This window comes from Streptomyces sp. NPDC102402 (assembly GCF_044765765.1).
Classification (GTDB): domain Bacteria; phylum Actinomycetota; class Actinomycetes; order Streptomycetales; family Streptomycetaceae; genus Streptomyces.
The window spans coordinates 1-55,905 of the sequence record NZ_JBIWKR010000022.1; the positions used below are offsets into that span (position 1 = coordinate 1).

At 72.3% G+C, this 55,905-nt stretch carries 52 protein-coding genes and 1 pseudogene; 13 read left to right on the forward strand and 40 right to left on the reverse strand.

Annotated features, from left to right (window positions below; genetic code table 11):
- The 7 genes and pseudogenes from ACIRJR_RS34435 to ACIRJR_RS34465 form a co-directional block, all read right to left on the reverse strand.
- The coding region (locus ACIRJR_RS34435) for a homocysteine S-methyltransferase family protein (RefSeq protein WP_403788237.1) at window positions 1–767 on the reverse strand (767 nt) is incomplete at its 3' end.
- Window positions 768–811: 44 nt separating this feature from the next.
- Window positions 812–979: pseudogene (locus ACIRJR_RS34440) on the reverse strand (carbohydrate kinase family protein); the annotation flags it as partial.
- 189 nt (window positions 980–1,168) lie between these two features.
- Window positions 1,169–2,392 (reverse strand): methionine adenosyltransferase, encoded by a 1,224-nt coding sequence (gene metK / locus ACIRJR_RS34445; RefSeq protein ID WP_403788239.1) that lies wholly within the window; start codon window positions 2,390–2,392, stop codon window positions 1,169–1,171.
- A 67-nt stretch (window positions 2,393–2,459) separates the two neighbouring features.
- Window positions 2,460–4,664 (reverse strand): condensation domain-containing protein, encoded by a 2,205-nt coding sequence (locus tag ACIRJR_RS34450; RefSeq protein WP_403788241.1) that lies wholly within the window; start codon window positions 4,662–4,664, stop codon window positions 2,460–2,462.
- A gap of 156 nt (window positions 4,665–4,820) precedes the next feature.
- Window positions 4,821–5,660: a 4'-phosphopantetheinyl transferase family protein gene (locus tag ACIRJR_RS34455; RefSeq protein ID WP_403788243.1), complete on the reverse strand. Its 840-nt coding sequence runs from the start codon at window positions 5,658–5,660 to the stop codon at window positions 4,821–4,823.
- Between the two features lie 86 nt (window positions 5,661–5,746).
- The gene (locus tag ACIRJR_RS34460; RefSeq protein ID WP_403788245.1) at window positions 5,747–7,501 is read right to left on the reverse strand and encodes an acyl-CoA dehydrogenase; all 1,755 of its coding nucleotides are present in this window, start codon (window positions 7,499–7,501) and stop codon (window positions 5,747–5,749) included.
- 10 nt (window positions 7,502–7,511) lie between these two features.
- A complete protein-coding gene (locus tag ACIRJR_RS34465; protein WP_403788247.1) occupies window positions 7,512–8,480 on the reverse strand; it encodes an aromatase/cyclase in 969 nt (322 codons plus the stop codon).
- 400 nt (window positions 8,481–8,880) lie between these two features.
- On the opposite strand from ACIRJR_RS34465, the gene ACIRJR_RS34470 reads away from it, so the two are divergent.
- A complete protein-coding gene (locus ACIRJR_RS34470) occupies window positions 8,881–9,705 on the forward strand; it encodes a thioesterase II family protein (protein WP_403788249.1) in 825 nt (274 codons plus the stop codon).
- Here the strand turns inward: ACIRJR_RS34470 and ACIRJR_RS34475 are convergent.
- Both ACIRJR_RS34475 and ACIRJR_RS34480 read right to left on the reverse strand, forming a co-directional pair.
- On the reverse strand, window positions 9,665–10,552 hold the full coding sequence (locus tag ACIRJR_RS34475) for an SRPBCC family protein (protein WP_403788251.1): 888 nt from the start codon (window positions 10,550–10,552) through the stop codon (window positions 9,665–9,667). The genes ACIRJR_RS34470 and ACIRJR_RS34475 overlap by 41 nt on opposite strands.
- On the reverse strand, window positions 10,549–12,399 hold the full coding sequence (locus ACIRJR_RS34480; protein ID WP_403788253.1) for an FAD-dependent oxidoreductase: 1,851 nt from the start codon (window positions 12,397–12,399) through the stop codon (window positions 10,549–10,551). The genes ACIRJR_RS34475 and ACIRJR_RS34480 overlap by 4 nt, the downstream gene beginning before the upstream one ends.
- 305 nt (window positions 12,400–12,704) lie before the next feature.
- On the opposite strand from ACIRJR_RS34480, the gene ACIRJR_RS34485 reads away from it, so the two are divergent.
- The gene (locus ACIRJR_RS34485) at window positions 12,705–13,193 is read left to right on the forward strand and encodes a nuclear transport factor 2 family protein (RefSeq protein ID WP_403788255.1); all 489 of its coding nucleotides are present in this window, start codon (window positions 12,705–12,707) and stop codon (window positions 13,191–13,193) included.
- Between the two features lie 353 nt (window positions 13,194–13,546).
- Here the strand turns inward: ACIRJR_RS34485 and ACIRJR_RS34490 are convergent, their stop codons facing one another.
- Together ACIRJR_RS34490 and ACIRJR_RS34495 are read right to left on the reverse strand one after the other, a co-directional pair.
- A complete protein-coding gene (locus ACIRJR_RS34490; protein ID WP_403788257.1) occupies window positions 13,547–14,284 on the reverse strand; it encodes a thioesterase II family protein in 738 nt (245 codons plus the stop codon).
- Window positions 14,285–14,377: 93 nt separating this feature from the next.
- Window positions 14,378–15,199 (reverse strand): BTAD domain-containing putative transcriptional regulator, encoded by an 822-nt coding sequence (locus ACIRJR_RS34495; protein WP_403788259.1) that lies wholly within the window; start codon window positions 15,197–15,199, stop codon window positions 14,378–14,380.
- 254 nt (window positions 15,200–15,453) lie between these two features.
- On the opposite strand from ACIRJR_RS34495, the gene ACIRJR_RS34500 reads away from it, so the two are divergent.
- The 3 genes from ACIRJR_RS34500 to ACIRJR_RS34510 all read left to right on the forward strand — a co-directional run bounded on the left by ACIRJR_RS34500 (window position 15,454) and on the right by ACIRJR_RS34510 (window position 19,846).
- Window positions 15,454–16,422 carry a BTAD domain-containing putative transcriptional regulator gene (locus tag ACIRJR_RS34500; protein ID WP_403788261.1) on the forward strand — a complete coding sequence of 323 codons (969 nt, stop codon included), beginning with the start codon at window positions 15,454–15,456 and terminating at the stop codon, window positions 16,420–16,422.
- Between the two features lie 347 nt (window positions 16,423–16,769).
- Window positions 16,770–18,113, forward strand: coding sequence for a crotonyl-CoA carboxylase/reductase (ccrA, locus tag ACIRJR_RS34505; RefSeq protein ID WP_403788263.1), 1,344 nt, complete (start codon window positions 16,770–16,772; stop codon window positions 18,111–18,113).
- An 11-nt stretch (window positions 18,114–18,124) separates the two neighbouring features.
- Window positions 18,125–19,846 carry a 3-hydroxyacyl-CoA dehydrogenase family protein gene (locus tag ACIRJR_RS34510; protein ID WP_403788265.1) on the forward strand — a complete coding sequence of 574 codons (1,722 nt, stop codon included), beginning with the start codon at window positions 18,125–18,127 and terminating at the stop codon, window positions 19,844–19,846.
- Window positions 19,847–19,858: 12 nt separating this feature from the next.
- Here the strand turns inward: ACIRJR_RS34510 and ACIRJR_RS34515 are convergent, their stop codons facing one another.
- The 5 genes from ACIRJR_RS34515 to ACIRJR_RS34535 all read right to left on the reverse strand — a co-directional run bounded on the left by ACIRJR_RS34515 (window position 19,859) and on the right by ACIRJR_RS34535 (window position 23,898).
- Window positions 19,859–20,260, reverse strand: a complete 402-nt coding sequence (locus tag ACIRJR_RS34515; protein WP_403788267.1) for a helix-turn-helix transcriptional regulator — start codon at window positions 20,258–20,260, stop codon at window positions 19,859–19,861.
- Window positions 20,261–20,272: 12 nt separating this feature from the next.
- A complete protein-coding gene (locus ACIRJR_RS34520) occupies window positions 20,273–21,013 on the reverse strand; it encodes an acyl carrier protein (protein WP_403788269.1) in 741 nt (246 codons plus the stop codon).
- 305 nt (window positions 21,014–21,318) lie between these two features.
- Window positions 21,319–22,164, reverse strand: coding sequence for a BTAD domain-containing putative transcriptional regulator (locus ACIRJR_RS34525; RefSeq protein WP_403788271.1), 846 nt, complete (start codon window positions 22,162–22,164; stop codon window positions 21,319–21,321).
- Window positions 22,165–22,494: 330 nt separating this feature from the next.
- A complete protein-coding gene (locus tag ACIRJR_RS34530) occupies window positions 22,495–23,115 on the reverse strand; it encodes a ScbR family autoregulator-binding transcription factor (protein ID WP_403788273.1) in 621 nt (206 codons plus the stop codon).
- Between the two features lie 408 nt (window positions 23,116–23,523).
- On the reverse strand, window positions 23,524–23,898 hold the full coding sequence (locus ACIRJR_RS34535) for a DUF6009 family protein (protein ID WP_403788275.1): 375 nt from the start codon (window positions 23,896–23,898) through the stop codon (window positions 23,524–23,526).
- 586 nt (window positions 23,899–24,484) lie between these two features.
- Here ACIRJR_RS34535 and ACIRJR_RS34540 point away from each other — a divergent pair.
- The 4 genes from ACIRJR_RS34540 (at window position 24,485) to ACIRJR_RS34555 (ending at window position 29,897) form a co-directional block, all read left to right on the forward strand.
- Entirely contained in the window at window positions 24,485–25,447 is a 963-nt protein-coding gene (locus ACIRJR_RS34540) for a ScbA/BarX family gamma-butyrolactone biosynthesis protein (RefSeq protein ID WP_403788277.1), read from the forward strand.
- 331 nt (window positions 25,448–25,778) lie between these two features.
- Window positions 25,779–26,444: a ScbR family autoregulator-binding transcription factor gene (locus tag ACIRJR_RS34545; RefSeq protein ID WP_403788279.1), complete on the forward strand. Its 666-nt coding sequence runs from the start codon at window positions 25,779–25,781 to the stop codon at window positions 26,442–26,444.
- Window positions 26,445–28,014: 1,570 nt separating this feature from the next.
- Entirely contained in the window at window positions 28,015–29,523 is a 1,509-nt protein-coding gene (locus ACIRJR_RS34550; RefSeq protein ID WP_403788281.1) for a phage/plasmid primase, P4 family, read from the forward strand.
- Window positions 29,520–29,897, forward strand: a complete 378-nt coding sequence (locus ACIRJR_RS34555) for a DUF6009 family protein (RefSeq protein ID WP_403788283.1) — start codon at window positions 29,520–29,522, stop codon at window positions 29,895–29,897. The genes ACIRJR_RS34550 and ACIRJR_RS34555 overlap by 4 nt, the downstream gene beginning before the upstream one ends.
- A gap of 128 nt (window positions 29,898–30,025) precedes the next feature.
- Here ACIRJR_RS34555 and ACIRJR_RS34560 read toward each other — a convergent pair whose 3' ends face one another.
- The 6 genes from ACIRJR_RS34560 to ACIRJR_RS34585 form a co-directional block, all read right to left on the reverse strand.
- The gene (locus ACIRJR_RS34560; protein ID WP_403788285.1) at window positions 30,026–30,922 is read right to left on the reverse strand and encodes an NmrA/HSCARG family protein; all 897 of its coding nucleotides are present in this window, start codon (window positions 30,920–30,922) and stop codon (window positions 30,026–30,028) included.
- Window positions 30,923–30,940: 18 nt separating this feature from the next.
- Complete coding sequence (locus ACIRJR_RS34565) at window positions 30,941–31,780, reverse strand: NAD(P)H-binding protein (protein WP_403788387.1); 840 nt, start codon at window positions 31,778–31,780, stop codon at window positions 30,941–30,943.
- Between the two features lie 2 nt (window positions 31,781–31,782).
- Complete coding sequence (locus ACIRJR_RS34570; protein WP_403788287.1) at window positions 31,783–32,217, reverse strand: SnoaL/DnrD family polyketide biosynthesis methyl ester cyclase; 435 nt, start codon at window positions 32,215–32,217, stop codon at window positions 31,783–31,785.
- 245 nt (window positions 32,218–32,462) lie between these two features.
- The gene (locus ACIRJR_RS34575) at window positions 32,463–33,224 is read right to left on the reverse strand and encodes an SDR family NAD(P)-dependent oxidoreductase (RefSeq protein WP_403788289.1); all 762 of its coding nucleotides are present in this window, start codon (window positions 33,222–33,224) and stop codon (window positions 32,463–32,465) included.
- Between the two features lie 7 nt (window positions 33,225–33,231).
- Window positions 33,232–34,311 carry a serine hydrolase domain-containing protein gene (locus ACIRJR_RS34580; RefSeq protein WP_403788291.1) on the reverse strand — a complete coding sequence of 360 codons (1,080 nt, stop codon included), beginning with the start codon at window positions 34,309–34,311 and terminating at the stop codon, window positions 33,232–33,234.
- A gap of 122 nt (window positions 34,312–34,433) precedes the next feature.
- Window positions 34,434–34,898 carry a nuclear transport factor 2 family protein gene (locus ACIRJR_RS34585; RefSeq protein WP_403788293.1) on the reverse strand — a complete coding sequence of 155 codons (465 nt, stop codon included), beginning with the start codon at window positions 34,896–34,898 and terminating at the stop codon, window positions 34,434–34,436.
- Between the two features lie 171 nt (window positions 34,899–35,069).
- Between ACIRJR_RS34585 and fabG the strand changes: the two genes are divergently transcribed.
- Window positions 35,070–35,855 (forward strand): 3-oxoacyl-ACP reductase FabG, encoded by a 786-nt coding sequence (fabG, locus tag ACIRJR_RS34590; RefSeq protein WP_403788295.1) that lies wholly within the window; start codon window positions 35,070–35,072, stop codon window positions 35,853–35,855.
- Window positions 35,856–35,874: 19 nt separating this feature from the next.
- Window positions 35,875–36,837, forward strand: coding sequence for an aromatase/cyclase (locus tag ACIRJR_RS34595; RefSeq protein ID WP_403788297.1), 963 nt, complete (start codon window positions 35,875–35,877; stop codon window positions 36,835–36,837).
- Between the two features lie 93 nt (window positions 36,838–36,930).
- Here the strand turns inward: ACIRJR_RS34595 and ACIRJR_RS34600 are convergent, their stop codons facing one another.
- Genes ACIRJR_RS34600 through ACIRJR_RS34620 form a run of 5 tightly spaced genes read right to left on the reverse strand, consistent with a single transcriptional unit; the run spans window position 36,931 to window position 41,134 of the window.
- Entirely contained in the window at window positions 36,931–37,851 is a 921-nt protein-coding gene (locus tag ACIRJR_RS34600) for an MBL fold metallo-hydrolase (RefSeq protein ID WP_403788299.1), read from the reverse strand.
- The gene (locus ACIRJR_RS34605) at window positions 37,848–38,309 is read right to left on the reverse strand and encodes an ester cyclase (protein WP_403788301.1); all 462 of its coding nucleotides are present in this window, start codon (window positions 38,307–38,309) and stop codon (window positions 37,848–37,850) included. Before ACIRJR_RS34605 ends, ACIRJR_RS34600 begins: the two co-directional genes overlap by 4 nt.
- A gap of 14 nt (window positions 38,310–38,323) precedes the next feature.
- A complete protein-coding gene (locus ACIRJR_RS34610; protein ID WP_403788303.1) occupies window positions 38,324–39,379 on the reverse strand; it encodes a zinc-binding dehydrogenase in 1,056 nt (351 codons plus the stop codon).
- Window positions 39,376–40,236: an NAD(P)H-binding protein gene (locus ACIRJR_RS34615; protein WP_403788305.1), complete on the reverse strand. Its 861-nt coding sequence runs from the start codon at window positions 40,234–40,236 to the stop codon at window positions 39,376–39,378. The genes ACIRJR_RS34610 and ACIRJR_RS34615 overlap by 4 nt, the downstream gene beginning before the upstream one ends.
- Window positions 40,237–40,264: 28 nt before the next feature.
- Window positions 40,265–41,134, reverse strand: coding sequence for a TetR/AcrR family transcriptional regulator (locus ACIRJR_RS34620; protein ID WP_403788307.1), 870 nt, complete (start codon window positions 41,132–41,134; stop codon window positions 40,265–40,267).
- A 112-nt stretch (window positions 41,135–41,246) separates the two neighbouring features.
- Here ACIRJR_RS34620 and ACIRJR_RS34625 point away from each other — a divergent pair, with 112 nt between their 5' ends.
- A complete protein-coding gene (locus ACIRJR_RS34625; protein WP_403788309.1) occupies window positions 41,247–41,891 on the forward strand; it encodes a hypothetical protein in 645 nt (214 codons plus the stop codon).
- A 4-nt stretch (window positions 41,892–41,895) separates the two neighbouring features.
- On the opposite strand, the gene ACIRJR_RS34630 is transcribed toward ACIRJR_RS34625, so the two are convergent.
- From ACIRJR_RS34630 to ACIRJR_RS34690, 13 genes are all read right to left on the reverse strand, one after another.
- Entirely contained in the window at window positions 41,896–42,600 is a 705-nt protein-coding gene (locus tag ACIRJR_RS34630) for an indole-3-glycerol-phosphate synthase (protein WP_403788311.1), read from the reverse strand.
- Entirely contained in the window at window positions 42,597–43,295 is a 699-nt protein-coding gene (locus tag ACIRJR_RS34635; protein ID WP_403788389.1) for an N-(5'-phosphoribosyl)anthranilate isomerase, read from the reverse strand. Before ACIRJR_RS34635 ends, ACIRJR_RS34630 begins: the two co-directional genes overlap by 4 nt.
- Window positions 43,295–43,975: a transglutaminase family protein gene (locus ACIRJR_RS34640; protein ID WP_403788313.1), complete on the reverse strand. Its 681-nt coding sequence runs from the start codon at window positions 43,973–43,975 to the stop codon at window positions 43,295–43,297. The genes ACIRJR_RS34635 and ACIRJR_RS34640 overlap by 1 nt, the downstream gene beginning before the upstream one ends.
- 38 nt (window positions 43,976–44,013) lie before the next feature.
- A complete protein-coding gene (locus ACIRJR_RS34645) occupies window positions 44,014–45,153 on the reverse strand; it encodes an acyl-CoA dehydrogenase family protein (protein WP_403788315.1) in 1,140 nt (379 codons plus the stop codon).
- A gap of 20 nt (window positions 45,154–45,173) precedes the next feature.
- Window positions 45,174–45,548, reverse strand: a complete 375-nt coding sequence (locus tag ACIRJR_RS34650; RefSeq protein WP_403788317.1) for an ectoine synthase — start codon at window positions 45,546–45,548, stop codon at window positions 45,174–45,176.
- Window positions 45,545–46,405, reverse strand: a complete 861-nt coding sequence (gene trpA / locus ACIRJR_RS34655; protein ID WP_403788319.1) for a tryptophan synthase subunit alpha — start codon at window positions 46,403–46,405, stop codon at window positions 45,545–45,547. Before trpA ends, ACIRJR_RS34650 begins: the two co-directional genes overlap by 4 nt.
- The gene (locus ACIRJR_RS34660) at window positions 46,398–47,438 is read right to left on the reverse strand and encodes a hypothetical protein (RefSeq protein ID WP_403788321.1); all 1,041 of its coding nucleotides are present in this window, start codon (window positions 47,436–47,438) and stop codon (window positions 46,398–46,400) included. The genes trpA and ACIRJR_RS34660 overlap by 8 nt, the downstream gene beginning before the upstream one ends.
- Before the next feature lie 2 nt (window positions 47,439–47,440).
- Window positions 47,441–47,722: a phosphopantetheine-binding protein gene (locus ACIRJR_RS34665; protein WP_403788323.1), complete on the reverse strand. Its 282-nt coding sequence runs from the start codon at window positions 47,720–47,722 to the stop codon at window positions 47,441–47,443.
- A 1-nt stretch (window position 47,723) separates the two neighbouring features.
- On the reverse strand, window positions 47,724–49,235 hold the full coding sequence (locus tag ACIRJR_RS34670) for an AMP-binding protein (RefSeq protein ID WP_403788325.1): 1,512 nt from the start codon (window positions 49,233–49,235) through the stop codon (window positions 47,724–47,726).
- A gap of 84 nt (window positions 49,236–49,319) precedes the next feature.
- Complete coding sequence (locus ACIRJR_RS34675) at window positions 49,320–50,675, reverse strand: hypothetical protein (protein WP_403788327.1); 1,356 nt, start codon at window positions 50,673–50,675, stop codon at window positions 49,320–49,322.
- Window positions 50,672–53,512, reverse strand: coding sequence for a DEAD/DEAH box helicase (locus tag ACIRJR_RS34680; protein ID WP_403788329.1), 2,841 nt, complete (start codon window positions 53,510–53,512; stop codon window positions 50,672–50,674). The genes ACIRJR_RS34675 and ACIRJR_RS34680 overlap by 4 nt, the downstream gene beginning before the upstream one ends.
- A 79-nt stretch (window positions 53,513–53,591) precedes the next feature.
- On the reverse strand, window positions 53,592–54,422 hold the full coding sequence (locus tag ACIRJR_RS34685) for an ABC transporter permease (protein WP_403788331.1): 831 nt from the start codon (window positions 54,420–54,422) through the stop codon (window positions 53,592–53,594).
- The gene (locus ACIRJR_RS34690) at window positions 54,419–55,414 is read right to left on the reverse strand and encodes an ATP-binding cassette domain-containing protein (protein ID WP_403788333.1); all 996 of its coding nucleotides are present in this window, start codon (window positions 55,412–55,414) and stop codon (window positions 54,419–54,421) included. The genes ACIRJR_RS34685 and ACIRJR_RS34690 overlap by 4 nt, the downstream gene beginning before the upstream one ends.
- A gap of 166 nt (window positions 55,415–55,580) precedes the next feature.
- On the opposite strand from ACIRJR_RS34690, the gene ACIRJR_RS34695 reads away from it, so the two are divergent.
- Window positions 55,581–55,877, forward strand: coding sequence for an antibiotic biosynthesis monooxygenase family protein (locus ACIRJR_RS34695; RefSeq protein WP_403788335.1), 297 nt, complete (start codon window positions 55,581–55,583; stop codon window positions 55,875–55,877).
- The last annotated feature ends 28 nt before the right edge of the window (window positions 55,878–55,905 follow it).

Here is a 55,905-nt window from a genome sequence, read left to right on the forward strand (position 1 = left end):
GGCATGCACATCAGCGGTGTGCGCGAGTGCTTGGCCAGATAGCGCAGGTGCTCGCTCATCTCGTCCGGGCCCGTCGAGCAGTTCAGCCCGATCAGGTCGATGCCCAGCGGCTCCAGGGCCGTCAGCGCGGCACCGATCTCCGAGCCGAGCAGCATGACGCCGGTCGTCTCGAAGGCGAGCGAGCAGATCAGCGGCACGTCGAAGCCCAGGGCGTCCATCGCCCGGCGCGCGCCGATGAGACTCGACTTGGTCTGCAGCAGGTCCTGCGTGGTCTCCACGATCAGGGCGTCCGCGCCGCCGGCGAGCAGGCCTTCCGCGTTCTGCTGGTAGCCGTCGCGGAGCACGTCGTACGCGATGTGGCCGAGCGAGGGCAGCTTGGTGCCGGGACCGATCGAGCCCAGCACCCACCGCTGACGGCCGTCCTTCGCGGTGAACTCGTCGGCGACCTCCCGGGCGATACGGGCACCCGACTCGGACAGCTCGACGATCCGGTCAGCGATCTCGTACTCGTTCGCCGCCGAGTGGTTCGCGCCGAAGGTGTTCGTCTCCACGCAGTCCACCCCGACCGCGAAGTACTCCTCGTGCACCGACCGGACGATGTCGGGCCGGGTGACGTTCAGGATCTCGTTGCAGCCCTCGAGGTTCTCGAAATCCTCCAGGGTGGGGTCCTGGGCCTGGAGCATGGTGCCCATCGCACCGTCGGCCACCACCACCCGGGTGGCGAGCGCCTCACGGAGCGCTGCGGCTCGGGTGGCGGGTCCGGTCATCGCAGGCCCCCCAGAACCGGGAGGACGCGTTGTGCGGACGGGCCGCCGTGGGCGATGTCCGCCGCCGCTCCGCCGCGCCGGACGCCGAGGTGGTCGGCCAGGGAGGAGAGCGGCACGTGCTGCTGCCGGTCGGGGAGGAGTCGGCCGCCGAAACGGCCGGGGAAGACCATGGGGTGGTCGGTGGCGATGGATCCGGTCACCGCGATGCGCACGAGGGCTCTCCTGTGAGGGGTCGGAAGACAGGCCGGGAAGGAGCGGGCGGAGCAGACAGGACCGGAACCGGCTCCGGGCCGTGTCCGGAAGATCCCGTCCGGTCGGACACGGCGCGGGCCTGCGGACGGGCCCGCGACGGGCCGGGCGCCCCGGGAGACGGTTCCGCGGGACGCCGGACGGGTGTGGCGTCAGGTGGCGGCAGGCGCTGCCACGGCCTTCTTGAGGGCGTCGACGCGGTCGGTGCGCTCCCAGGTGAAGTCGGGGAGTTCCCGGCCGAAGTGGCCGTAGGCGGCGGTCTGGGCGTAGATCGGACGGAGCAGGTCGAGGTCGCGGATGATCGCGGCCGGGCGGAGGTCGAAGACCTCACCGATGGCGTGCTCGATCTTCTCGGTCTCGACGGTGTTGGTGCCGAAGGTCTCGACGAAGAGGCCGACGGGCTCGGCCTTGCCGATCGCGTAGGCGACCTGGACCTCGCAGCGCGCGGCCAGACCCGCGGCGACGACGTTCTTGGCGACCCAGCGCATGGCGTAGGCGGCGGAGCGGTCGACCTTGGACGGGTCCTTGCCGGAGAAGGCGCCGCCGCCGTGGCGGGCCATGCCGCCGTAGGTGTCGATGATGATCTTGCGGCCGGTCAGGCCGGCGTCGCCCATCGGGCCGCCGGTCTCGAAGCGGCCCGTCGGATTCACCAGCAGGCGGTAGCCGTCGGTCTCCAGCTTGATGCCGTCGGCTGCCAGCGCGTCGAGCACGTACTCGACGACGTGCTCCCGGATGTCCGGGATGAGCAGGGCTTCCAGGTCGATGTCGCTCGCGTGCTGCGAGGAGACGACGACCGTGTCGAGGCGGACCGCCTTGTCGCCGTCGTACTCGATGGTGACCTGGGTCTTGCCGTCGGGGCGCAGGTACGGGACGGTCCCGTTCTTGCGGACCTCGCTCAGGCGGCGGGAGAGCCTGTGCGCGAGGTGGATCGGCAGCGGCATCAGCTCGGGGGTCTCGTCCGAGGCGTAACCGAACATCAGGCCCTGGTCACCAGCGCCCTGGCTGTCCAGCTCGTCCCCCTGGGTTCCCTCGACCCGCTTCTCGTACGCCGTGTCGACGCCCTGTGCGATGTCAGGCGACTGGGATCCGATGGACACCGACACGCCGCAGGAGGCTCCGTCGAAGCCCTTCTTCGAGGAGTCGTAACCGATCTCGAGGATCTTGTCCCGGACCAGCTGGGCGATCGGGACGTACGCCTTGGTGGTCACCTCCCCCGCGATGTGCACGAGGCCGGTCGTGATCATGGTCTCCACGGCGACCCGGGAGGCCGGGTCCTGGCTCAGCAGGGCGTCGAGGACGGTGTCGCTGATCTGGTCGGCGATCTTGTCCGGATGGCCCTCGGTCACGGACTCCGAGGTGAACAGACGGCGGGTCATGGCGAACTCCAGTCGGTAGGAAGAGGGCGGCCGTTCGGTTCCGGTGCGCCCGGCCGGCATACGTGGGTCATACGGTTCCTTCGGCCCCGCTCGCCGCCGCGTACGCGGCGGTGGCGGCGAGGACCGCCGCGAGCTCACGGGCCGCCGCGGCCTCGGCTCCGGTTCCTTCTCCGGCCGGGGATCCGGGGAGGGAGCCCGGCGCTGCGGACGCGGCCCCCGGGGTGCCGCCGATCGCGACGAGCGGGGGTGCCCAGCCATGGGCGGCGACGCGCTGCGCCACGCCGTACGCGAGAGCTCCCGCGCCCGAGTACCCGCCCAGCAGGACGGGTTCGCGGGCGGCCAGGGCCGGACCCAGGGCGGTCAGGCAGGCCGTGGCGTCGGCGGGTGCGGTGACGGTGACCAGTGTCTGGGGCCCGTCATGGCCACGGGCGAGCATGTCGTAACAGGTCTCCGGGAAGCCCGGGGGCGGGATCAGGAAGATCGTGCCCGCGCCCCGGGCCGCGCCCGGACGCAGCAGACGCAGGGAGGACGGCGGCCGGTGCGCCGTGCGGGGCACGGGGCAGCCCTCCAGGAGCCCGAGGGCTTCCTCCACGGTCGTGGACTCCTCTGCGGCGAGGGGAAGGCCGCGCAGGAGCCGGACCAGTTGGGCCAGGCACTCGGAGGCGTCGGCCTCCGCGATACGGGTCCGGTCGTGGACGACGGTCAGGACCAGGCCTCCCGCGTCGTCGTGGCGGGCGGCCAGGGTGAGGGGCACCCCCGTGTGCGCCCCGAAGACCTCCGGGGGTTCCACGCGCACGCCCTCGGCGGCCAGTTCCTTCCGGAGCCCGGCGGCCGGGTCGCAAAGCGCTCCGGAGCGCGCGGTCAGGAGGTCCAGGGGCTGGAAGGCGACGACGGACTCGGTGAGTTCGTCCTCGGCCGCCCGGTCCGACCAGTCGTGGACCTGCCCGGCGGAGATCCATTCGTACGCGGCGGTGTCGATGGCGCGGTCGGTCAGGGCGGCCAGCAGGTCGCGGACCCGGGTGCGGGGGCCGACGTCCACGGCGACGGGCAGCGGGTTGGCCAGGGCGCCCGGCATCCCCTCGACCCCGTCGAGGGCGATCCCGCGGCCGGACACGACCGCGGCGAAGGCCACCGGGGCGAGGACGGGGTGGGCGCGGTGCAGCAGCAGCGCCCAGGCGGCCTGGACGACGGTGCTCTCGGTGGCTCCGTGGCCGGCGGCCCAGTCGCGCAGCCGGACCGCCTCGTCCGGGGTCAGGCGCCGCCAGGCCCGGCCATGGCCCCGCTGGCGGGTGACGGTGCCGGAGGGCCTGGCGGGCAGGGTGAGCGCACCCGCCAGGGGTGCGGCACGGGACCAGAACGCGCGGGCGGGACCGAGGTCCTGCCCCTGTACCCAGCGGAGGTGGTCGCGTACGTCGGGGCGGCGCTCGCCGCCGCTGACGCGGCCACCGTCGAGGTAGGCGCGGTAGAAGGAGCGCAGCAGCAGGCTCATGCTGCGGGTGTCGATCAGGGCCTGGTGGTAGGTGACGAGGATCCGGGTGCCCGGGGCGCCGGCGCCCCGGGCGTCGTCGACGATCACGATGCGGAGCGGACCGCCGCACATCAGATCGAACTCGCGCAGCCGCTCGGTGGCGACCAGGGTGTTCCACTCCGGGGCCCCCTGGGAGCGGCGGACGATCTGCGGTGCCGCGGACGGGCGCACGACGATACGGGGCGGATGGTGCGGGGCGGGGCGGGCCAGGACCGCACGCAGCACGGCCTCGTGGTCGATGACGCTCTGCCAGGCCGCCCGGAACCGCTCGTGGTCGAGCGGACCGTGCCAGCTCCAGTGGACCTGCTCCACGTGGAGGCCGGTGCCGGGGTGGGTGAGGGAGCCGAGGAGGATGTCCTGCTGGCGGGGGGCGGCGGGGTGGCCGTGTGAAGGAGAGTACGGGCGGCGAGCGGCGGAGACCGGACGGCGCGTGGCGGGCCCGGCGGCCTCCGGGCCAGGGACACCGTCGCGGTGGCCCTCCGTCGGCACACCTACGTCCGCTGCCGTGCGGGGAAGGGCACCCGGCCCGGTCAGGAGGTCGGCCAGCCGACCCGCGTCGTAGGAGAGGGGCAGCCGCAGCGTGTGGTGGACCGGGGAGTGCCGGCGCAGCGCGGGCCGGGGCGGCGGGAACCGGTCGAACAGCGGCTCCAGTGCGGCGGGCGCCAGCGGGCCGTGCAGTTCCAGCGAGCTCGGCCGGCCGGGGGCGATGACCACCGTCACGGCCTGAGGTGCGGCCATCGTCATCGGTCCCTCCCGGGTCGGTGCGGGTCGGTGCGGTCGGTCCGGTGCGGCTCTGTACGGAATCGGCGGGGTGTCGGGACTGTCCACGGACACGCCACGCGGCACCGACACGCCGCTGACACGGCGGCTCCGGACCCGGTCACGGGACCGGCCGGCACGTCAGCCGGCGGCGAGCATCTCCTCGACGGCGCCCATGAACCCGTCGTCGAGCATCGTCTGGACCGTGGTGTCCGGACCGGTGTCCAGACCCGCGTCGTGGCAGGCCACACTGAGCAGGTAGCGGCCGAGCACCCGGTGGGTCCGGAAAGCCCATTCGCCACGCGCGGCCGCGCTCCCGTCGGGGGCCGTCAGGTCCCCGCTCTCCAGACCGAAGCCGAACTCCGTGAACCCAAGTCTCAGCCCCTGGCCCAGTGCCTTGGTGTAGGCCTCCTTGAGAGTCCACAGGCGCAGCAGTTCGGCGGCCTTGCGCTCGTCGGACAGACCTGCGAGCTCGGCCTGTTCGGCCGGGGTGCATATGTGGTCGTGGAGCAGTTCGAAGGACAGCCGCCGGCCGGCCGGCTCCACGTCGACACCGATGCGACCGGTGCGGCTGACCCCGACGGCGATCACCTCGTCCGTGTGGCTCAGGCTGACGTCGATCTGGTCGAAGCCCCGGATGTAGGGCCGTCCACCGATCTTGTACGCGAGGTCGAGTGCGGCGGGATCCGTCCGCAGCGCCGCGGCGGCCGTGTACTTGACCACCATCCGCGAGGTGACGAAACGGTACCGGACCGCGGCGTCCTCGGTTCGCCGGTAGCGCGCCCAGTCGCGGCCCAGCAGGGGCCGCAGCTCCGAAGTGGTCAGGGCCGCCGTCAGCCACTCCCCCCAGGTCGCGTACACCACGGCGCTGCCGAGTACTTCCAGGTCCCCGCGCACCGCCTCCCAGGGGCTCTCGGGTCCGGTGACGTGGATGGGGGACGGGACTCCTCGCCCGCCCGGGGCGCTGTGCTGTTCCGGCACGGTTCCTGCCCTCCTCTGCGGCTGCGGGGGGTGTGCCGCCCGTTCGGGGGCGGGGTCAGGGCTTCGCGGTGTGCGGGTCGCACGGCTCACCAGGCGGACGACGTGCCGTCGAGGTCGTAGCTGCGGCCGGTGCGGTGGCGTCCGAGGACCTCGGCGAGCAGTTCCTCCGCGCAGCCCGCGGGCGGCTCGGGCACGGTGATGCCCAGCCGTCCGGCCAGCCGGGTCAGGGCGAGGACCGCCCAGGCGGGATCGGCGAGGAAGGGGTCGGTGCCGTCCTGCCCCTCCCAGACCCCGAGGACCGCGGCGGCGGCCAGGACCAGTGCGTACCGGTCGCTGAGGACGACGACCGCGGGGTCGCGGAGGCCGGCGCCCCCGGTGGGCAGCGCGGCGCAGGCCGTACGCAGCGCCCGGAGTTCTCCGACGAACCCCTCGGCCAGTTCGCCGAGTGCGGCGACGGCGCCGCCGGAGGCACGGTGCGCGGAGAGCCGGTCCGCGCAGGCCACGAGGGAAGCCGGCAGGAAATCGTCGCCACCGGCGAAGCCGAGCAGCCGGTAGTCGAGGTCCGGCAGGCCGGCGCCCGGACGGAAGACCTCGGCCGGGGGCTCCTCGGCCCGGAACCAGGAGCGTTCGGCGAGGGTGCGCAACTGGGGGACGATGACGGCCTGGCAGGCGGCGGTGCCGGCGTGGCCGAGCCCGGCGACGGGCAGATCGCGGACGATCTTCTCCAGGGCACCGTACTGCGGGCTGCCGTGCTCGTAGCCGTGGGCGCCGAGCACGGAGGCGAGCTCCTCCAGGTCCTCACGCAGCAGGTCGCACACGACGTACTTGACCGCGGCGGCCAGCACGTGGGTGCGCTCGGGCAGCAGGCTCAGGGAGCGCAGTGCGACGGTGGCCATGGCGTCGCAGGCCAGCAGATCGGCGAAGACCCCGGTGAGGGGCTTGTGCCAGCGCCGGGCCACGGGTGCGCTGCGGCCGGTGGTGACCGCGCGGACGGCCGAGTGCAGCACGGTGTCGACGGCGGAGACCGCGACGGCGGGGATGAGGCAGCGGTTGACCTGGAAGGTGCGCAGTGCGAGGGAGACGCCTTCGCCGGGCCTGCCGACCATGGCGTCCTCGGGTGCGGGGCAGGCTGTGAACTCCAGCCCGGAGAAGAGGCCGCCGCGCATGCCGGGGGTGTGCACGCGGGGCAGGTGCCGCACCGCGCCCTCGGGCAGGTCGCCGGGGCGCAGCAGGAAGACGGAGTGGCTGCGCGGCCCGCGCTCGGGCGCGGTGCGGGCGTAGACGACGTACGCGCCGGAGCGGGCGGCGTTCATGACGACGTCCTTGCGCCCGCTGAGCGTATGGCCGCCGCCGGGTACGGAGCGGGCCGTGAACTCGTCGCGCAGGATGGCGTTCGCGTGGGCGAGTTCGTGGTGGACGATCGAGGCCCGGCCGCCACCGAGCAGGAGATCGGCGGTCTCCTGGCGCCGGCGGGGGCTGCCGGCGGCCCAGACGGCGGCGGTGGCGAACAGCGAGGTGATGCCGAAGCCGAAGCCGAGGGCGATGTCGCGGCGGAACACCGGGCGCAACACCTTCGCGAGCAGGTCGGCCCGGGTCAGGCGGCCCCCGAGGGCGGCGGGTACGAACTCGGCGCCGAGCCCGTTCTCGGTGAGGAGCCGCTCGGTGGCGGCGGGGGGCCGGCGAAGGTCGTCCGCGGCGATGAGGGCGGCGATGCCGTGCGGATTGGCGGGCCGCAGCGGATCTCCGAGGAGGGATTCGAGCCGCGCGGCCCGCCCCAGCGCCCGCGCCTCGGGCGCGGGCGTTCCGGCGGACGGCGGCAGCATGTCGGGCGTCATCGTCATGGGCTGCCGGTCACTGTCCCGGGCACAGCGTGCGAACGGCGGATTCCGCGTGCCGACGGGCGAGCCGGAGGGTGGCCGCGCCGGCGGCGCCCAGGGTGTCGCGTACGTACCGCCGGGCCTGGGCCAGGTCGGCGCCGCGGCCCAGGACGGACTCGACGGCCTCCTCCCGCAGCAGGACGCTGTGGGTGACGGCGGCAGTGACGCCGTTCTCGTCCGGGGTCACGGACCACTCGCCACGGTGGGCGGCCAGCAGAGGCGAGGCAAGGGTCTCCTTGAAGGCGATGTGGCCCGCGTGGGGGAAGCAGACCCGGACGGACTCGGTGGTCCGGGCCGGGGCGCCGGGGGTGCGGGTGTCCATGGTGACGACCTGGATGCCCGGCCGGTCCTCGCGCACGTCGGCACGGACGACGTGGGCCAGGTGCTCCGGCCAGTCCTGGACGTCGTACAGGAACTGGTAGACGAGTTCGGCGGGTCCCTGGACGCGCACCGACTCCTCGACGGTCAGCTGGAGTTCGTCGAGCCGGGTCCACAGCTCGGCCGTCTCCTTCAGCCGGGCGAGCTGGGCTCGGCTGTTCTCGGAGGTGGCCCGGGTCAGCCACTCGGTGCCGGCGAGGTCGTCGCCCACCACCGTGAAGCAGTGCGACAACGTGATCCGCGAGCGGTCACCGCCCAGGTCCTCGACGACCCAGCGGCCGCCCATGTTCGCGGCGGGTGCCGCCGCGACCTCCTGGTGGAAGTCGATCGTGCGGTTCGCCGCGTCCAGGTGCCTGCGGGAGATCCACGAGGTGACGGAGCCGTTGGCCGTCACCCACATGCGGAACCGGTCGTGGATCCCGTCGAAGTCCAGCCGCTCGACGTGAACGGCCGGTGGAACAAGGAGCGGCCACCGCGTGGTGTCCGCGATCAGTCCGTACAGCACGCCCGCAGGCGCGGCCACATCCACTGTGTACGACGTGCGACGCACTCGCTCGTCCGGCATCGGCCCACACCTCTCTCGTCCTGGCATCCGACTCTGTCCCGCTCCGCCGGAGGATCGCTCGACGAACCCTCGATCCTTCGTCCAGGACGCGTCCGGGCACTCTGGACGGGTCCGGAGCCCACACCCACGCCCGGCCGCGCCGGACGGGAACTGCCGGGTCCGGGCAGGAAGTGCCGGGTCCGGACGGGACACGCGGGAACGGACCCACGTCCGTGCGGAGGCTGCGGCGCGGGTCCGCGGTCAGGCCGGCGACCGCGGTGGGGCACGGCGTACTCGGCGTGCTCTCGGTACTCTCTTGAGGACCTGTGGACAACGGCTCGGACCACGGACGGCGGAAGCTGGCCGTGACGGCCGCCCCGGTGAATGCTGGACGCGACGGCCGAGTGGGAAGGGTGGAGGGATGAGCGAACGCCCGGTTGAGGGCAGCTGGTTCAGAAGGTTCCAGCCCGCCCCGCAGGCCCCGGTCCGGCTGGTGTGCCTGCCGCACGGGGGCGGTTCCGCCGGGTTCTTCCTCCCGACGGCGCGTGCGCTCGCCCCCGCGGTGGACGTGCTGGCCGTCCAGTACCCGGGCCGTCAGGACCGGCGCGGCGAGGAGCCGGTGACGGACCTCCAGGTGCTCGCCGACCGGATCGCCGCGGGCCTGGCCCCGTACCGCGACCGGCCGCTGGCCCTCTTCGGGCACAGCATGGGCGCCACCATCGGCTTCGAGGTGGCCTGCCGGCTGGAGGCGGCCGGCGAGGTGCCGGCGGTCCTGTTCGCCTCGGGAAGCACGGCGCCGTCGATCCCGTTCGAGGGCGGCCTCGGTTCGGCCGGGGACGAGCGGCTGCTGGCAGAACTGAGAGCGCTCGGCGGTACGGACGCCTCACTGATGGAGGATCCCGACCTGCTCGCCATGGCCCTGCCGGCGCTGCGCGCCGACTACCGGGCGGTGGAGACGTACGTGTACCGGCCGCGGCCCGCGCTGACCTGCCCGGTCGTCGCGCTGACCGGGGACCGGGACCCGGTGGCCGGCATCGAGGGCGTGCTGGCCTGGGAGGACCACACCACCGGCCCGTTCACCGCCCAGGTGTTCCCCGGCGGACACTTCTTTCTGACGGACCATCCCGGGGATGTGCTCGCGACGGTCGTCGCACACCTCGGGCGCGGCCCACGGCCGCAGGTGCCGGGCGCGGGGCAGGCCGCGTTCACGCAGCCTGCCGCCGCCCTTCCTCCGCGTACCGCCTGACCTGCTCCATCACCGCGGCACTGCGCCGGCCCAGATTCCGCCGGACGCGCCGGCGGGCCGTCTCGAAGGTGGCGTCGGGACCGAAGAGTCCGGTCACGGGCCCGGTCCGGAGCACGACCCCGTGCCGGGAGGTGAGGACGGTGGTGCCCGCGCCGCCGTCGGCGACCGTCCAGACCCCGGTGTGGACGGCCAGCGGGACGGGGGTCCGCAGTTGCTTGTGGACGATGAGCCCGCGACCGGGCAGGCGGATCCGTACGGAGCCGGGCGGGACGGCCCTGACACGGTACGGGCGACTGCCGGGGCTCTCCAGCAGGTCGTACACCTGCTGCGGCGGGGCGTCGATGCGCACCGAGTCCTCGAAGCAGAGGACCAGTTCGTCGAGGCGGGCCCAGTTCGCGGCCAGCCGGGCCAGATGACCGGTCTCCTCGCGGAGGGCGGCCACGGCACCGTCCCATGCGGCGACGGCCTCCGGCGAGCGGCTCCCGGCCGGTGCGGGGGCGTCCACCTCCAGGGTCAGCCGGGCACGTTCGGCACCCAGCGCCTCGACGGTCCAGCTGCCCGACGGGGTGCGGCCCGGGTCCGCCGGGTCCTCCCCGCAGAAGGCGATCCGGCGCAGGGCGGTGTCCAGGACGCGCCGCAGGGTGCGCGAACGGGGGACGCCGCCGGTCGTGTCCCACCTGCGCAGCCGCTCGCCGGCCCCGCCGGACGCGAGGCGTTCGACGTAGACCGTGTCGGGCACGTACAGGGGCCACTGCACCGCGTCGGCGAGCAGTCCGTACACCAGCCCGGCGGGAGCCTCGACCTCGGTCCGGTGCACCGTGCCGTGCACCCGCGGGAGTCCGGTCATCCGCGGCTCCCCGGCTGCGGGACGGGCCCGCGGAGGGCGGTAGCCGTCGGCCCTCCCGGATCCGGGAGGAGGGCAGAGCCAAGCCGGGGCGCGGTACGGGGCCCGGGTCCGGTGCGCGGGCCCGCGGCCGTACCGGTGGGGGCGTCCGCGCGGGCGAGAACGGCGGCGTCGGCGGGGGCGTCCATGCGGGCGAGAACGGCGGCGTCGGTGAGGGCTGCCGCGCGGGCGAGGACGGCGGCCCTGCCCAGCGGGGCCAGGGCCCGCTCCAGGGCGGCCGTGGTCAGCTCCGCGCCGCCCGAGGCGGTGTAGCCGTCGGGCCTGATCAGCACCCACGCGCCCGGGGCCAGGCCCAGGGTCGCGCGCAGCCGCCCGCCCGGGTCGGGGAGCTGCCCGGGGGCACCGGCCGGGCCGCCGAGGGTCCGTACGGACAGCCAGGAGGAGAAGGCCTCGCGGACCGCCCGGGCCGTCCGCCGGGCCCGTGGCGGGCCGTCGGCTGCGACCAGGAGCGTCCAGCGGACGTCCCGCAGTTCGTCACGGAGGGCGTCCGCTCCGGGGCTGCCGGGGTGGCGGGCCGCCGCGGCGGCGGCCCGGGTGCCGGGCTCCAGGGTCCCGCCGCCGGACTGCTGAGTGGTGAGGGTGCTCTCGGGATAGCCGAGCCGGAGTCCGGAGATCGAGCCGAGGACCTTGCGCTGGATGGCTCGGCGCAGCGGGGCGATGTTGCGTACGAAGGTGAAGACGACCGGCAGCATGAACCCGGCCACGGTGTTCTTGAACTGGACCAGGAAGGTGGCCTTGCGGGTGGAGCCGAGCAGGGCCTCACCGACGGGCACGCGCTCCTCGCTGTAGGTGTGGAGGAGTTCGCGCCCGGCCTCGCCGCGGTCGGCCATGGCGAGCTTCCAGGCGAGGTTGTAGGCCTCCTGGACACCGGTGTTCATGCCCTGGCCCGAGGCGGGGCTGTGTACGTGGGCGGCGTCCCCGCAGACGAAGACGCGGCCGTCGTGCATGCGGGGCACCATGCGCTGCTGGAAGGTGAAGACGGAGGTCCACTCGGGCTCGCCCACCCGGACCTCGCGGCCGAGGCCGGTACCGAGCTTCGCGCCGAAGCGCTCGGCCACGGACGCGGTGGCGGCGCCCCCGCCGGGCTTCGTGCCGGTGGTACCGGGGGCGGTGTCGAGGAGCCGCCAGTGCCCCTCACGGCTGTACGGCACCATCATCAGGGCCTGGCGGCCGGTGTGGACCCAGTAGATGGTGTCCTGCGGAAGGTCCGCGGTGACGGGTGCGTCGGCGAGCTCCCAGGTCTCGCTGGACTCCCCGATCAGCGGCAGCCGCAACTGCTTGCGCACGGTACTGTGCCCGCCGTCGCAGCCGACCAGCCAGCCGGCCGTGTACTCCTCGGTGCTGCCGTCGGTGTGTTCGAGCCTGGCGCGGACACCGTCGTGCTCCTGTTCCAGCGAGGTGAGCCGGGTCCCCCACTCGACCCGGACGCCGAGCCGGCCGACGGCCTCGCGCAGCAGGGCCTCGGTGCGGGTCTGCTCCAGGATGACGCTGTACGGGTAACGGGTGGGCATCGAGGAGTAGTCCGCTTCGAGCCGGACGAGCCGGGTGCCGCGCGCGAACATCGTGAACGCACGGTTCTGCCGGCCGGCGGCGACGAACGGGGCCGCGATGCCCATCTGGTCGAAGGTCTCCAGGGTGCGCGGGTGCACGGCGACTGCGCGGCTGGTGACGGCGGGGCCCGGAGCCCCGTCGATCAGCCGTACCCGCAGACCCCGGCGTGCGAGTTCGTGCGCGGCGGTGAGGCCCACCGGACCAGCACCGACGACCAGGACATGGGAGGTCACGGGCATTTCTCCTCTCGGGCGACGACGGCCTCGGCCGCTGCGCGGTTGCGGATGTCACGGCGGGAGCGCGGCGTTCCGGCTTGCCGGAGGGGTGCGCGTACGACGCCGGGTCCGGACGGCCCGGCCGGGCCGCTCGGACCGATCGGCCCCGATCAGTTCCGGTCGGGACCGGTCCGGCGTCCCCACTGTCCACAGAACCGCTTGAGGAATCTTCGAACAGCTCTCGATCCGCGCTACGGATACTGGCCGGACACGCTGGACCGCAGGGACCGGACGGGTCCGGAAGCGTTCGACGACTCTCGAGGAGCGGCATGAGCCTGTACACCACCCACCCCGAGCCGGCCTTCGCACCCGCGGTGTCCGCGCCGACCGCCGATCCGTACATCGAAGTGAGCCGGTTCTACGCCCAGCAGGCCGAACTCCTGGACGACCTGCGGCCCGACGCCTTCGCGGAAGCCTTCGCGGAGACCTTCACGGAGGACGGGGTGCTGTCCCCGTCCCCGCTGAGGAAGAAATCGGTGGGACGCGGGGAGATCGCCCTGTCCCTTCGCGCCGCGCACCACAATCGCTTCGGGAACCAGCCGGTCCGGCGCCGGCACTGGTTCAGCATGCTCCAGGTGCACGAGCAGCCCGACGGCACGCTGCGCACGCGCTTCTCCTCGATGGTGTGGGTGACGCGGCCGTGGAACCCCGCGTCGGAGCCGGGCACGAGTGCGGTCGTGGAGGACGTCCTCGTGCGCGCCGGAGACCGGCTGCTGGTGCGGGAGCGCCGCATCACCCCTGACCACCTGTCGTTCTGACCACCGGGCCCGTCCGGCGCCCGTGGCCGGAACGCGCCGGGAGGACGTCGTACCGCAGACCCGGTGCGACGTCCTCCCGGCGCGTTCCGGCCACTCCCGTGCGGTCGTCATCGAGTTGCGGCGGGCCTCCGAGCACCCACACCGATTCCCTCGGCGCCGATCGGTCCGTGGGCCGGGCGGGGTGCGGGTGCGGGTGCGGGCGGAGTGCGGGCGGGGTGCGGGTGCGGGTGCGGATGCGGGTGCTGTCGGGGAACAGGACGAGCCCGGCGTGCGCCACGAAGTCGTCGAGGAGGGTCGGCTGCCGCAGCCCGGTGAGCTGTTCGTCCGGCAGGCCCGCGGACCGCTGGCCTCCGTCAGCCGTCCGTCCGCAACCGGCCGTCGCGCCGCAGGACACGGGCCGCACGGCCGATCAGCCGGGGCAGTTCGCGGTCCCGTACGAAGAAGTGGCCGCCGGGCACGGTGCGTCGGACGAACCGTCCGGTGGTCCACCGGGACCAGCCGGCGAGGTCCTCCGCCGTGGCCAGGACGTCCTCGGATCCGGCGACGGCGAGCAGCGGAACGGGCAGGGGCCCGGCGGCGGAGGGAATCAGCGCGGCGGCGCGCAGGTCCGCGGCGAGCCGCAGATCGTCGCGGAGCACGGGCAGTACCTTGCGGTGCCACAGGTCGCCGGGCACGGCTCCGGGCGGCGCGGCGCCGAAGGAGTCCAGAAGACGGACGAGTTCCTCGTCGGGGGCGTCAGCGGCCCCGGACAGCCCCAGGGGCGCGCGGGGCGGCGGGCACGCTCCGACGGCCAGCAGCGCGGGCAGCGGCGCCCCGGCCTCGTGCAGGGCGCGGGCGAGCGTGTAGGCGATCATGCCGCCCAGGCTGTGCCCGTAGAGGAGGTACGGTCCGGACGGCGGGTCGTCGAGGAGCGCGCGCATGTCGTCGAGGAGCGCGGCGCGTCCGGTGACCCGGGGCTCGCGCCGGCGCCCGTCGCGGCCGGGCAGCAGCCAGGGCCGCGGCTCGAGAGCACCGCCGCTCAGCTGCCGCCACTGCCGGAAGGAACTCACCCCGGCTCCCGCGTGTGCGAGGCACACCAGTCGCACGGCCATGCCGGTCCTCCCGCGGTCGTCGGTCCTCGCCCGGACCTTCGCGCACCGTGCTCGAGATCCGCTCGAACCCGGCGCGCGCCGCGGGCGGCCGGGCTACGCCGCGTAGAAGTCGAACGTGGAGCTGCGGCGCGGTCCGGAAGCCAGGTCCAGAGCGGGGTCGACCATGAGTATCGCCCGGTGCAGCCGCTGGAGCTGCGGTGACGGTTCGACACCGAGGTCGTCGATGAGCCGGGCGCGCAGGCGCCGGTAGACGTCGAGGGCGGTCGCCTGGCGGCCGGAGCGGTAGAGCGCCACCATGGCCTGCGAGTGCAGACCCTCGTGCTGCGGGTGACGTGCGATCAGCTCGGCCAGTTCGACGATGAGTTCGGCGTGCCGGCCCAGGCGGAGGTCCGCGTCGATCCGGCGCTCCACGGTCACCAGCCGGCTCTCCTCGAGCCGCATGACCTCGATCTCCAGGATCGGGCCGACACGCACGTCGACCAGCGCCGGGCCCTGCCACAGGGCGAGCGCCGTGCGCAGCAGGCCGGCGGCCTGCTCGTCCTGGCCCTCCTCGAAGGCTCTCTGCCCCTTGCCGACCAGCCCTTCGTACTCGTGCACGTCGACCGCCTCGGGGGCGATCTGCATCAGGTAGCCGCCGTGGCGGGTGGCGAGTACCTCCTTGGCCCCTCCAGGGGCACCTGGCCCCATCGCCGTGCCCAGCCGCCGACGCAGCTGCAGGATGTACGTCTGCAAGGTGGTGAGGGCGCTCTGCGGGAGCTCGGTCCCCCAGATCTCCTCCATGAGCGTCGGTACGGGAATGACCCTTCCCGGGTACAGCGCGAGAAGAGCCAGGATCTGGCGCGGCTTCCCTGCGGTCGGAACAATCGAGCCCCCGTTGACCTCGGCACTCAACGGACCCAGAACCTGAATCCTCACGGTTTCCTCCGTACGTGGTCGAGTTCGCATCGATTTTCAGCCTTCGTCGAATGAAGGTAGCGAAGCGTCGGCAGGGATCCCGGAATTCTCCAGCGACTGTCGAGCGGGCCTCAATTCCCTGACCTTGTAGCGGAAAAATCGCCTGCTAGATTTCGCACGAGGAACGAACCGAGGAACGAGTTTTCCCGTTTCGGGCGACAGTTCACACCGCTTCCCGCGAGGCCCCGGCGGATCTTCGGAAGGAGCCGTACCACGTGAATGACACCGTGGAGCACGAGGCGCCCGCGGACCCCGGCCACGGGCCGGTGGGCTTCCGCATCCTGGGCCCGGTCGAGGTGCACGATCCGCGGACCGGCGAGCGCGCCGTGCCGTCGGGCCCGAAGCAGAGCGCTCTGCTCGGCGCTCTCGCGGCCCGGCCCGGCCAACTGCTCGCCGTCGACCGGCTCGTCGACGAGCTGTGGGGCGACACACCGCCCGCCGCCCCGGCCAACGCCCTCCAGGCTCACGTGGCGCGGCTGCGTCGGCTGCTGCCCGGCGGCGGCGAACCCGAGTGGATCACGACCCGCCCGCCCGGCTACCTGCTGTGGCTGGGCCGGGCCACCACCGACGCCCAGTGCTTCCACCGGCTCGCCGCCGAGGGCCGGGCCGCGGCCGCCGCCGAACCGGCGCTGGCCGTCACCGTGCTGCGTCGGGCGCTGGCGCTGTGGCGTGGCCCGGCACTGGAGGGAAGCGTGCGCGGCGCCATCTGTGCCGCGGAGGCGGACCGGCTCGAGGAACAGCGGCTGACCGTCCTGGAGGTCCTGTACGAGGCGAGCCTGCGCAGCGGCCCTGCCGAGCACGTCGTGTTCGAGCTGGAACGGCTGGCCGCCGAGCACCCCGTGCGCGAGCGCTTCCACGACCTGCTGATGGTCGCGCTGTGCCGGGCCGGCCGGCCCACCGAGGCCCTCGGCGTGTACGAGCGAGCCTGCCGCCGGCTGGCCGACGGGCTCGGGGTCGGACCGGGCCCGGCACTGCGCTCGCGGATGGAGGCGATCCTGCACCAGGCTCCGCTGACCGCCATGGAGTTCTCCGCCCCGCCGGCCGCCTTCGGAGCGGACGGGGCACTGCTCGACCTCGGGAGCGAGCTGGCCCGGCTGCGCTCCCGCGTCGACACCCTGACCCAGCAGCAGGAGGACCTGCTGCGCCACATCCACCGGCTCGCGGGCGGGCCCACTCTCGTGTGACGGGCCGGGCGGCCCCGGCACCCCCGTCGGCCCGGTACGGACCACCTCACACGGGTCGCCCGCTCGGGCGTCCAGGGTGCTCGCGGGGGCCGCGGGCGGTTCGCGGACACCGAATTCCCCGCCCGTCCCGGCCGCACATCCGGCCGGTCACACCGCGATTCCCCTCACGAGTTCAAGTCGTTTTCCGGCGGGACCGGATTGCGGCATGAGCGTTCTGCGAGCGGTTGACAATCACTCTTCGACCGCCGTGGAAAACAGGAGTGCCCACCGAATAAATAGGGGTCCCCCGATACCGGGAAACGCCCTAGCCTGACCGAAGCGTCCCCTCTACTCGCAAGGGATTTCACGTGGACGAGATCGTCAATGCCCTGCTCGCCGAGGGCGTGGCGTCAGCCGATGTCGCGGCCCTGCCACTGCCCGAGTCGTACCGGGGCAGCGTGGTGCGCCGCGACGAGACGGACATGTTCGAGGGAATGGCCTCCGCGGACAAGGACCCCCGCAAGTCCCTGCGCCTGCAGGAAGTGCCCACCCCGGAGCCCGGTCCCGGGGAGGCGCTGATCGCGGTGATGGCGAGCGCCGTCAACTACAACACCGTGTGGAGCTCCATCTTCGAACCGCTGCCCACCTTCGGGTTCCTGGAGCGCTACGGGCGCCTCAGCGAACTCACCCGGCGCCACGACCTTCCGTACCACGTGCTGGGATCGGACCTGGCCGGTGTCGTGCTGCGCACCGGTCCCGGGGTGAACCGCTGGAAGGCCGGCGACCGGGTCGTCGCGCACTGCCTGTCCGTGGAGCTGGAGTCCGCCGACGGACACGGCGACACGATGCTCGACCCCGAGCAGCGCATCTGGGGCTTCGAGACCAACTTCGGCGGCCTGGCGGAACTGGCGCTCGTCAAGTCCAACCAGCTGATGCCCAAGCCCGAGCACCTGACCTGGGAGGAGGCCGCGAGCCCGGGCCTGGTCAACTCGACGGCCTACCGGCAGCTGGTCTCCCGCAACGGTGCGGGCATGAAGCAGGGCGACAACGTCCTGATCTGGGGCGCGAGCGGCGGCCTCGGCTCCTACGCCACCCAGCTCGCCCTGGCCGGCGGCGCGAACCCGGTCTGCGTCGTCTCCAGCGACAAGAAGGCGGAGATCTGCCGGAAGATGGGCGCGACCGCGATCATCGACCGCGACGCCGAGGGCTACAGGTTCTGGAAGGACGAGCACAACCAGGACCCGCGCGAGTGGAAGCGCTTCGGCAAGCGCATCCGTGAGCTGACCGGCGGCGAGGACGTGGACATCGTCTTCGAGCACCCGGGCCGTGAGACCTTCGGCGCGAGCGTGTACGTGACCCGCAAGGGCGGCACCATCGTCACCTGCGCCTCGACCTCCGGTTTCCGGCACGAGTACGACAACCGCTACCTGTGGATGTCGCTCAAGCGGATCATCGGCTCGCACTTCGCCAACTACCGCGAGGCGTGGGAGGCCAACCGCCTCGTGGTCAAGGGCAGGATCCACCCGACGCTCTCCAAGGTCTACTCCCTGGAGGACACCGGCCAGGCCGCGTACGACGTGCACCGCAACCTCCACCAGGGCAAGGTCGGCGTCCTCGCCCTCGCCCCGCACGAGGGGCTCGGCGTGCGAGACGAGGAACTGCGCGAGCAACACATCGACGCCATCAACCGGTTCCGTACCCGGAAAGACTGAGGAAGCCCACCATGCCCCCTGCACCGATCACCGCTGTCGTCGGCCTCGGCAGCCTCGGCGAGAGCCTGCTGCGGCTGGCCCTGGCCGCCGGGCACGAGGTCGTCGCCGTCGACACGGACCTCGACGTGCTGGCCCGCGCCGCCCGCAGGGCCAAGACCGCCGTGCCCGACGGCACGGGCCGCGTCGTCCTCACCGACGACCTCGCGGAGGTGCGCCGGGCCGCTCTCGTCGTCGAGGCCGTGACCGAGGACCTCGGCGTCAAGACGGAGGTCCTGCGGCAACTCGCGGCAGCCGCCCCCCGAGCCACCCTGGTGACCACCTCCGCCGAACTCCCCCTGGCCCGGCTCGCGATCGCCTCGGGCCTGCCCGCCAACGTGGCCGGACTGCGCTTCCTGGTCCCGCCGGGTCCGGGCGGGACAGCCGAACCGGTGCACACCGCCCTGACCTCGCCGGAGACGGCGGCGGCCGTCGACGCGCTGGTTGTCTCCCTCGGCCTGACCCCGGTGGTCCTGGGCGCCCGCCCGGCCGCCGACGCCACCGCCCTGGTGCTGGCCCACCTCAACCAGGCCGTCGCCTTCCTCGACCAGGGCCACGCCTCCCGCGACGACATCGACACCGCGATGCGGCTGGGCTGCGGGCTGCCGCAGGGCCCGCTGCAACTCCTCGACACCATCGGCCTGGACACCGTGCACGCCGCGCTGACACGGCTGTGGGAGCGCACCGGCGACACCTCCTTCGAGCCCGCCGCGCTGCTGACCCGCACGATCGGCGCCGGGCTGCTCGGCCGCAAGACCGGCGAGGGCTTCCACCGCTACGACGACGAAGGCCGGGCGCTGCGCACGGTCGCGGACACCCCCGGCAACGCCGCCGTCCGGCCGGTGCGAACGGTCGGCATCCTCGGCTCCGGCGCGATGGCCCGAGGCATAGCGGAGGTCACCGCCGCTGCCGGGTACCCCACGGTGCTCGTCGCCCGCGGCGAGGAGAAGGCGGCGGCCGCGCTGACGGCCGTCGGGGCCTCGCTGAAGCGCTCCGTCGAGCGCGGCCGGACCACCGCCGAGGCCCGGGACGCCGCCCTGGCGCGGCTCACGGGGGCCACCGGCGTCGGTGCCCTGGCCGAGTGCGATCTGATCGTCGAGGCCGCGGCGGAGGACGAGCGGGTCAAGCGGGAACTGTTCGCCGCACTTGGCCGTACGGCCAAGCCTGGCGCGCTGCTGGCGACCACCACCTCCAGCCTGTCGGTCGCGGACTGCGCCGACGCCTCCGGCCGTCCGGCCGACGTCATCGGTCTGCACTTCTTCAACCCGGCCCCGGTGATGAGGCTCGTCGAGATCACACGGACCTCGGAGACCTCCGACACCGCGGCGGCGACCGCCCGGGCCTTCACCGAGGCCCTCGGCAAGACCTCCGTCGCCTGCCCGGAACGGGCCGGCTTCATCGTGAACGCCCTGCTCTTCCCGTACCTCGGCGCGGCCGTCAACCTGCTCGACCGCCATGGCACCGACATCGAGGAGACCGACGCGGCGGTCCAGCGGGGATTCGGCTTCCCCATGGGACCGTTCGCCCTGCTCGACACGATCGGCCTCGACGTGTCCCTCGCGATCCAGCAGCGGCTGCACGAACAGCTGCGCTCCCCCGAACACGTCCCGGCTCCTCTGCTGGCCGGCCTGGTCTCCACCGGTGCGCTCGGCCGCAAGAACCGCAGGGGGTTCCGTACGACCGTCCGGCGCGACTGACCGGAACGCCGGTCATCCCCCGGCCGCCGGGGCACGGCAGCCGCTGCCGTCCCCCGCGCCGTCGGCGGCCCGCCACAGGGCCGTGAGGCCGGCCCGGGAGCCCACGTCAAGCTTGCGGTAGACGCGGGTCAGGTGCTGTTCGACGGTGCTCGGGGTGACGAACAGGCGGGCCGCGACGGCCCGGTTGGTGAAGCCCTCCGCCACCAGCCCCACGACCCGGCGCTCGGCGCGGCTGAGCAGGGCCACGGGGTTCCCGTTTCCGGCCCGGGCGGCCGCGCGGGGAGTGGGCGCCGCTCTGCCGGGTCCCGTCAGGCCGTGCGACAGGGCCGCCCCGTGCGCGCCCGTGTGACGGTCGAGCGGCCCGGCGCCGCCCCTCGCTCCGGCTGTGTCCGCCGGGTCCGCCGGATTCTCCACGCCGGACGCCCCTCAGCCACGTCGGCCCAGCAGGACGAGTGCCTCGTCCACGGTGAGCCTGTCGTCACGCACCGCGTCGAGCAGCACGTCGAGTTCGGTGATGTGCTGGGCAGCGGCGGCCGGCTCCGCCGGGACCGGCGCGGCCCCGGTGCGTGTGGCGATGTGGGCGGCCAGCTCGGCGAGGTTGGGGTGGTCGTGGAGCGTGACGGCGAGCTCCCGCAGTCCGAAGGTGCGGTTGAGGACGCTGACGAGCTCGGTGCCGATGACCGAGTCCACGCCGAGCAGCGGGAAGGACGCGGTCGGGTCGATCTCCCGGGGGTCGCAGCACAGGATCGCCGCCAGCTGCTCGCGCAGGATTCCGAGGACCGCGCCCCCGTCGGCAAAGGCGCGGGTCGCAGCAGGCGGGCGGGACTCCCCGTACGGGGCCGCCTGGGCGTCGGTGGCGGGCGGCGTGCCGGTCCGTGCCGCCGCGGGGACCGGGCCCGCCCCGTCGGTCCGGCCCGGTTCCCGGGCGAGCCGGCGGGCGAAGGCACCAGGGGACGGGTGGTCGTAGAGCTCGGTGGGCAGGAGCTGGAGCCCGTACCGCGCGTTGAGGACGGCGACGAACTCGACGGTCAGCAGTGAATCGAAGCCGAGGGACTGGAACGTCTGCTCCGCGTCGAGCTTCTCCGGCGGTACGCCCAGGACGTCGGCGAGGACGGCGAGGACATCCGGCAGGAGGTCGCCAGGGGAAACCGTTCGGTCACTGGTCATCGGAGCCTTCTCCTGGGTGTCGGCGGTGCGCCCCTGCCCGTACGGCCGCCTGATGCGGATGCCCGGGAATCCGCCCCGTGCGCCGGTGCCCGGCGGCACCGGGCTCGGCAGCGCGGGGCCGTTCACGCGCCGCCGGATCGCGGTGCGGTTCATGTCCGTTCACGGGCTGTCCCGGTACCGGCGTGGGCGGGACTCCCGTCGGCGCGTTCCGTCCCGGTACCGGCGTGGACCGGACTCCCGCCGGCGCGCTCCGTCCTGTTCCCGCGTCCCGGTTCCTTCCGGGACGGCAGGCACGGGGCATGGGTTCAGCCCACCCGGGCGAGCCGGTCGTCCGCGTTCTCGGCCGCCTCGACGACGCTCTCGGGACCGGCCATGAGGATGGCGCGCTGCAGTCGGCGTACGGCGGCGGAGGGCTCCAGGCCCAACTCGCGCACGAGGGTGCCGCGCAGTCGCTGGTAGACGTCGAGGGCCTCGCCGCGGCGGCCGGAACGGTGCAGGGCGAGCATGAACTGCCCGTGCAGGTTCTCGTGCGTGCGGTAGCGGCTGGCCAGGACGGTGAGTTCGGCGAGCAGCTCGCGGTGGCGGCCCAGCCGCAGGTCGGCGTCTATGCGCTGGTCGAGCGCACAGAGCCGGGTCTCCTCCAGCCGCCGGGTCTCCATGTCGAGCTGCACCCCGCCCTGTACGTCGGCGAAGGCGGGACCGGACCACAGGGACAGCGCCTCGCGCAGCAGCCGGGCCGCACCCGGGAAGTCGCCCGAGTCCATCGCCCGGTACCCCATGCCGGCGAGCCGGTCGAACTCGCGGACGTCGGTGGTGCCGCCGCCGCTGTCGAGCAGGTAGCCGCCCGGCAGCGTCACGAGCACGTCCTTCGCGGTACGCCGCCCGGCGGGATTCTCCTCTCCGCCGGACTCGGCCTGTTCCAGGGCGGAGGCGATGAGGACCCGCAGCTGCAGCACGTACGTCTGCAGGGTGGTCCGGGCGCTGCGCGGCGGTGCGCCCGCCCACAGTTCCTCGATCAGCGCCGACACCGGGACGACCTGGTCGGCATGGAGCGCCAGCAACGCCAGCACCTGCCGTGGTTTCGGGGCCGTCGGCGTGATGGAGACTCCTTGCTCCCGCACCGCCAGTGCGCCCAGTACTTCGATGTCCACGCGTACTCCCCTGTCCGCAGATGAAGCCTGGCTCAGTAAAAAACAGGACGCGCGGTTTGTCAATACAAAACCGCCCGCGCTGTTTTAAAAGTAGTACTCGCCACCCCTCGAGGACCGGCGGGAAGGTGGACAGACCCGGCGCAGATCCTGGCGGGGGCGGCCTGTGCGGCACCCGGGCCGGTACCGGGCGGCGGGGCCCCGGCGTCGGCGGCCACGATCCGGGTGCACCTCCGGAGCCTTCGCCGCCCTCGCCGGTGGACGGTCCGGTGCGGCCGGCCCCGGCGCACCGCTGCCCGCCCCCTCCGCGCGGGCAGCCGGGACACAAGCGGCCTATGGGGATCGCGTCCCCTCGACCTCGATGTCACGGAGCGAGCCCCGCGGCACCAGCGTCGGCAGCAGCAGCCGCCAGAACCTCCCGACCGTGGCCGTCGAAAGCCACTCCGCGTCCCGCACGCCGAGCACTTCGAAGCCCACGGTCGCGGCCACCACAGCGGTCACCACATCCTCCTCCGCCACCTCCGGGCGCAGCTCGCCCTCGGCCTTGGCGTGCTTCACCGCCTCCGCGACCCAGCACCGCCAGTGCTCCCGCAGATCGACGTGGACCGGGCGGGCCGACTCGCCTCCCAGCGCGAGACCCGCCCGCAGCACCACATCGCCGCGCAGCGCGCCCGCGAGGCCCTGGGTCGCGTCGACCAGGAGCTGCACACGGCTCGCTCCGACAGGGACACAGGCGTCGGTGACGGCTTGCAGGCTGATCAGCGCCTTCTCTTCGACGGCACCGGCGAGGGCGATCTTGTTGTCGAAGTGGAAGTGCAGCGCCCCGTTACTGACCCCGGCCAGGGAGGTGATCACCGAGAGCGACGCCGCGGAGAAGCCCTCCCGGTCGAACACTTCGGCCGCGGACCGGATCAGGGTTTCGCGCGTACGCGTCGCGCGCTCCTGTTTGACCATGACTGCTCCGTCACTGCAGAGGGGGCCCGCGCCCACCGAGGGGCAGGCCGGAAGGGTTGCTGCGGGGCTCCACGAGGGGAGGCGGGCAGGGCGTCACTCGGGCGCCTTGACCCGCCACGCCCCGGCCCTTCCCTGGTGAGCCTCGTGCGACTATAACAAACCGCTCGCGCGGTTTCCATTGCGCGGACACGGCCATCTCGGTCGGAAGCGGGGCGACGTGATCCGACGGGAGCCCCGGCCAGGGCTTCGTCGCCCGCATGCCGTCCTCGACCGCAGCGCGGCCGCGCTACGCACACCACCCTCGGACCGATCGGGTCAACTGCGGGGAAGCCGCCCTCCGTCGACCTGACCGAACGGTCGAAGCCGTGGACACGGCTTCGACCGTGGACACGGCTTCGACCGCCGCCCTCACGGCCCCGCGGGGCGGGGGCCGCCCGCCGAACGCTCCGTCCTGCGCCCCCTGTCGCCAGGCGCCAGGGTCCGGACATCGACGGCCTCGGCCGGCGAGCCCGTGGCGTACAGCCCGTCGGGAACGGTGTCCCGGTCGTGCGGCAGCAGCCAGAACAGCCGTCGCCTGAAAGTGCCCGAGAGCCGCGAGGGCTTGGCCTCCGGCCCCAGCAGCGCGTACCCGACCAGCCGTCCGTCACGGCGGTAGGCGGGCCTCGCGCACCGGGTCGGCAACCGGTCCAGGCTCTGCCGGACGTAGTCGAGCCGGCTGGTGTCCTCGAGCCAGACGAGGCCCACCTCGTGGACGATCTCGTCGTCTGCGATGAGGGCGCTCATCCTGTCTCCTCGTTCGCGAGCCGGCCCTGAGACTGGCACCAGCTGCTGGAGGACGCGTGGAGCCACAAATCCTGGATGCCGCAGGTCCGGCAGACCCGCACCAGTGCCGTGCCGAGGTGGTCGGACCCCGCGCGGCCCTCCCATGAGGGCGCCCCGCCCGACGCCCGGGGAGAACCGGCGTGCCCCGCCCGGGGGCCCGTGAGCTCCGCCGGGCACGGCTCGCGGTTCACCGGCGGCGGGACGCAGCTCCGTCCGCACCCGCCCACGAAGCGACTCGCCGGGCGGACGGAGGCGGCGCACCGCTTGAGAAACGCTCGCGAAGTGGTGGAGGGCCATCGCGACAGGCACAGCCCGAGCCCGGAAAAGGACGATATCCACCCCGGGAGGGCGGGCGCCCCTCCGCCGCCCCGACCGTCACCGCGGGCAGGTCTCCGCACATCAGGGAGTCGGGCGCGATGACCGGCAGCCGAAATCGAGGGATTCATGAAGGGCATGTCGCGACTCGTAGAAAATATACCGGTTGGTATGTATCTTCACTGACTGAGGCGACGTCACACGTTCGAACCAACACACCTCAGGGGGAAACATGTCCACCGGCACTTTCCGTTCAGCCGACGCAACCTGCCCCGCGAGCCACGCGACGACCGCTCTCCGCTTTCCGTCGCTCACCACGACGGTGCCCAAGGAATTCGTCCACCGCGCGAGCGTCGCCGAGGTGATGCTGACCGACTGGGAGCGCACGGGCGAGGACCGCTTCTCCGTCTCCGCCCAATGGCCCCGCGGCCACAGCTTCTTCACCGCGGTGAACGGCCACCACGACCCGCTCATATCCGCCGAGACCATCCGCCAGGCCGGCGCCCTCCTGGCCCACGCCGAGTACGGCGTCCCTCTCGGCCACAGCTTCCTGATGTGGTCGCTGGAGTTCGCGGTGTGTCCGGAAGACCTCTTGGTCGGCGACGCACCGGCCTCGTTGGACATCGAGATCGCCTGCGCCGACATCAAGCGCCGCGGGCGTTCCGTCGCCGGGTTCCGCTACGACGCGGTGGTCCGTCGCAACGGCCGGATCGCCGCGACCGGCTCCGCCGACTTCACCTGCGTGTCCTCCGAGGTCTACACACGCATGCGCGCCGGGCGGCTGGCCTCCGGCCGCCCGCGGCTCCCTCTCACCGCCCCCACGGCCCCGCAGACCGTCGGGCGGATCTCACCCACGGACGTCGTACTGTCGCCGACCGGCGAACCGGACCGCTGGCAACTGCGGGTGGACACCCGCCACCCCGTGCTCTTCGACCACCCGGTCGACCACGTTCCCGGCATGATGCTGCTCGAAGCGGCCCGCCAGGCAACAGCCGCGACCCTGGGCCGCCCGGCCCTCGCCCTCGACGTGAGCAGCACATTCGCGCGGTACGCGGAACTGGACGCGCCCTGCCTCATCACCGCCCGCCGCGTGCCGGGCAAGAACGGCGGGGAGTCCGTCCTCGTGACCGGGCACCAGGAGGACGAGCCCGTGTTCAGCGCCACCGTGACCGTGGCCGCGCAGCACCTCGGGTAGAGCGGGCACGGCCCTCCGGCCCCGCCGTGCGGCACGGGGTCCGTGCTCGGAGCCGGAGGACCACCCCGAGACCGGACCCGTGCGTCACGGCGGGGCCGGAGGGCCGTGCCCGGCCGGAGCTCAGCCCCTCCATCCGTAGCGGGACCGGGTCACGGCCCGGCCGGGCCGCCATGACGGCCCGGGGCTCCCGGGTCGGCCGGGGAACCCTCGCGTCGTTTCACATGTCGGTCAGGTGGAGCCGGAAAGCTGCGCCGAGCACCGTTAGCTGTAATATACAAACTGGACGGTTTTTTACTGACTCCATGGGACTCACCGCGCGAAAGAGGCGAAAGTGGTCAAGCAGGACCGGGCACTCCGTACACGGCAGGCGATCCTCTCCGCGGCAGCCGAGGTCTTCGAGGAGCGCGGCTACCAGATGGCGACGATCAGCAAGATCCTCACCACTGCGGGAGTGACCAAGGGAGCCCTGTACTTCCACTTCCCGTCCAAGGAGCACCTGGCCCAGGGGGTCCTCCACGAGCAGGACCAGCTGCTGCCCGTCCCCTCACGCTCCTACAAGATCCAGGAACTCGTGGACACGGTGATGCTGCACGCCTACCGGCTGCAGACCGAGCCGATGGTCCGCGCCGGCGTTCGGCTCTCGCTCGACCAGCAGGCCCACGGCCTCGACCGCAGCGGCCCGTTCGCACACTGGACCGAGGTCGTCGGAGTACTCCTCGACGAGGCCCTGGCCAGAAGGGAGTTGCTCCCCCACGTCGTGTCATCCGAGGCCGCCAGCGTCCTGGTGGGGGCCTTCGCCGGCGTCCAGGCCATGTCCCAGGCCGTGAGCGACTACAAGGACCTGCTGGCGCGGGTCTCCAGCCTGCTGGCGTACGTCCTGCCCAGCGTGGCGGTCCCCTCCGTCCTGGCCGCCGTCGACCTCACCCAGGATCGCGGCGAGACGATCGCCGCCGAACTACGCCAAGGGGCGGGCGTCTTGGACCTGGCGGTCGGCTGACAACCCTGCTCGGCCGCGCCCACCGGATCGCCTTCGCTGGAGCGCGTGCCGTCCCCCAGGCACACCTCCGTGTCAGGCACCGCGGCGTCCCGGCGCGGAGGGTGCTGGCCCTTGGCCGTTCGGACACCTCGGTCCCGCTTCCGCGAGGAGGATCCTGATCCCCGCCCCGCCTCGGCCGGTTCGCAGGCGGGGAGCATCCCCACGGGCCGACCGCACAGCACTTTTCCCCTCCTGGGCGGCTTCTGCCGTGCAGCGGTCCAGGCCGCCCCATCACGGATCGAAAATATACCGGTTGGGCTTTTCTTTGCCAACGTCCGAACAGTTCTTTACGAATCAACCAACCAGATCTCGGCCTCCGCTGACAGTCCGGTTCAGCGGACAAGCAGTTCCGGCGAGGACACCGGCGAGGGCCACCACGCCCCGGCAGGCCCTGCCGCCCGTCGTCGCGGCGGGCAACTGGGCCTGGGGCGCCCAGGTCGGGGGCCGGCCGCTCGGGGGGCACCCGAGGCCTGCGGGGCTCGCAGAGCGCCGCGCAGGCCACCAGCAGCAGTGGCGGGCGGACAGGCCGCGCTGGTGCCGGAGACCGGCGCGGGACCGGCCGGTCCCGCCGGGGGCTCCGCGCAGCGGCCCAGGGCCGGACGGTACGGGCACCGGACGGCAGCTCTCGAGTCAGTAGCTGCGGGAAAGACGCAGTTCGGAGGCCATGCCGGCTTCCGAAAGCGACCGAAGCGACCCAAGGTCGGGCACAAGGTTCTCCAAACGTCCCGCGGGAGTGGGCAAACCTCGGGGGCGGACCTCCCCGCTCATGCCCTGAGAGGAAAACAGCTACCGGGATTGGCGTCAAGCGACCCGGGCTTTTCAGTAGCTGACTCGGGCCCTCAAGTAATTGCGCAGGTCAGAGCCGTTTTCGTCCGGAGACAGCGACTGAAGCTACTGAGTCCCTCTATATATGACGCACACGCGCATACGGGAACCCTTCATATACCCGGAAGCTCCGTCGCTTGAGTCGCTGAGAAGCAACAGTGCCACTCCTGACCTGGGGTTTTCCCTCACGCGACGAAAGCTACCGAATGCATTCCGGGTCGCTTGTCCTCGGTCGCTGCTCCAGCCCGGTGTTCTGCCGCGGTTCCTCCGAGCCGGTTGCACGCGGCTGGGTCACTTGGGTCGCTGCAGGCTTCTCCCCCAGGAGAGTTGCGCGCACCGGGGCAGCAGTGGTTGGCTCGGCATGATTTTGACAGACCGGACGGTTTTTTTTCTGTAGGATCCCGAAATGGGGTGATCAACCTTCGATAGTGTTCACGTCATCGATGAGTCGCTTCGGTCGCTGGTGGGGGAAGAGCATGACCGGTGAACTGCGTTTTCCGCGCAGCGACTTAAGACAGCCATGCCCTTGCCCCCTGTCCCTCGGCGGTCGTCCCGCCCCGGATCAGTGGGGAACGGAGCCGGACCAGCGGCTTCCCTCGTCACCTGTGCCCCGGTTCGGATCGGCCCTTTCTCAGGTGAGGACAGCCGTTCACGGCTGCCTTCCAAGCATCGGCTACCAGCTCCTGCGGGGCTCCAGGGGAGACGTATGACTGTCGGTCCCGACGACAAACTTTTCGACGCCCGGGCGGCGGCCTCCCAGATCCTGGCCCATGTCTCCGACTCCTCCCTGCGGGAAGCGGAACCCGGGACGTTCACAGGGCATGTCAGCGCGACCGGTCTGCTGCCCGACACCCTCAGCGACCGCGGTAACGCCAAGCTCTTCGCCAGGTTCTACTCCCACGGCTACCGGCACGTGCCCGGCCTCGGCTGGTACCGGTGGGAGACCACCCGCTGGCAGGCCGACGAGGACGACACGGTGCTGTGGGCCGCGGGCGACCTGGCGGAGAACATCGCGGTCACCGACCCGCGGGGCACGTACACGGACACTGCCATGCGGCAGCACCGCCGCCGCGCCCTCAGTACGGGTGGCATGAACGCGATGCTGGCGCAGGCGAAGTCCGCCCCGGGCATGGTCCTCAACGCCGCGGCCCTGGACGCCGATCCCTACGCCCTGTGCACCCCGGCGGGCATCGTGGACCTGCGCAGCGGTGCTGTCCGGCCGGCCGTCCCGGACAAGGACTTCCACTCGCGTTCCACCACCGTCAGTCCCCGGGCCATGCCCACCCCCCGCTGGCTCCGGTTCCTCACCGACACCTTCGGTGAGGGCGCGGAGGGCACGGAGATGATCGATTTCCTCCAGGTGCTGCTGGGTTACTCGATCACCGGCGACGTGGGCGGGCAGGTCATGCCGTTCCTCTTCGGCTCCGGCAAGAACGGAAAATCGGTTCTGTTGGACGTGCTCCTGAAGCTCCTGGGCGACTACGCCGACGCTGCGCCCCCCGGGTTCCTGATGGCCCGGCCGTACGAGGGCCACCCCACGGACCTGGCCGAACTGCACGGAAGGCGCGTCATCGTCTGCAACGAGGTGAAGCCGGGCGACCGCTTCGACGAGGCCCGGGTCAAACTCCTGACGGGCGGCGACCGCATCAAGGCCCGCCGGATGCGGCAGGACTTCTTCAGCTTCGAGCCGACGCACAAGCTCTGGCTGCTGGGCAACCACCGGCCCGAGGTCGGCACCGGCGGCTTCGCCTTCTGGCGCCGTATCCGCCTGCTCCCCTTCGAGAGGGTGGTCTCCGACGACCGGAAGATCGACAACCTGGCTGACCTGCTCGTCACGGAGGAAGGACCCGGAATCCTCAACTGGCTCATCGACGGCTCCCGCTGCTACCTCGACTGCGGCAGAGACCTCACAGGCCCCGAGCGCGTCCGCATCGCCACCAACGCGTATGCGGAGACGGAGGACCACACCGGCCGCTTCTTCGAGGAATGCTGTCTGCTCAACCCCGATTCCCGGGCGGAGCAGGCCGGCCTCTACGCCGCCTATCGGCGCTGGTGCCAGAATGAAGGCGCACCCGCCGTCTCCTCCCGGGCGTTCGCCGCACGGGCGCGCGAGCTCGTCGGACTGGCTTCGCCCAAGGAGATGATCCTGTCCAACTCCCGCAAGTACTACCCAGGCATCGGCATAGTGGTGCTCGCGGACGAGGAGACCACATGAGCTCCCTCATCACCGACGAGGAGATCCGAGACGAACACGAACTCGTCTGGCTCGAGAACGTCGAGGAACTCGACTACGTCCGTCAGAGCCTGGACCGTCTCCCGACCCGGCGGGGCAAGCCCGCCTACCACCGCGACGGCCGGATGATCGGCTACGCCCAGCTCAGCCCGCAGGCCAAGGCGTCCCGTTCCTCGGGCACGTTCCGCCGACGCGTCTTCTGGCTGCTCCCTCACGACCGCGACAACGATCCCGAGGGCCTGTACGCGACGGGCGCCCCGGCCGAAGCGGTGGACCCCCGTACCCTCATGCCCGGCGCCAAGGGCAGTAAGACCCAGCGTTCCAAGGGCTCCGGTGCCTCCCGGCTGGTCACGTAGGGACAGAAACGCTCCCGGCCCCCTGTGGGGGCCGGGAGCGCACCGTGGTCCGGAGCCGTTGCGGCCGCGGTGGCCGGCCCCTTCACCGTCGGCCCGTCCTCTGGAGGGACGGCGGCACCCGGGCCGGATCACGCGGGGACTTCGAGTTCCTTCAGGAACGTCTCGAAGGACTTGAGCCCCGTGTGCACGGTGCGCAGCGCGGAAATGTCGGCCTGGTAGCCGTGATCCTGGAACCACTCGAACATGAGGGCGATCTCGGGTGCGTTGGGGATGTACGGGTTCGACGCGACCGTGTCCAGGTGGAGTTCATGGAAGCGGGCCGGTGTGCCGGTGCGGGTCGCGAAGGCCTCGGCCACCTCGTCGGCTGTGAGCTCGTCGCCGGCGATCTCCAGCTTCCGCCCGAGGTACTCCCCCGGCTTGTCGAAGGCTTCGGCTGCGAACCAGCCGATGTCCTCGACCGCGATGTACTGGACGCGTGTGTCCGGCTTCAGCCCCAGGGCCACGACCCGGGTGCCGTCGACGACCTCCGGCAGGTGGGCGGCGAAGTTGTCCATGAAGAACGTCGGCCGCAGGACGGTGTTCGGCACTCCGAGCTCGTCGAGGTACAGCTCGATGTGCCGCTTGGAGTCGAAGTGCGGTACGCCGCTGTGACGGTCCGCGCCGCCCACCGAGCTGTAGACGACGTGTGCCACGCCGGTGTCCCGGGCGGCGCGGGCCACCGCACGGCCCTGACGGACCTCACCGCCGAGGCCGGCCGGTGTCATGAAGTTCTGCACGCTGAAGACTCCGTGCACACCGTTCATCGCGGTGCGCAGCGAGGCCTCGTCGTTGAGGTCGCCCTCGACCAGCGTGGCGCCGAGCTCGGCCAGCGCCTGTGCCGCGGGGGCGTCCGGCTTGCGGACGAGTGCCCGCACGGTGCGGCCCCGGGCCAGCAGGGCGCGTGCGGTGGCACCGCCCTGCGCGCCGGTACCACCGATGACCATGACCGGTCCGTGGTTCTGCGGGGTGTTGCCTGTCTCGCTCACGGGAGTCTCCTCAGCTCCTCAGCCGAACAGCGACGCGTTCGCCGCCGCCCACGCGCGGTACGGACCGGGGTCGCGGCCGGTCAGCTCCCGCACCGCCGGGCTCACCCCGGCCCACGGGACCTCGGGGCTGTGCAGGGCGGCCACGTTGGTCACCGCGGCCGGGCGGTCGCCCGTGATCCCGGTGAACACGTCGACGACCTCCTCCTGCGGCGCCACCGAGAACTCCAGCTCCCGGCCCAGGACCTCACCCAGGATCCGCGCCTGCTCCTCGGAGGTGAGGACCTCGGGGCCGGTGAGCAGGTACGACTTGCCCTCGTGGCCCTTCTGCGTCAGCGCGACGACGGCCACGGAGGCGATGTCGTACTCGTCGATCGGCGCACCGGGGTTGTTGCCGATCCAGTCCCGGACCCGGTTCTCCTCCCGGACCGTCTTGATCCACCAGGACGTGTTCGCGTGGAAGGGGCCGGGGCGCAGGAACGTACAGGCGACGCCCGACGCCTCCAGCGCCTCCTCGGCGGCACGGTGCTCGTCCGCGATGCCGTGCGGCACCGGGTGCTCGACGCCGCCGGAGGAGAGCAGCACCAGCCTGGGCAGGCCCGCGGCCTTCGCCGCGGCGGCGAACGTGGCGGCCTCTCCCGCCACATCGCCCGACAGCACCACCAGGGCCGCCTCGACGTCCTTGAGCGCGACGGCCAGTGCGTCAGCGTCCCCCGGGCTGCCCGCCACGACCTCGACGGCCTCCGGCAGATTCGCCTCGGCGGGCTTCCTGCTCAGCGCCCGGACGTCCTTGCCGAGCGCCACGAGCTGCTCGACGGCCTCACGACCGACCTTGCCGGTCGCTCCGGTCACCAGAATCATCGTCAGGCCCTCCAGCCCTCGGGGCTGGGCCACGGCGAGCCCAGCTGGCGGTAGGTGCCCTGGTAGTCGGGCCAGTCGCGGTGGTCGCGGATCTTGCCGTCGACGAAGCGGATCAGGTGGATCTGCTCGCCGGAGAACTCGCGTCCGGTCGCCGGCATGCCGACCAGGTCGCCCACATGGGTTCCGTAGAGGACGAGGTTGGCGCGCACCCACTCGCCGTTCTCCTCCAGGGACACCTCGACCAGCCGGGCCTCCTCGGAGAAGGTCATCCGGAGCCACTTGACGGCCATGGCGAAGGAGTCCGGGCCGCGCAGGTCCATGTGTTCCATGGTGGCGGGGTTGAGGTAGTCGGGATGGATGTACTCGGCGACGTCATCCGTGTTTCCGGTGTTGTACGCGTCGACCATCCGGCGCACTGCGTCGAGCTGGCTGCTCATGGGCTTCCTTCCACGGTTGTCTTTCCTACGGTTCGTTGGGGTATCGGCGTGCATCTTTCCGCGTCCGCACCATCGGGGGAAGCGACGTCCAACGCCCGTCGAGCGGGAGTGGGCCGGTCCTCCAGCGGCTCTGGCACAGCCCTTGCGAAGGCGTCCACGCCAAGGCTCCGGCCCGTCACGTCACGGCCCGTGCGACCTGCTGGGTGCGGGCTCCCGCGGCCCGCCGTGCCGCGGGAGCCGGGATCTCAGGTGACCGACAGCGCGCCGTCCACCGCGAGTACGGTGCCGTTGGCGTACGAGGCCTCGGGGCGCGTCAGCTGCACGATCCACCAGGCGATGTCCTCGGGCCGGCCGACCCGGCCCGAGGGGATGCGTTCGGCCATCTGCGCGAGGAAGCCGTCGTAGGCCTCCTGCGGCATCCCGGCCCGTACGCCCACGCCCGTGTCCACCACTCCGGGCGCGATGCCCACCGAGCGGATGCCGCGCGGCGCGAGCTCGACGGCCCAGGTGCGGGTCAGGAAGTCCATGGCCACCTTCGCCATGCCGTACACCGAGTTGTCCGGCCACGCCCGGAGTCCCAGCGAGCCCGCCGAGCTGACGTTGACCACGACACCGCCGGTGGCCTCCAGCGCGTCCAGCGCCCGCTGCGTCAGGAACACCGGAGCCAGGAGGTTGGTGCCGAGGTGGGCACCGACCGTGTCGCGGTCCAGGCCCTCCAGACCGGTGAAACCGGTCACCGCGGCGTTGTTCACCAGGACGTCGAGCCGGCCGAACTCCCGCAGCGCGGTCCGGACGACGAGCTCGGGCGTCTCGGGGCGGGAGATGTCCGCGGCCAGCACCCGGATCCGGGAGTGGGGGGCGTCCGCGGTCTCCTTCAGGTTTGCCTCTCCGCGTCCGACGACGAGGACGTGCGCGCCGTCGTCGGCGAAGGCGCGGGCGGTGGCGGCCCCGATGCCGGTACCACCACCGGTGACGACGACCGCCTTGCGAACCTCGCTGTTTGTCACAGCCGCCTCAGAAACACAGGGCGGTGTTGACACCGCGGATGACGGCCTGTTCGGCGTCGTGGCCGAAGTCCTTGTCGCCGATGGTGAACGACAGCTGCACACGAGCGTGCAGGTCACGCGTGGTCGCCGCGAGCGTGGCGTACCCGGGGATGCCCGCGCCGTGGCCCCACAGGTCGAGGTTCTTGTCGTTCTGCAGCTTCATGATGCCGAGCCCGTAGCCGATGCCCATCGGAAGGTTCTCGATCATCTCCGGCGGCAGTGCCGTGATCATCTCCGCGAACTGCTCCTCGGCCAGCAGCTTGCCGCCGAACAGGCCCGAGAAGAAGGTGTCGAGGTCCTTGGTGGTCGAGATGATCTCGCCCGCGCAGCCGGCCTCGGACGGGTTCATCAGTGTCACGTCGACCGGCTCCCCGCCGATCTCCATGTAGCCGCGGGCGTGCGGCTCCGGGATGTTCGGGTCGTCGCCGGGCAGCACCGTCTCGGTGAGGTCCAGAGGCCGCAGTACGCGCTCGGTGATCTCGTCGCGGTAGGAGCGGCCGGTGACCTTGTTGATGAGCAGGCCGATGATGAAGTAGTTCGTGTTGCAGTACATGAACTTCGTACCCGGCTCGAACTCCAGCGGCTTGGCGGCCGCGATGGCGATGAGGTCCGTCGGCTCGTAGTGCTTGTAGCGGTCGCGCAGAAAGCGGTCGCCCGGCTTCTGGAACGAGTCCATGTAGTTGTACAGACCGCTGGTGTGCTGCATCAGGTTGCGGATGGTGATCTTCTCGCCGTACTCCGGCAGCAGCCCCGGCAGGTAGCTCTCGACCGTGCTGTCGAGGTCGATCTTGCCCTCGGCGACCAGCTGGAGCACCACGACCGCGACGAACGGCTTGGTGATGCAGGAAATACGGAAGCGGCCGTCCGCGGGAACCGGCCGGTCCGTTCCCAGCTCGGCGATGCCGGAGGTCACGACGAAGGACTGCTCGCCCCGCGCGACACGGAACTGCACGCCGGCAGCGCCGAGTTCCACGAGCCGGTCCGCGGCGCCCTGCACAGCAGTCTGAAGGGCCGAGGTCTCCGGCCGGGAGATCGTCGTCTGGGTCATGTCGGAAAAACCCCCATGGGTCCAAGGCGTGTGATGCGGGTACGGGCAGCGTCCCCACGGCCGGTAGCGGCACGGCCGGAGGGCGGTGGAGCGGAGATGGAGAGGGGTCTGCGACGTGTCCGTCAGGTCAGGTCGTCGCGGGTGACCAGGCGGGCCCGCACCTGGAGCCGGCCGTCGGCGTCACGCACGAGGACGTCCTCACAGACACACATCCGGTGCACACGTGACCCCTGTCCCACGGTGGAGGCGTAGACGACGGCGTACGAGCGCACCTGCACGGTGGCGTCCTCCTGCGGGCGCACGTCGAGCATGCCGATGACGTGCCGGTGCTGTTCCTTGGCCTCGGCCAGCTGGGCGTGGGCGCGCCGGGTCGAGGCGACCAGAGCGGCCCGGCCGCGCACGGGCTCGGGCAGGGTCGGCACGTCGAACGTGGCGTCCTCGGTGAACGTCTCCGCCCACTCCTGCGGACGGTGCAGATCAAGCAGCTGCATCTGCCGGGCGTAGTACTGCTGCACCTCGGCGTACAGCACTGCGGCCTCGGCAGCGGGCAGCCGGACGGCGGTGGCGGGGTCGGCCAGGATGGTCACGGAGTTCTCCGGTCGTCGGTGGTCAGCACGTGGCTGCTGCGCGCCACAGTGGGCGCCCCGGGTCGAGCCCTCTTCGAAGAACCCTCGACCCCGTGTCCTCCACCCCGCGTCCAGCGCGTTCCGAGCCGGGCGGGACAGGGTCGGAACTCCGACCACTCCTGGAGGAGAGAAATGACGGCACCCACGAACCCGGTGGCGCTGGTCACCGGTGCCACCAGCGGCATCGGTCTGGCAGTCGCCCGCGACCTGGGCCGCCGCGGCCACCGGGTGTTCCTCTGTGCCCGTACGCCCGAGAAGGTCGCCGAGACGGTGGCGCAGCTGCGTGCAGAGGGCATCGAGGCCGACGGCACCGCGGCCGACGTGCGCGACCGCGAGTCGGTGACCGCGCTGGTCGCCGCGGCCGTAGCCGTGTTCGGCCCCATCAGCGTCCTGGTCAACAACGCCGGCCGCAGCGGCGGCGGCGTCACGGCCGACATAGACGACGACCTCTGGTACGACGTCATCAACACCAACCTCAACAGCGTCTTCCTGCTGACGCGTGAGGTGCTGAAGAAGGGCGGCCTGGAGGACGCCCCCTACGGCCGGATCATCAACATCGCCTCCACCGCGGGCAAGCAGGGCGTGGTGCTCGGTGCCCCGTACTCCGCGTCCAAGCACGGTGTCGTGGGCTTCACGAAGGCTCTGGGGAACGAGCTGGCGCCGACCGGCATCACCGTGAACGCGGTCTGCCCGGGCTATGTCGAGACGCCCATGGCCCAGCGGGTGAGGGCCGGCTACGCGGCCGCGTACGAGACGACGGAGGAGGCCGTGATGCAGAAGTTCACGGCGAAGATCCCGCTGGGCCGTTACGCCACCCCCGAGGAGGTCGCGGGCCTCGTCGGCTACCTGACCACCGATCTCGCCTCGTCCATCACCGCGCAGGCGCTGAACGTCTGTGGCGGGCTCGGCAATTTCTGACCGGAGGAGACACAGTCCGATGACGAACGAGCAGACGGACGGGCGGGTCCACCGCACCGTCCACGAGGTGGAGACCGAAGCCCCCGCCGATGTGGTGTACGGGCTCATCGCGGACACCGCCCGGTGGCCGCTGTTCTTCCCCCCGAACGTGCATGTGGAGCAGCTGGAGTCGGACGGCACCACCGAGCGGCTGCGGATGTGGGCCACGGCCAACGGCGAGGTCAAGTCATGGACCTCGCGCCGTGTGCTGGACCCTGCCGCGCGCCGGATCGAGTTCCGTCAGGAGGTGTCCGCGGCTCCTGTGGAGTCCATGGGCGGTACCTGGATCGTGACCGGACTCGGGCCGGAGCGTTCACGGTTGACCCTGCTGCACGACTTCACGGTCGTCGGTGACGATCCGGCGGACGTCGACTGGGTCGAGCGGGCCACGGACAGCAACAGCCGTACGGAGCTGGAGAACCTGCGCGAGCTGGTCTCCGGCTGGAGCGCCCTGGAGGGACTGGTGCTCTCCTTCGAGGACTCCGTGCGCATCGACGGTTCCGCGGAGCGGGTGTACGCGTTCCTGGAGCAGGCCGGCAGGTGGCCGGAGCGGGTGGCGCACGTGGACCGTCTCGAGCTGACCGAGGACGGGACGGGCGTGCAGGTGATGGCGATGGACACGCGGACCGCCGACGGGTCGGTGCACACCACCGAGTCGGTGCGGGTGTGCTTCCCGGAGGACCTGCGGATCGTGTACAAGCAGACGGCCACGCCTGCCCTGATGGCCGCGCACACGGGCCGTTGGACCGTGGTGCCCGCCGAGGGCGGCGGGGTGGTCGCCACCTCGCAGCACAGCGTGGTCCTGCGCGAGGAGCCGATCGAACGGGTTCTGGGTGAGGGCGCGGACGTGGTGCGGGCGCGCGGGTACGTGCGCGAGGCGCTGGGGCGCAACAGCACGGCGACGCTCAACCTGGCCAAGGCCTTCGCTGAGAGCGCCGCGTAGGCCGACGGAAACACCTGGCTGCCGGACCCCTCGTCGGGGTCCGGCAGCCAGGTGTTTCCGCGGGTGTCCGGCCCGCCGGGTGGCGGGCCGGACTCAGGCCCGGGAGACCAGGGTGTCTCCGTGGTGCACGACCATTTCGTCGAAGAGTGCACCGATGTCGAGGGGGGATCCCTCGGGCAGGCCGCGCTCCTCCGCGTAGGCGCGGTGGAGGTTGGGGACCAGTCGTTCGGAGTCCAGCCGGTCGGTGTAGGGGCCCAGGTCTGCTTCGCGGGCCAGCTCCAGCGGGGTGAGGCCGGCGGCGACGCCCTGTCGGGCGAGGTCCTGGAGAAGGCGGAAGTACCCCTCGTCGGCGTCGAGGAGTTCGGTTCCGCCGACGGGTCCGTGTCCGGGGACGACGACAGCCGGATCGAGGGCACGCAGCCGTTCGAGGGCGCGTAGGGAGCCGGTGACGGAGCCCATGGCGCAGAACGGCGTGGCGCCGTTCATGACGATGTCGCCGGTGAACAGGACACGTCGGCCCGGCAGCCAGACCACCGTGTCGTTGGTGGTGTGGGCGGCGGGGCCGAGGTGGATCAGCTCGGCCGTGACGGAGCCGGTGTGCAGAGTGGTGCGGTCGCGGAAGGTGAGGTCCGGGGGACGGACCTCGATGTCGCCCCAGCACACGTCGGGCCACAGTCCGGTCAGGTGCAGTCCCGCCGCCTCGACGAGGGTGCGGGTCTGCTCGTGGCCGATGACGAGGGCTTCGGGGAAGACGAAGTTGCCGAAGGTGTGGTCACCGTGGAAGTGGGTGTTGACCAGCGCCCGGGGGGGCCGGGGGGCGAGCCGCAGGGCGGTCTCGCGCAGCCGCCGTGCGCGGGCCTCGGTGGCCGCGGTGTCCACGAGGGTGCTGTGTCCGCCGTCGGTGATGATGCCCGCGTTGTTCAGGCACCAGCCGCCGTCGGGCTGGACGTAGGCGTGGACGCCGTCGGCCACTTCGGTGACGGTCGCGTCGAGGGTGGCGGCCGAGGTGGTCACTGTTCGTCCGTCGGCACGAATCCCAGGTCCTTGAGCATGGGCAGGTAGTTGAAGACGTCGTAGTGCTCGATGATCTTGCCGTCCGCGTCGAAGCGGAGCTCCTCGAGCATGTACCAGGTGACCTTCTTGCCGGTGGGGGCCTTCCCCATGAACTCACCGAGGTGGGTGGCGTTCACGGTGATGCGCAGGATCACCCGGTCGTCCTCGGAGACGGCGCTCCTGACGTCCAGGTGGAGGTCGGGGAAGGCGGCGAGGCCGCCCTTCATGGCGCCGATCATCTGCTGGGTGTCGACCTGACGGTCCTCGGAGTAGTGCCGGATGTCCGGCGCCCAGTGCTCGAGGATGCCGTCCAGTTCCCAGCGGTTCCAGGCGGCGGCGCAGTCGAGCGCGATCTGCTTGTTGCGCTGCTGGATCGTGCGGGTGGCGGGGATCGTCGTCCCGGCCTGTGCGGCGGTCATGTGGGTGGTTCCTCTCAGGGGATCAGGACGTACTTGCCGACCACGCGGCCGTCCAGGAGTTCGCGCAGGGCGCGGGAGGCCTCGTCGAGCGGGAGGCGGCCGGCGATCTCGGGGCGCAGGACGCCCTGGCCGAGCAGGTCGTACATCGTGGCGAGATCAGCCGCGAAGTTCTTTCCGGGCTTGACGTAGTACATGCGCATGCGGCGGCCGCCGGTGCGGCCGAGGAGACGGGCCGCGGCGTGGGTCAGGCCGCGCCGCATGGCCGGCACGTGGGGGCGGAACCACTGGCCGGGCCGGTAGCCGGCGACGGAGGAGTCGAACGAGACGAGGGTTCCGCCCGGAGCGAGCACCTGCCAGCTGTCGTCCAGTCCCCTGCCGCCGATGTGGTCGAAGACGGCCGTCACGCCCTGGGGGGCGAGCCGTCGGACGGCGGCGGGCAGGTCGGTGGTGCGGTAGTCGAGGGGTTCGGCGCCCATGGCGCGCACGGCGTCGTGCTTGGCGGGCGAGGCGGTGCCGATGACGCGCAGCCCGTGGTGGACGGCGATGCGGGTCAGCACGGTGCCGACGCCGCCGCTGGCTCCGTGGACGAGCACGGTGTCACCGGGGGCGGCGTCGGTGAGCCGGTGGAGCATCTGCCAGGCGGTGACGCCGTTGGTGACCATGGCGACGGCCTCGGCCGCGTCCAGGTCCTCGGGCAGCCGGGCCAGGCAGGAGGCGGGGATCTCCGCATACTCCTGCCAGCCGCCGTAGCGGGGCATGGCGGCGACACGGTCGCCGGGCCGCCAGTCGGTGACGCCGGCACCGACCTCGACGATCCGGCCGACGACGTCGTAGCCCGGGACGAAGGGGAAGCGGGGCGGGAAGGGGTGCAGGTGCTGGAGCATCTGCACCTCGGCGTAGGAGACGCCGGCGGCCTCGACCCGGACGACGACCTTGCCACGCCGGGCGGCGGGCCGGTCGGCGTCGTACGTCTCGATGTGCTGCTCGGGCTCGCCGCTGCCGGTCATCCGGACAGCTCGTCCCGTGGTGCGGGCGCTGCGGCCCGCCTCGGTTCCCGCGGGGGCGCTCATGCGGCGGTCCTCGCGGTCTGCGGGGCGAAGGCGTCGGCGTGATCGACGGCCCACTGGGCGAAGGTCAGCGCGGGGCGGCCGGTGATCCGCTCCACTGCGTCGACCGGGGCCGGCGGGTTGACGACGGCGTCGGCGAGGTAGCCGAGCACCATCTCCACGACGGGCGGGGGCATGGCCTGGCCCATCTGTTCGCGGGCCTGGTCGGGAGTGATCTCCTCGAAGGCGACGGGCTGTCCGGTGGCGGCGGCGATGGCCGCGACCTGGTCGCGCTGGGTGATCGCCTCGGGGCCGGTGAGCACATATGCCTGACCGGCGTGGCGGTCGTCCAGCAGCGCGGCGGCGGCGACCGCGGCGATGTCCTTCTCGTGGATCAGGACGCGGGGAGCGTCGCCGTAGGGGGCGCGGACGGCCCCCTCCTCGCGGATGGAGTGGCCCCACTTCCACAGGACGTTGGTGGCGAACTCGTCGGGGCGGACGAAGGTCCACGTGAGGCCGGACTCCTGTACGGCCCGCTCCACGGTGCGGTGGTACTCGCCGCTGTGGTTGTCACCGGACTCGTCGAGGACGGAGGACGAGGAGAGCACCACGATGTGCCGGACGCCTGCCTGCCGGGCGGCGGCGACGATCTCGCGGGCGGTCTCGGGGACCGGGAAGAGGTAGAGCTTCTCGACGCCGCGAAGGGCCTCGGCCACGCTCGCGGGGTCGGTGAGGTCCCCAGCGAACACCTCGGCCTGTGCGGGCAGCCGGGCCGCGCCGGGATCGCGGGTCAGGGCCCGCACCGGCACGTTCTCCGCGATGAGCCGGTCCACCACGTGGCGGCCCACGGATCCCGTAGCGCCTGTCACCAGTACTGTCACGGCAGTTCCACCCTCGTCACCCTGGGTCTCAGCTCGGTGAGACGTCTCGGTCGGTCTGTGGTGACAGAGTCGGGTCCCGGTCTGGAGAGATCCCGGAGAGCTGCTGGACCGGGGCCGGGCCGCCGGCACCGGCCTGTTCGGCGATGTGAGCCGCGATGCCGTCCAGGACGCGGCGCAGACCGAAGGCGAAGCCTCCGTCGTGGCCGAATCCCGCGCCGGGTTCCTCGAAGACCCCGGACATCCACACGCGGGTGAGGGTCGGGTAGCGCGTGAAGGGGATCAGCCGTTCCAGGACCGGGCCGCTGCGCTCGAACCACTCCTGGTGGCTCAGGCCGGTACGTCGTTCGTCCTGCAGGGCGTCGGTCTCCTGGACCACGGCGCCGCGGACATAGCCGTTGACGAGGTTGACGACGGCGAGCATGTCCGGCTCGGTCAGACCGGTACCGGCGACGGCGCGCAGGACGCCGTCCCACAGCGCGGTCTCGTGAGGTCCCATCAGCATGCGGGATCCGAACAGGGGTGGCATCCAGGGGTGGCGGCGGGCGATGTCCCTGATGTCGTTCGCGTACAGCTCCAGGGCGGCTCTCCAGTCGTTCTCGACCCCGGACAGGGAGACTGCCTCCGACAGGACTTCGTCGAGCATGCAGTTGACGAGTTCGGCACGTCCGTGGACGTAGGTGTAGAGGGACATGGTCGATACCCCTAGCGGTTCGGCCACTTTTCTCATCGCCAGCGTGTCCAGGCCCTCGGCGTCGGCGACTGCGATCGCGGTGTCCACGATCCGGCTGAAGGTCAGTTGCTGCTTGGGTCCCCGAGTACGGGGGGCGGGCTCCTGGTGATCCCGCCAGAGCAGGGCGAGGGTACGCGCCGGGTCTGCCGGACGGTTCTTTCTGGCCATTTTCGTGACATCCTCTCGTCCCGGAAAAGAACTCCGTACTGTATAAAGGGTTTCCCTTTATGGCATACGGAGTTTATGCCCTCACCCCCATGAAGCACAGGAGGCATGAGACTTGTCCGCTCCCTCGTCCGTCCCCACCCCCACCGCTGCCGCTGCCGCTGCCGCTGCCGCCAAGCGTGACGAGAAGGAAGGGAAGAAGAGCAGGAAGAAGTTCGAACTGAGCCGCAGGGCACGGAAGCTGACACTCGCGGTCCACGTGGTCACCTCCGTCGGCTGGGTCGGCCTCTCCCTGGCCATGGTGGTCCTCGCCCTCATGGGCTGGACCACCGACGACCCCGCCGTCGCCAAGGGTGTCTACAAGGCGATGTACGTGTTCGACGACACCGCCGTCACGGTGTTCAGCGTGTTCGCCGCACTCAGCGGGATCCTGCTGTCCTGGGGCAGCGCCTGGGGCTTCATGCTGCACTTCTGGATCATCGTGAAGTGGCTCATCACCCTCTTCATGACGATCTTCGCCTGGTTCGTGATCCACCCGATCGTCACGCAGGCCGCGAAGAACACCGCGGACACCGGCTCCTCCTCAGGGCCCGGCTGGTCCGGCGACTTCCTCGTGTGGAGCGTGCCGGCGCTGTTCGCCCTGCTCACCACCGCCGCGGTCGTGTCCGTCTACAAACCGTGGGGGCGCACCGCCCGGGGCAAGGCCAAACTGCCCGCGGCACGCCGCAGGAAGGCGGCGGCGAGCACCGACGGGGCCTGAACCGTCAGCGACCGGGCCCACCGACGCGGGCCCGGTCGAAGTCCGCGACCCACTCGGTCAGGCTCCCGGCCGTCAGCAGGCCGGTACCGATCAGCAGGCCGTCGAACCCGGCGCCCAGCAGACCGGCAGCCGTCCGCGGGCCGTCGATCCCACTGGCGCTGACAGCGCACCGGGTCCCGGTCCCCCGCACCGCCGGCAGCAGAGCGGGGCTGCGCGCCAGATCCCCCGCACCCCGCTCCCCCGTCGCGATGTCCTTGTTGTTGACCGCGACCACGCAGTCCTCGCCGTACCGCACGGCGGCCGCCTCAGCCGCACCGGCGACCTCCACGAACGGCGTCAGCCCCAGCTCCAGGGCCTGGCCCGTCAGCCGCTCCAGCGTGCCGGCCGCCAGCAGGCGAGCCGTCAGAAGCACGGCCGAGGCCCCGAGTTCACGGCTACGGCGCAGCTGGCCGCGGTTCGTGACGAAGTCCTTGCGCAGCAGCGGGAGAGAGGTCAGCGAGGCGACCTCGGCCAGGAGCCGCTCGGTGCCCCCGAACCACCGGCCGGTGACGACGGACACGCACGGGGCACCCGCCGCCTCGTATCCGGCGACGATTTCGGCGACCGTACGACCGCCGAGCAGCTCCCGGCCGTCGGCGTCCTGGCATTTGACCTCCATGATCATCGGGCGTGGGGCGCGGAGCAGCGCGGCCGCGAAGTCCGTACTCATGCCGCGGCCTCCCCCCGCACGCCCCGTTCGCCTCGCCAGGCGTGCACCACCGCGCCCGCCGCCCGGGCGTCCAGCGTGCCGAGCGGGCCCCGGGCCGCGGAGTCCACGTCGATGCCGAGCAGCCTCGGGTGACGCAGCACGGCCCCGAAGGCGTCCCGGTTGCCCGCGCCGAGGCCGCCCGCGAGCAGGAACGGCAGTGTGGTGCGCGCCGCGAGGCGGAGCACCGCGGCGGGGTCCGCGCTGCGCCCGGTGCTGCCGATCCTGCCGTCGGCGGCAGCCGTGTCGAACAGCAGGCAGTCCGCACCCGCCCGCTCGTACGCGGCGACGAGCGAGCCCTGCAGGCAGTTCCCTTCGGGGTCCAGATGCAGGACCTTGACGATCCGCAGTCCGGGCGGCCCGTCGCGACGCAGCCGGCGTACCAGCGAGGGTGGCTGGAAGCCGTGCAGCTGGACCCACGACACCCCCGCGTCGGCCACGAGCGCGAGCAGCTCCCGCGCGTCGCCGCAGAAGGTGACCAGGACCGGGTCGGCGCCCCCGGTCCGGTGGACGGCACCGGCCAGCCGGGCGAACCGGTCCGCGGCCAGGTCGTGCGGGCCGTCCGGGATCCCGTACCACAGGCCGACGAGGTCGGCCCCGGCCCCGGTCACCGCCCGCACCTCCTCCTCCGTCGTGGCGCCGCACACCTTGACCAGCATCACGCGGACACGGTCCGCGCGGCGTCGGCCTCCAGCGATCCGGCGGCGAAGGCCGCGGCACCGCCGGACCGGAACAGACGCGGGTGCGCGATCCGCAGGTCGGCCAGGACCCGCTCGTAGGGCAGGTCGTCGAACTCACCGTGGAAGCGCAGGAACTCCATGTACCGGCGCCCCTCGGCGTCGAACGGGTGGTAGAGGCTGTCGGCCGTGCCGTCGAATTCCAGCGGCGCCATCCGGTACAGCCGGCACAGCTTCTTGTTGAACACCGGGGTCGCCTTCACCCAGCGGCCCTCCAGACGGACCGAGGTGAGGCCGTGGTGGTGGAAGACATCCCCGCCGACGAGCTCCTTGAGCCGCTCGGAGGCGAGGTGGTTGCGGACGTCGGCGAGTACGAGACGGGCCGGGATACCGAGCGAGCGCAGAGCGGCCGCGTACAGCACGGACTTGTGCAGACACATGCCGGACCCGGTGCGCACCACCTGGCTGGCGCGCAGCCCCTCGCGGGAGAGGTCCGCGCCGTACACCTCGTAGTGGATGCCGTCGCGGACCGCCCGGTAGAGCGCGACCGCGGACTCGGTCGGCGTGCCCGGGCCCGTGGGAAGCGCGTCGGCGACGAAGCCGCGCACCTCGTCGGACTCGTGGTCGAGGAACTCGGTGGGGCGCAGGGCGTTGGTAGTCATGCGGCGTACTGCTTTCGTCGGGGTGGCGGGGCTCGGCGTCACAGGCCGAGCAGGGCGGCGATGCGGTTGCGCTGGGTCTCCGAGGTGCCCGAGTAGATGGTCCCGGCGACAGCGTTGCGCAGCTCCTTCTCGATGCCGTACTCGGCCATGTAGCCGTTGCCGCCGAAGATCTGCACCGCGGCCAGGGCGGACGCCACGTTGGCCTCACTGGTGACGAGCTTGGCGATGGCGATGTCCTCGGTGACGTTCTCGCCGGCCGCCATCCGCTCGCCGGTGTCGTAGAGCCATCGGCGGGAATTCTCGACGCCGATGCGCAGGTCGACGATCCGGTGCGAGACGGCCTGGTTGGAGCCGATGGGCCGGCCGAACTGGACGCGTTCCTTGGCGTAGGCCAGGCACCGGTCGAGCCGGTGGCGCATCTCACCGGCGTTCACCACGAACGTCAGCAGGATCTCCCAGCGCATCACGTACTCCATGACGAGGTATCCGCCGCCGACCCGGCCCAGGACCCGGTCGGCCGGAACGCGGCACCCGTCGAAGAACAGCTCGCACAGCGGGGAGGTGCGCAGACCCATCTTGGCCACGGGGGCGCCGACGGTCAGGCCGGGGGTGTCGTGCTCCACGAGGAATGCGGTGTAGCCGAGCGGTCCCGGCCGGTCGCTGGTGCGGGCGTAGACCGTGAAGAGGCCGGCGACGGGGCCGTTGCTGACGAAGGACTTGCTGCCGTCGAGGACCCAGGTGTCGCCGTCACGGCGGGCGCGGGTGCGCATGGCGAGAGCGTCGGAGCCGCTGTCCGGTTCACTGATCGCGTGGGCGGCGATCAGCGAACCGGAGCAGACGGCCGGCAGGTAGCGCTCCTTGAGCGCGTCCGAGCCGAAGCGCTGCAGCGGCACCCCCGTGCTTGCCAGGTGGGTGCAGACGGAGAAGTTCAGTCCGGCGTCGCGGCAGCCCTCCCCCAGCCCCTCCAGCACGTACATGGTGGTGGGCAGGGACAGGCCGAGACCGCCGTAGCGCTCCTCGAAGGGCAGGCCCATCAGGCCCGCGTCGGCCAGCAGCTTCCACTTGTCGTGGGGGAAGGCGGCGGCGGCGTCCTGTTCCACGTGTCCGGAGTTGAGCTCGTCCAGATAGGGGGCCAGGCCGTCGCGCAGGGCCTGCTGCTCGGTGCTCCACTTGATCATGGGGATGTCCGCTCGGAGGCTCAGTACTGCGAGAAGTCGGGCGAGTCGAGGTTGTGCGTCTCGTTGCCGTGCAGGGCCGGTGTGAACACGCAGACCAGGCGCAGGTCCTCGTGCGGGCTGGCGATCAGCCAGTGGGCGTCGTGCTGGTCCAGGGCGTAGAGGGTGCCGGGGGTGATCGGGTGGGAGTTGCCGGCCTGGTCGACCACCTCGCCGCTGCCCTCGATGCAGTAACAGGTCTCCAGGTGGTTGCGGTACTCCAGGCGGGACTTGGTACCGGCCTTGACCACCGTGTCGGTGACCGAGTAGCCGACGCCGTCGGACTGGGTCAGAAAGCGGCGACTGAGGCCGTTGCCCCATTCGATGCTGGCGACGCTCTCGAGCCTGCGTACGATCATGATGAGATTCCCTTCGTGGTTGCGGTGACAGGTGTGGACGGGATGCGCGGCGGTGGTGGCCCGGCGCGTAGCTCCCGGACGAAGGCCGCGAACTCCTCGACCGGGTCGCGGTGTTCGGTGAGGGCCCGCTCGATGCGGTCGACGCCCGCGCTGCCGACCACGACAGACTGCGCCCCGAGCCCTACGAGCCTGGCGATGTCGGCGGCGGTGCGCACGCCGAAGCCCACGGCGACCGGGGCGGCGGCGTCGGCCTGCAGCGGGCCGAGGACCTCGGCGAGGAGCCGCTCGTCCAGGGGAGCCCCGGTGCCGCTGCGGCCGTAGTGGGCGACCAGGTACAGATAGGCGGAGGCCTGTGCCGCGGCCTCGGCCCGCACCCTCGGTTCCGATACGGCGTAGCAGGTGGTGACCGCGGGCAGGGAGGCCCGGGCGGCCGCCTCCAGGTATGGGGTGCGCGACCGGGGCGGCAGCCCGTGCAGGAGCAGGCCGTCACAGCCGGCGTCGGCCACCGACCGGGTGAAGTCGCCCAGGCCGGTGCCCTTGACGGTGTGGCTCCAGTCGGCGAGCAGCGCGATGCGCAGGCGGCGGAGCGTGGGCCGGGCCGCGGCCACCGCGTCGAGCACGTCCCGGGTGGTCACGCCCTGGGCCAGGGCGCGGCGGGCGGACCGGCGCACGACGGGCCCGTCGGTGACCGAGTCGGGGAAGGGCACGGCCAGTTCGAGGCAGTCGACGTCGTTCTCGTCGAGCATGGCGAGCAGGTCGGGCAGCAGGTCCAGGGGCGGGTCGCCCGCGTTGAGGAACACCGCGAGACCGGGCCGCCCCGGACGGCGCCGGGCGAAGAATCCGGTGCGGTCAGGCAACGGACACCACCCGGGTGCGCAGCCGCTCGACCAGTGCGTGGGCGCGACCGTCGTGGATCGCGGCACGGGCCGCGGCCAGGGCCGCGTGCCAGTCGGCGGTGAGACGTCCGGCCACGGCGAGCGCGGCGGCGTTGAGGCACACGGTCTGCTCGGCGACAGGGTCGCCCTCGCCGCGCAGCAGATCGAGGAAGTGGCGGACCACGTCGGCGCCGCCCGTGGTGACCGGGGCGAGGTCGCCGATATGACCGGGACTCAGGTTCAGCGCCTGCGGCCGCAGGGTGAACTCGTCCTCTCCTCCGCCCTCGTAGGTGCGCACGCGGTTGGGGACGAAGCCCAGGAGTTCGTCCGCGCCGAGGTCGTTGGTGCACAGCCACACGGTGCGTCCGGTACGCCGCGCCGTGTGCTCGGCGGCCTTGCGGACAGCGGGCAGCATCCTGGGGTCGGAGACGCCTGTGAGCTGCGCGGCCGCCGGGAGGCCGGCCAGGAAGGGCCCCAGGACGTTGACGAAGCGGCCGATGTCGCGCAGGTCCATGGGCAGCGAGGCCCGGGCGAGCAGGCCGATCTCGTCGGGGTACACGAAGGTCCCGGCGAAGGCGATGCCGTCGCGCTCGAGCACCTCGGCCGTCTGCTCGTAGGAGCCGGTGAGACCGATGCCGAGAAGCCCGAGGAGGTCCATGGAACCGCAGCCGCTGGTGTAGGCGCGCGAGCCGGTCTTCACGACCTTCGCGCCCATGGCGGCGGCGGTCAGGGCCGCGGCGGTGGAGATGTTGAAGGTGCGGGGCCCGCCGCCGGTGCCGACGACGTTGACGGTGTCCCGGAAGGGGGCGGCCGACGGAGGGCGGCGTTCGTCGAGCGAGTCGAGCAGCGCGGTCAGCGTGGCGGCCTCGGGCGGTGTCGTGGACAGCGAGGCGAGGAGGGCCACCGCCTCGCCCCGGCGCAGTCCTCCGTCGTGGAGCCGGTCCCACAGGGACCGCCAGCTGTCCCGTTCGACCGGTCGGCTGCCGCCGATGAGGGTGACCAGGGCGTCGTGCATGGTTACGCCGCCCCGGCCCGCTGCGCGAGGGCGTCCGTCACGAAGGAAGCGATGGCGGTGACGGAACGGAAGGCGTCGGGGTCGAGGTCGATCTCGTCGGTGTCGATGTCGTACGTCGACTCGATCCAGGCGATGACCTTGAGCAGTCCGAGGCTGTCGATGACGCCTTCGTCGAGGAGGTCGAGGTCGGCGTCGAGGTCCTGCGGGCTCACGTCCGGCAGGAACTCCTCCACCACGAACCTCTTGACGGCGCTCAGGTCGTGAATCGTGTCGGTGTCGGACATGTCAGCTCTCCTTGCTGGGACGGATGGTTCGTGCGGGGGCCGGGATCACGCGGTCGCGGTCCACCTTTCCGGTGGAGGTGCGCGGCAGCGGCTCGTCGGTGATCCGTACGGTGCCGGGCACCGCGGCCCTGGGCAGTCCGCGGGCCAGATGGCCGCGCAGCGCGAGGCTGTTGAGGCCGCTGCCGGGGGTACGGCGCACCACCGCGTGCAGCAGGTTGCCTGCGACCGGGTCGGGCCGGGCGAGGACGGCGGCCTCGGTGACGTCGGGGTGGTCGAGGAGCACGTGCTCGACCTCCTGCGGGTTGACCCGCACGCCGCGCACCTTGACCTGGAAGTCGGTGCGGCCCAGGAGGGTGTGGCGGCCGTCGGCGTCGCGGTGTACCAGGTCGCCGCTGCGGAAGAAGCGGGGTCCGTCGGCGGTACCGCGCGGGTCGGGCACGAAGGCGGCCGGGCGGGCGCGGGCATCGAGATAGCCGTGACTCTGGAAGGGGGTGGAGACGTACAGTTCGCCGCTGCCGGCGCCCTCGAGGACGTGGCCGTCGGGCGCGACCACGACGGCGTGCACGCCGGGCAGCGGCCGGCCGAGGGGCGCAGGCACGGTGGGGTCGGTCACTTCGTGCAGGAAGCTGTCGTTGGTCTCCGTACAGCCGTACAGGTTGCTGAGGCGGGCTCCGGGCAGCAGGGCGGGAAGCCGGCCGAGCAGTGGCACGGGCATGCTGTCGCCCGTGAAGACGGCGTGCCGCACACCTGGGAGGGTGCGTCCCTCCCGGTCCGCGGCGTCGGCGAGGAGCCGGTAGAACATCGGCACGGCCTGGACGATCTCGGGCCGGTGACGGGTGACCTGTTCGAGCAGGTGCGGCCCGTGAGCTGCCCGGTCCGGGTCGACGAGGACGATCCGGCCGCCGTGGGCCAGGGTGGTCCACACGTCCAGCAGACACAGGTCGAAGTTGAGGGGGGCGTGGTTGAGGACCGTGGTGCCGGGGCCGATGCCGAAGTGGCCGGCGGCCCATCGGGTGAACTCCATGACCGCGGTGGCCGTCAGCGGGACGATCTTGGGCGTCCCGGTGGAGCCGGACGTGGTCAGCAGCATCAGCGGGGCACTGTCGAAGGAGCCGGTGCCGCCGTCCGTCCCGGTCTCGCCGGCACCGGTGGTGCCGCCGTCCGTCCCGGGCGCGAGGACCCGCCGGACTCCGGCCTGCTCGTGCAGCGCGGCCCGTACCCGTACGCCGAGGCTCTGCGAGGTCAGCAGCACCGGACGGCGCTCCAGCTGGCAGGCGAGGAGCAGGGCCAGGGTCGCGGGCGACTTGACGGCCTCGACGGCCACCGGCTCCCCTGGCGGCAGGCCGAGGGCGGCGACACGACTGCGCTCGGCACCCGCCAGGGCTCGGAGTTCGCCGTAGCTCGTCCCACCGTCCCGGTCGACGAGGGCGGTGGCTTCAGGGTGCGCCCGCGCCCGCGCGAGGAACGCGCCGGCGGGCGTACCCCCGCCCACCGCACTGTCTGCGCCTGACATCACCTGAGTCCCTCCGGCCGAACGGTCTGCAACCGATCCTGGGACCGGCGGCTGGAGAACCGTTCGAGCGGCGGTGTACGGCGGTCAGTGCTCCAGCAACTCCGCCAGGACGGAGGCCGGTTCGGCACCGGGCGCGCCACAGGGGGTCCACTCGGCACCCTCCCGGCGGTACGGGTACCAGCGGCCGTCGCGGCCCAGACGCAGTTGCACGCCCCGGTCCTCGAAGACCCAGTGGTTGTCCCGGACCAGTGGCGCCGCCAGTTCGTCCTCGTCCCAGCCGGCGGCCAGCTCGGTGCGGATCCGGGCGAGGGCCGGCCCTCCGGGATCGAAGGTCTCCTCCAGGACCTCCAGGCCGGCCGGCCCACCCTGGCGCCAGGCCGCGGCGGCCGCCGGCAGCCGGTCACCGCACCCGCTCGCCGCCGCCAGCCGGGTCAGGGTCCGTGCGTCGGCGTGCGCGGCGATGCGCACCGTGTCCTGCCACGCCGTCAGCGGTACGGGCGGGGCAGCGGTGCGGCCGAGCGCGTACGCGAGCAGCGCACGGGCACGTACCGCGGCGTCGGCGGCCCTCAGCTCCAGCGGGTCCGCCTCGATGCCGGAACGCGGCAGACCGTCCGTGTCCACCGGGTCCGGCAGTCCGGGCGGGGCGGGCAGCGGCGGAACGGACCGGGCGTAGGCCTCGGCGGCCTCCTGCAGTTCCCGTTCCGCCTCCTGCTCCCCGCGGTCCGCGCCGTCACGGCCCCCCTTTCCGCCCGTCGGGCCGCCGGCGTCCGCTGAGCCGCGCGTGACATCGGTGTTCTCGGCGTCATCCTCGGGTCCGGCTTCCTCGGTCTCCTCGTCGAGGCCGCCCATGGCGTGCAGCAGCACGGTGGTCCGCAGCTCCTCCAGCGCTTCGTCCCGGTCCCGCCCACGGCACAGGAGCAGCAGGAACGGGTCCTGGTCGAGCAGCCAGGCGAACTGGTACGACAGCGCCGCCGCGTGCGCGCACGGGTGGTCGAACGAGTCGCAGTCGCACTCGGCCTCCAGGTCCCCGTACCCGGGCAGCATCCGCACCCGGGCGTCCTCGGCGGCCTCGAGGAAGTCCGGCGGCAGGGTGCCGGCAAGGACGCCCTCCAGCTCTGCGGGCCGGTCGGCGAGCTTCTCCCACAGCAGGTCCCACTCCTCGTCGTCCAGAACGGCGAGGGTGATCACGACCTGGTACGTGTCCTCGTCGTGGACGGTGACGGCGATCCGGCCAGGAGCCACGGAGATGGGGCCGAGCCTGCCCGAACGGGACGCGCTGCGCCCCTCCTTGAGCGGGTCGGCGTCGAACAGACCGTCCTCCACCGAGTCCGCCCAGGCACCCGCCCACCAGCTCTGGCCGCGGACCCGGCCGCCCCTGCGCGCGGGGAAGGCCGCGAAACCGCGGGCCCGGGCGTCCCCGGCGTCGTCGTAACCGCTCAACTCGTGCTCCTCAGCTCGACCAGGTTGGCCAGTTCGTCGTTGGTCAGCTCGGTGAGAGCGGCCTCGCCCGAACCGAGCACCGCGTCCGCCAGCTCCTTCTTGGCCTGGAGCATGGCGGCGATGCGGTCCTCCACGGTGCCCTCGGCGATCATCCGGTGGACCTGCACCGGGCGGGTCTGTCCGATGCGGTGGGCACGGTCGGTGGCCTGCGCCTCGACCGCGGGGTTCCACCACCGGTCGAAGTGCACGACGTGGTCGGCGCGGGTCAGGTTCAGTCCGGTGCCGGCCGCCTTCAGGGAGAGCAGGAAGACGGGCACCGCACCCTCCTGGAAACGGCTGACCATCTCCTCCCGCTTGGGCACCGGTGTGCCGCCGTGGAGGAGCTGCGTCGGCACGCCGCGGTCCGCGAGATGCCTTTCGAGCAGCCGGGCCATGGCGACGTACTGGGTGAAGACCAGCACCGCGCCGTTCTCCGCGACGATGGTGCCCAGCAGTTCGTCGAGGAGCTCGAGCTTGCCGGAGCGGCCGGACAGCCGCGGAGCGTCCTCCTTCAGGAACTGCGCGGGGTGGTTGCAGATCTGTTTGAGACCGGTGAGGAGCTTGAGGACCAGGCCCCGGCGGGCGATCCCGTCGCTGCCACGGATCTCGGCCATCACCTCGGCGACCAGCTTCTCGTACAGGGCGCTCTGTTCGGCGGTGAGGGTGACCGGGCGGTCCGTCTCGGTCTTGGGCGGGAGCTCCGGTGCGATGCCGGGGTCCGTCTTGCGGCGGCGCAGCAGGAAGGGCCGCACCAGCTCGGCGAGGCGCTGGGCGGTGTCCTGCCTCGGTCCGCCGTCCTCCTCGGCGACCGCGCGCTCGGCCTCGATGGGCCTGGACCAGCGGGTCCGGAAGGCTCCGTGCGGGCCGAGCAGCCCGGGCGTGGTCCAGTCGAGGATCGCCCACAGTTCGGAGAGGTTGTTCTCCACGGGGGTGCCGGTCAGGGCGATCCGCGCGTCCGCGGGGATCAGCCGCAGCGCCTTGGCGGTGCCCGACCGGGGGTTCTTGATGTGCTGGGCCTCGTCCGCGACGACCATGCCCCAGGAGTGGGCGCCGAGACGCTCGGTGTCCAGGCGCATGGTGCCGTACGTGGTCAGGACGAATCCCGCGTCGGCGCCGTCCAGGGTGCGCCCGGCGCCGTGGAAACGCCGGGTGGGCGTACCGGGTGCGAACCGGCGCACCTCCCGCTCCCAGTTGCCGAGAAGCGAGGCCGGGCAGACGATCAGGGTCGGCCCGGTCGTGGCGGGGTGCTCCTGGCGGAGCAGGTGCAAGGAGATCAGCTGGATCGTCTTGCCCAGACCCATGTCGTCGGCGAGGCAGCCGCCGAGACCGAGCGACGTCATCCGGTCCAGCCAGCGCACGCCGCGCAGCTGGTAGTCGCGCAGGGTTGCGTCCAGTGCGGCGGGCGGGGTCAGGGGTTCGCCGCCGCCCTCCGGGTCGCTGAGCCGCTCGCGCAGGGCCGACAGCCACGGAGTGGGCGCGACGCGGACCGTCTCACGGCCGGCCACGGCGATCTGGGTGAGGGCAGCGCCGAGTGCCTCGATGGGAGTGAGCGGATCGAGTTCCGGTTCGCGCGCCTTGCGGGCGAGGACGGCGGGAATCAGCAGCCAGCGGTCGCGCAGTTGGACGATGGGGCGGGGCGCCATGGCGACCAGCCGGGTCTCGCTCTCGTCCAGGGGCTCGCCGTCCAGCGTGAGCTGCCAGCGGAAGCCGACGGCGGCGTCCGCTCCGCCGAAGAAGGAGCGCAGGTCGTCCGGCGCGGCGAGCCCCGCGCCGACGACCGCCACGGCGTCCAGGGCGCGGCTGTCCTCGGCGGGCCACCGCAGGTCGATGCCGTGGGCCCGCAGCCGGGCGGAACCCTGGCCGAGCAGGTCGTCGATCTCGGCGTCGCTGGGCTCGATGTCACCGGGTACCGGCAGCAGACGCTCCAAGGGCGCCCAGACGCCCGCGGCACGGCGGGCCGCTTGCGCGATGTCGTTGACGGCCCGCGGACCGAAGCCCGGCAGGCTGCCGTCGAGGACGGCGCGGGCCGGTCCGGCGAGGGTGGGGTCGGAGAGGCTGTGCGCCCAGGGCACGAGCACCGGGGTGGGCGGCTCGCCGGGCGGGGTGCGCAGTTCCAGGCGGAAGGAGAGCCGTACGCCGCTGTCGATGCCGGCGGAGATCTCCTCGGCCCAGGCACGCAGCTGGGGCACGTGCTGGGGTGCGTCGGCGGCGAACGCGGCCCGGCCCGAAGCGGCTTCGGCGGCCGGGGTGCGGGGCAGCGTGTCGGCGACCGCGTCGACGAAGGCCCGTACCAGGGTCTCGGCTTCGGGCAGCCGGGCGGTGGTGCCGGAGCGGGGCAGGGCACGGGCCTCGGGCGGCGCGGCGGCGGCGAGTTCGCGCAGAAGGGTGATGTCGTCGGGGTCCAGCGGCCCGGCCCGCCACGTGTCGTACCCGCCCGGTGAGACGCCGGGCAGCAGCCGGCTGCGAGCGGCCAGATGCAGGGCGAGCACGGTGGCGGCGCCCCAGAAGGCGGCCGCCGGGTGGGAGCCGGTGCCGGGCCGCGCCGCGTGAGCGAGCACGGGCAGCGCGTCGGCCACGCCCAGACGCAGGGCGGGGACGGCACGGACCTCGACCGTGCCGTCCTTGACGGTGGCCAGGACGACCTCGGTCCGTCCGCCCGCTGTCCCGTCCGGGAGTTCGGCGCCGTCGGGACACCAGAAGTAGAGGTGTCCGGTGCGGGCCGGGTCCCCGGGGTCGAAGACCACCGCGCACCGGGCGAGTTCGGTGTCGGGTCCGGCCGTCGTCACTGCCTGGGTCATCGGGCGGGTCGCTCCCCTTGGGTTCCGTGTGTGTTCCACGTGCGCGTGCCGGGCTGTCCTGCGGTTCCAGTGTGCGGGCTCAGCTTCCGAGGCGCCGGTAGCGGCGTACGGCCAGCGGGAAGAAGATCGCACAGATCACGACGGGCCACAGCACGGACAGAAGAATGGCGTGTTCTGCCGCCCAGGAGCTGCCCTGCCAGCCCGGGTTGCCGAACAGCTCGCGGGTGGCCGTGACGGTGGCCGACAGCGGGTTCCAGTCCGCGATCGCGGCGAGCCAGCCCGGCATGGTGTCGGGCGACACGAAGGCGTTGGACAGGAAGCCCAGCGGCCACACCAGCGTCTGTACGGCGGTGACGGCGGCGGTGTCGGTGAAGATGAGGCCGAGGTAGATGCCGACCCACAGCAGGGCGAAACGCAGCAGGAGCAGCAGACCGACAGCGGCCAGGGCGCGGGAGAGTCCTTCGTCGGCGCGCCAGCCTACGGCGAGGCCGCACAGGATCATCACGCCCAGGCCGACGACCGAGTTGAGCATGTCCGCCATGCTGCGGCCGGTGACGACGGCGGCGGACGAGGTGGGCATGGCCCGGAACCGGTCGGTGACCCCACGGGCGGTGTCGGTGATCACGGCGAGCAACGTGACCTCGACGCCGAACACCATGGTCATGGCGAACATGCCGGGGACGAGGAACTCCCGGTAGTTGCCGCCGCCCGGGACGCTCATGGCGCCTCCGAAGAGGTAGCCGAACATCAGCACCATCATGATCGGGAAGAGCAGGCCGATGATGACGGGGGCGGGGTTGCGGGCCCAGTGGGCGAGCGAACGCCCGGTGAGCACCCAGGAGTCGGCGAGGGCCCAGCGGAGCGAACCGGTTCCTGCGGGGTTCTGCCGGGCTGTGGTCGCGGTGGTCACACCGTCACCTCTTTCTCGTCCGCGGTCTGCTGTACGGGCTGTTCTCCGGTCAGGTGCAGGAAGACCTCGTCCAGGGTCGGGCGGCGCAGAGCGATGTCCTCGACGTCGATCCCGGAGTCCTGCAGGGCGCGGGCCGCACCGGTGAGGGCGGCGACACGGTCGTCGACGGGGCCGCCGACGCGCCGGTTGTCCTCGTCGACGTCGGCGCCGCGGCCGGTGACCGAGGCCAGCACGCCGGCCGCGGAGCCCAGGTCGGCGGCGTGGCGCAGGGTGATGTCGATGCGGTCCCCGCCGATGGCGGACTTGAGCTGTTCTGGGGTGCCCTCGGCGATGACCCGGCCACCGTCTCCACCCGGGGAGGCGATCACCGAGACGGAGTCGGCCAGCTGGTCGGCCTCGTCCAGGTACTGGGTGGTGAGCAGGACGGTGGTGCCGCCGTCGACGAGCGACCGGACCGCTTCCCAGACCTCGTTGCGGCTGCGCGGGTCCAGGCCGGTGGTCGGTTCGTCGAGGAAGAGCACCCTGGGGGCCAGGATCAGGCTCGCGGCCAGGTCCAGGCGGCGGCGCATGCCGCCCGAGTAGTTCTTGACCTGCTTGTCCCCGGTGTCGGCGAGACCGAACTGGGCGAGGAGTTCGTCGGCCCGCTGCCCGGCGGTCTGCTTGTCCAGGTGGAACAGGCGGCCGAACATCACCAGGTTCTGGCGCCCGCTGAGCACCTCGTCCACGGCCGTCTGCTGGCCGAGGAGTCCGATCCGGGCGCGGACCTGGGCGGCCTGCCGGGTGACGTCGAGACCGGCGACCTCGACACGGCCGCTGTCGAACCCGGCCAGGGTGGCGAGGATCCGGACCGCGGTGGTCTTGCCGGCGCCGTTGTGGCCGAGCAGACCGTGCACGGTGCCGGCCGGCACCCGCAGGCCGAATCCGTTCAGGGCGGAGGCGTCACCGTACCGTTTGCGCACGTCCTCGGCATGGATCGCGTAGTCGGATCCCATGGAGTTCCTTCCTCAGGGGGCTCGGAGAGGGGGTTCCGGGCGGCCCGTGGGCACACCTTCACACCAGCGTGCCCCGGCCCGCTCGGCTGCCGTTCGAGTGTCACTCGAGCCCGAAGGAGGAGGTTCCAGTCCCGTACTGTCCGCACCCCGTTCTGGAGGCAGCACCGTGGTCACCTTCGTCAACAGGTTCTCCGTCAGCGGCCCGGTGGAGGAGTTCGAGCGGCTCTTCGAACAGACGTCGGCCTTCTTCGTCGCCCAACCCGGTTTCATCACCCACCGGTTGATGCGCCACGCCGAGCAGCAGGGCAGCTACGTGAACGTGGCCGAGTGGGAGGACGCCGAGTCGTTCCGCCGTGCGGTCACGCACCCGGACTTCGCCCCGCACGCGGCGGCGCTGCGCACACTGTCGGCCAGCGACCCGAACCTGTTCACCACCACCGTGCTGGAGCGGCACAGCGGCTGAGTCACACCGGCGGCGGCGCGCCGTACGG

Bases quoted from the DNA above. Each gene is read 5' to 3' on its own strand.
- metK (WP_403788239.1), bottom strand. From the start codon at position 2,392: ATGACCCGCCGTCTGTTCACCTCGGAGTCCGTGACCGAGGGCCATCCG.
- ACIRJR_RS34450 (WP_403788241.1), bottom strand. From the start codon at position 4,664: ATGACGATGGCCGCACCTCAGGCCGTGACGGTGGTCATCGCCCCCGGC.
- ACIRJR_RS34460 (WP_403788245.1), bottom strand. From the start codon at position 7,501: ATGACGATGACGCCCGACATGCTGCCGCCGTCCGCCGGAACGCCCGCG.
- ACIRJR_RS34465 (WP_403788247.1), bottom strand. From the start codon at position 8,480: ATGCCGGACGAGCGAGTGCGTCGCACGTCGTACACAGTGGATGTGGCC.
- ACIRJR_RS34470 (WP_403788249.1), top strand. From the start codon at position 8,881: ATGAGCGAACGCCCGGTTGAGGGCAGCTGGTTCAGAAGGTTCCAGCCC.
- ACIRJR_RS34475 (WP_403788251.1), bottom strand. From the start codon at position 10,552: ATGACCGGACTCCCGCGGGTGCACGGCACGGTGCACCGGACCGAGGTC.
- ACIRJR_RS34480 (WP_403788253.1), bottom strand. From the start codon at position 12,399: ATGCCCGTGACCTCCCATGTCCTGGTCGTCGGTGCTGGTCCGGTGGGC.
- ACIRJR_RS34485 (WP_403788255.1), top strand. From the start codon at position 12,705: ATGAGCCTGTACACCACCCACCCCGAGCCGGCCTTCGCACCCGCGGTG.
- ACIRJR_RS34490 (WP_403788257.1), bottom strand. From the start codon at position 14,284: ATGGCCGTGCGACTGGTGTGCCTCGCACACGCGGGAGCCGGGGTGAGT.
- ACIRJR_RS34510 (WP_403788265.1), top strand. From the start codon at position 18,125: ATGCCCCCTGCACCGATCACCGCTGTCGTCGGCCTCGGCAGCCTCGGC.
- ACIRJR_RS34520 (WP_403788269.1), bottom strand. From the start codon at position 21,013: ATGACCAGTGACCGAACGGTTTCCCCTGGCGACCTCCTGCCGGATGTC.
- ACIRJR_RS34530 (WP_403788273.1), bottom strand. From the start codon at position 23,115: ATGGTCAAACAGGAGCGCGCGACGCGTACGCGCGAAACCCTGATCCGG.
- ACIRJR_RS34535 (WP_403788275.1), bottom strand. From the start codon at position 23,898: ATGAGCGCCCTCATCGCAGACGACGAGATCGTCCACGAGGTGGGCCTC.
- ACIRJR_RS34540 (WP_403788277.1), top strand. From the start codon at position 24,485: ATGTCCACCGGCACTTTCCGTTCAGCCGACGCAACCTGCCCCGCGAGC.
- ACIRJR_RS34550 (WP_403788281.1), top strand. From the start codon at position 28,015: ATGACTGTCGGTCCCGACGACAAACTTTTCGACGCCCGGGCGGCGGCC.
- ACIRJR_RS34555 (WP_403788283.1), top strand. From the start codon at position 29,520: ATGAGCTCCCTCATCACCGACGAGGAGATCCGAGACGAACACGAACTC.
- ACIRJR_RS34565 (WP_403788387.1), bottom strand. From the start codon at position 31,780: ATGATTCTGGTGACCGGAGCGACCGGCAAGGTCGGTCGTGAGGCCGTC.
- ACIRJR_RS34570 (WP_403788287.1), bottom strand. From the start codon at position 32,217: ATGAGCAGCCAGCTCGACGCAGTGCGCCGGATGGTCGACGCGTACAAC.
- ACIRJR_RS34580 (WP_403788291.1), bottom strand. From the start codon at position 34,311: ATGACCCAGACGACGATCTCCCGGCCGGAGACCTCGGCCCTTCAGACT.
- fabG (WP_403788295.1), top strand. From the start codon at position 35,070: ATGACGGCACCCACGAACCCGGTGGCGCTGGTCACCGGTGCCACCAGC.
- ACIRJR_RS34595 (WP_403788297.1), top strand. From the start codon at position 35,875: ATGACGAACGAGCAGACGGACGGGCGGGTCCACCGCACCGTCCACGAG.
- ACIRJR_RS34605 (WP_403788301.1), bottom strand. From the start codon at position 38,309: ATGACCGCCGCACAGGCCGGGACGACGATCCCCGCCACCCGCACGATC.
- ACIRJR_RS34610 (WP_403788303.1), bottom strand. From the start codon at position 39,379: ATGAGCGCCCCCGCGGGAACCGAGGCGGGCCGCAGCGCCCGCACCACG.
- ACIRJR_RS34620 (WP_403788307.1), bottom strand. From the start codon at position 41,134: ATGGCCAGAAAGAACCGTCCGGCAGACCCGGCGCGTACCCTCGCCCTG.
- ACIRJR_RS34630 (WP_403788311.1), bottom strand. From the start codon at position 42,600: ATGAGTACGGACTTCGCGGCCGCGCTGCTCCGCGCCCCACGCCCGATG.
- ACIRJR_RS34635 (WP_403788389.1), bottom strand. From the start codon at position 43,295: ATGCTGGTCAAGGTGTGCGGCGCCACGACGGAGGAGGAGGTGCGGGCG.
- ACIRJR_RS34640 (WP_403788313.1), bottom strand. From the start codon at position 43,975: ATGACTACCAACGCCCTGCGCCCCACCGAGTTCCTCGACCACGAGTCC.
- ACIRJR_RS34645 (WP_403788315.1), bottom strand. From the start codon at position 45,153: ATGATCAAGTGGAGCACCGAGCAGCAGGCCCTGCGCGACGGCCTGGCC.
- ACIRJR_RS34650 (WP_403788317.1), bottom strand. From the start codon at position 45,548: ATGATCGTACGCAGGCTCGAGAGCGTCGCCAGCATCGAATGGGGCAAC.
- ACIRJR_RS34660 (WP_403788321.1), bottom strand. From the start codon at position 47,438: ATGCACGACGCCCTGGTCACCCTCATCGGCGGCAGCCGACCGGTCGAA.
- ACIRJR_RS34665 (WP_403788323.1), bottom strand. From the start codon at position 47,722: ATGTCCGACACCGACACGATTCACGACCTGAGCGCCGTCAAGAGGTTC.
- ACIRJR_RS34670 (WP_403788325.1), bottom strand. From the start codon at position 49,235: ATGTCAGGCGCAGACAGTGCGGTGGGCGGGGGTACGCCCGCCGGCGCG.
- ACIRJR_RS34680 (WP_403788329.1), bottom strand. From the start codon at position 53,512: ATGACCCAGGCAGTGACGACGGCCGGACCCGACACCGAACTCGCCCGG.
- ACIRJR_RS34690 (WP_403788333.1), bottom strand. From the start codon at position 55,414: ATGGGATCCGACTACGCGATCCATGCCGAGGACGTGCGCAAACGGTAC.